A 57671-nucleotide genomic window follows, 5' to 3' on the forward strand; every position below is an offset into this window, starting at 1 on the left:
ACCGTTCAAGAAGGCTTTTCCCAAGCCGCCCCAAAATGCGTTACCATCGCCAAATGCGATGGAATATCCAACCGCAAGCCAAAGCACACTCATCAAGCAGGCCACCGAAAAGCACTGCATGAAAACGCTGAGCACATTGCGCGCACGCACAAGCCCACCGTAAAATAGTGCAAGCCCCGGTAGTGTCATAAACAAGACAAGCGCTGTCGCCACGATGATCCAGGCGGTATCTGCTCCGACCATGATGAATATCCCCTTCCACTTTTTTGAATGGGCAAGGCGTGCGCTATCGAGATGCTGAATCAAACCGCAAGCACGCAATAGTCCGCCTATTTATCGGGCGATTTCATAAACGCCGCAAAAGAAGGCGGTCCACCACATGAATTGCTTAATTTTCGGGCGGAAAAGGAACTTCGTAACCTAAAGCAGTTCTGTCGCTGAACCTGTGCCTTCAACCTAAAGCTTGCATCTTAGCGCTCAATCGTCAGGTACAGGTTCTGATACTTGCGCGCGGAGAGCCTGTAAGCCGGATTCTGTTCCCCGGGGCAAGCCCCGGTTCGATGACCATTCCTCTTGCCACCCGGTTGCCCGGACAGCTCTAGCTGCCAACCCGGATCTGCTGGGGCAAAAGCGGCCCTGTCTTGCGACACGCGATCCCTATTTGGCATTGCTCCCAGTGGGGCTTGCCGTGCCGCCGCTGTTGCCAGCTGCGCGGTGGGCTCTTACCCCACCGTTTCACCCTTACCCCCGGGCACCGCTACGCGGCAATCAGGGGCGGTTTCATTTCTGTGGCGCTTTCCGTCAGGTTGCCCTGCCCGGGCGTTACCCGGCACCGTTGCTTTTTGGAGTCCGGACTTTCCTCGACATCGGTTGCCCAATCCCGCGGCCATCCGGCCTTCCGCGCAGCGCCCTGATGCGCGGAAATTGCTTTCAGGTCAATGGCGCGCGTGATCAAGCCTGTGTAATCCGTTCATTGAACGTTCGGAACACCCGCAATCAGCTTTCATAAGTCACTTAACCAATCGGGACGAAATCATCTGCGTTCAAACCACCGCTGGCATAGGACCTATGGCGCAACCGAACAGCGGCGAGCAGCGCCTCGTCGCCCACCTCAGCAGTATAGCCGTTGCTCCGAGCCATGGCGCGAAACTGAGCCGGTGTCGGGTGATCTGGCCGTTCTCCCTGCCCCGAAGGTGCCGCAAGTCCGCGCCGAGCAAGTCGGGCCCAGTCAAATCTGGGACCCGGGTCGAACTTGCGCCCCGGCGCCATATCCGAGTGGCCAATGACATCACGCGCCGCAATAGGCCATCTTGACATGATTTCGCTCAGCAAGGTTTCCAACACGCTCATCTGCGGCTCCGGGAAAGGATGCGCACCTGTGTTGTCCAACTCAATGCCGATGGAACGCGAGTTGATATCGGTCAACCCACGCCATTCACCCGCGCCTGCGTGCCAGGCCCGTTTTTCTTCCGGGACCAGTTGCGTCAATTCCCCGTCGCAGGAAATCACATAATGCGCTGAAACTTCGGCTTCGGGCTCACAAAGCCGGGCAATCGCAGCTTCGGCGCTGCCCATCGCCGTATAATGTATGACGACCATGCTCGGCGTCAGCCCGCCGCGCCTAGGCCCGCAATTCGGGGACGAATAGATGTGCATGGGCGTCAGCCCTGGGTCGCCTTGCGGAAAGGTGCCGGATCCCAGGAACAGGCGTAGCCATCCCCATCCGGATCAAGTCCTTTGCGATCTCGCACCGGCCCGCCGCGCTGCAAAAAGTCGATCTGGGCCAAATCCGGCGATGCATAACTGGCGCAATTCCTTGCCGCGCGGCTTTCACCCCCAAACCCTGCACGCGCATAAACGCTCTGCCCTTTGGGGTGCTTTGTTTCCAGCGCGAAGGCCACGATATTGGGTTGGCTGTCACCGGAACGCGTAGGCAATGCTTCGGGTTGCACAACCTCGTACTGCGCCTTGTTGTTGGCAATTCGCGCCGCATCGCTTTCTATGCTTTGGCGACCGGCAACTGCGTCAAAATTGTTTTCGTCCGATATGGCGGAGTTGTTTGCGTCAAGCGAAGTGACACTGGTCGGGTTCGTCTGGACCGGGGCAACGCCACCGTTCAGTGTCGTGGTCTCCACCGCACCGGCCGAACGCGTTTCGTTCAAGACGCGGGTGGTTTCAGCGGCCGTCGCTTCCGCTGAGCTGGGTGATGGTGTGCCGGTGGGGGGCAGAACAGTATCGGGTACACGGTACGGATTTTGCGCCAAAGCAGCCTCGCGTTGGCGTTGGGCATCCACGGAATTGTCAAACCCGACGGTGCGACCACTGTCAGGGACCTGCGGCGCGCAGGCGCTCAGCGTTGCCAAAACCAGTCCTGCAAGAAAGACACGTGCTGTCATAGGATTAAATGCCTGTCGTTGCGCTTGTTAAGGGTCAGATTACCACCATTTGCCCGGCTTGGCCACAAAACCAGCGGCGGTTTCCAGCACATGGGCTGTACAAAGCAGGTCTGCTTCCGCCCAAGGACGGCCAATGAGTTGCAAGCCCAGCGGCAGGCCCTGCTTGTCAAGTCCCGTGGGCACAGCGATACCTGGCAAGCCGGCTAGGTTTACGGTCACAGTAAACACGTCGTTGAGGTACATGGCCACCGGATCCGCATCCGTCATCTCTCCCAAACCAAAAGCCGCAGAGGGTGTGGCGGGTGTGAGAATCGCGTCGATGCCACGCTCGAATACCTGCTCGAAGTCGCGTTTGATCAGGGTACGTACACGACGTGCGCGGTTGTAATAGGCATCGTAAAACCCCGCGGACAATACATACGTGCCAATCATGACGCGACGCTGCACCTCGGATCCAAACCCTTCGGCGCGGGTTTTTTCATACATTTCGGTGATGCCGTCGCCTTGATCCAGCTTGGCGCGGTGGCCATAACGCACACCATCATACCGCGCAAGGTTCGAAGAGGCCTCCGCAGGGGCAATCACATAGTAAGCTGGCAACGCGTACTTTGTATGTGGCAGAGAAATATCAACAATCTCGGCGCCCGCATCCTTCATCATTGCGATGCCTTCTTGCCACAGCGTTTCGATTTCGTCCGGCATACCGTTCATGCGGTATTCCTTGGGAATCCCGATTTTCTTGCCGCGAATGTCTCCGGTCAATGCCGCCTCAAAGTCTGGCACGGCCATGTCGGCAGATGTGCTGTCTTTGGGGTCATGCCCGGCCATGGCCTCCAGCATGATTGCCGCGTCGCGCACTGACTTGGTCATCGGACCCGCCTGATCCAGCGAGGATGCAAAGGCCACAATGCCCCACCTTGAGCAGCGACCATAGGTCGGTTTGATGCCGACCGTACCGGTAAAAGCAGCAGGCTGACGGATCGAGCCGCCGGTATCTGTGCCGGTCGCCGCAAGGCAAAGATCTGCTGCAACGGCTGCGGCAGACCCTCCGGAAGACCCGCCCGGCGTCAGCGGCGTGGTCTCATTGCCGCGACGCCAGGGATTCACGGCATTTCCATAAACCGAGGTTTCATTGCTGCTACCCATGGCAAATTCATCCATGTTGAGTTTGCCCAACATAACCGCACCGGCATCGGCCAGGTTTTGGCTCACGGTGGATTCGTATTCCGGCAGAAACCCTTCGAGGATGCGCGAACCGGCCTGGCTGGCCACGCCTTTCGTGCAAAACAAATCCTTGATTCCAATGGGCAAACCACACATCGATGGCGCATCTCCCAGAGCAAGGCGCGCATCGGCTGCAGCGGCGCGTTCCAATGCGAGATCCGGTGTCTTATGCACAAAGGCATTCAACTCACCCGCGCCGTCGATGGCGTTGATACAGGCCTCGGTCAGCTCTTTGGATGTGGTCTCCCCTGCGCGCAAAGCGTCCCGCGCAGCACTCAACGACAACTCATTCAATTTGGTCATTATTCAACCACCTTGGGCACAGCAAAAAAGCCCTCGCGCGCATCCGGCGCGTTTGACAATACCTTGGCTTGCTGATCCCCCTCGCGGACCACATCCATGCGGCGTTTCAGCACCTGAGGTGTAACGGAAGTCATCGGGTCAACGCCCGCGATGTCCACTTCGTTCAGTTGTTCGATAAAACCCAATATCGTGTTGAATTCACCGGCCAGCGCAGGCAGCGCGTCGGGTTCAACCTTAATACGGGCCAGCTTGGCCACACCGGCGGCTGTGGTCTCGTCAATAGACATCACGTTTCCTCATCTGCTTGGCATTGGCGTTTAGCGCCATGCGCAGGCCTTGCCAAGACTTGGCAAGGTTAAACCTCGTGCAGTGTCCCGATTCAACGCCTTGCTCTCGCAATTCGCATCATAGGCATTAGAATTGCCGTGCAATGAACAATGACCCAACCGACAGGCCAAAGCCTCACCGTCATACCGCATTGCTGGCCCGAAATATGGAATTAAAAGGCCATTCCCAAAAAGACCACCGCTACCTGCGTGTTGCAAAAAACGCGCGCAGATAGGCTTCTGATTCTGCCGCAGCAATGCCGTCAAACACGTCGGGCACGTGGTGACACTGCGGATGCGCATACACGCGCGCGCCTTGAGCAACGCCACCGGATTTCGGATCGCTGGCACCATAGTAAAGCAGCGCAATCCGCGCAGCTGAAATTCCAGCCGCACACATCGCACAGGGCTCGAGCGTCACGTAGATCGCATGGTCCGTGAGACGCTGGGAACCCGTCGCGGTACAGGCTGCACGTATGGCCAGCATTTCTGCGTGCGCCGTAGGGTCATTCAGCGCACGGGTACGATTGCCATCCGATGCGATCACCTGACCTTGCGGATCTACGATGACCGCGCCAACCGGCACTTCGCCACGCTTGGCCGCTGCACGCGCTTCCGTTAACGCCATTTGCATGTATGAATTGAATTCCATCCTCGCCAAATGCCCGCAAACCGCGCCCTTTCGCAAGCGTTTCAAACAGGATAAGGCGGAGCCATGTCTGATCCATCCATAAAACCGCCGCAAGGCGACCGTATCGCCAAAGTGCTCAGCCGCGCCGGTGTTGCCAGCCGTCGCGAAGCGGAGCGCATGATCGAAGCCGGTCGCGTGCGTGTCAATGGTGCTCAAATCATGTCGCCCGCGCTGAATGTTACGCCCGCGGATTCCATAACCGTGGACGGCACCCCGATTGCGGCACCAGAACCCCCGCGGTTGTGGCTTTTTCACAAACCCCTGGGGTTGGTCAGCACAGACAATGACGAAAAGGGCCGAGACACTATATATTCAATCCTGCCTGAGGATTTGCCAAGGGTCATGAGCGTTGGTCGCCTGGACATCAACTCAGAGGGTTTGCTGCTTCTGACCAACGATGGTGGTGTGAAGCGCAAACTGGAATTGCCCTCGACGGGGTGGTTGCGGCGCTACCGGGTGCGCGTTAATGGCCGGCCCACAGATGACCTTCTGGAACCGCTGCGCAAAGGTGTGACCGTCGACGCCGAGGCTTTTCAGCCCATGACAGTGACGCTGGACCGCCAGCAAGGAGCCAACGCCTGGCTGACCATTGGGATACGCGAAGGTCGCAACCGCGAAATCCGACGGGCACTGGCAGCAGTCGATCTATCCGTGAACCGGCTCATTCGGATCAATTATGGCCCGTTTCAGCTGGGCGAACTCAAACCTGGCGAAGTGGAAGAAATCAGGCGTAAAACCGTGCGCGATCAATTGGGCCTTGAGCCTGAAGAGGTTGACAAAGCGGCGGAGCAGAAACCTGCAAAAGTGACCCGCCAACGCAAAGCACGCGACCCGCAACGCAAACGCATATCATCAACGCCCCGTACTGTGCGCAAACCACGTTGAACCCTTTTTGACAAACTGCAGGAAATTTTCCCCCTCGCGATCATGCCGGTCTGTTGCCAATTATCAAAGAAGCAAGTGCGAAACACAGTTATGATCCTTACGGAACCTGTTGATTTTGCACGGGGCACACTAGAACTGGTCAGCCGTCCCGCGTCAGAGTATATTCAATGAAAGTCCTGTCTGGGGAGACACAATGAAATCCACATCTTTCCAAAAGATCGCTTACGTAGCGCTTTTGTTGCTTATGATCGGCGTTGCCGCCGGACTCTTGGGCGGACTCTAACGCCATGGCGCAAAGATTCGGCGGGAAATACAGCCCCCAAGGCGGCACCCAAAAGGGAGACTCTGCGGAACGCGGGACATTCACCGGAGCGAAAGTCGATCCCGTCGGCGCTCGGGCAAACCTCATGTTTTTACCTGCAATCATCCTGGTTTTCATGTCGCTGGCACAAGGTGCTCTGGGCCTCGCTGCGGGGCTACTGGGGGCTGGTGCTATGACATTGGGCGCCTGGCTTTTACGGGGCGGTCTGACGGCAGAAGCCGCGTACCATAGCCGAAAAGTTGCCCGTCGCCCTGCGCTCCCTCGAAAGACCCTTGGCGCGATATTGGCCGGCATTGGCACCGGACTCGCTGCCTTGAGCCATGATGGTGGGATCGTCGCGGCCGTCCTGTTCGGAGCGGCGGCCACCGGTCTGCACCTTGCAGCCTTTGGCATCGATCCGCTCAAAGACAAGGGCATGGAGGGTATCGATACCTTCCAACAGGACCGCGTCGCGCGGGTCGTAGATGAGGCCGAAGCCCATATGGCTGCCATGTCGGATGCGCTCACTCGGGCCGGGGATCGGCGTGTCTCCGCTAGGATGGAGCAATTTCAAACCGTGGTTCGCGATCTGATCCGAACGGTCGAAGAAGATCCACGTGACCTTACTGCCGCACGCAAGTATCTGGGTGTCTATCTGTTGGGTGCACGTGATGCGAGTGCCAAGTTCGCCGATATATACGCACGGACACAAGACGCAAAGGCGCGCGATGACTATTTGGCACTTCTGGACGACTTAGAGCGAAATTTCACCGACAGAACCAAGACACTCTTGTTAGATGATCACAGCGATCTGACTGTCGAAATCGAGGTCCTGCGGGACCGATTGCAACGCGAAGGCGTGCGTCTGGACTGACGCGCCGATATTTGAAGGACAAAACAGCATGACCGAAACCACCCGTGCAAAAGCGACAGAGAGCCTGAAAATGGTGGAAGAAGTGACCGCAGTGGTTCTGCCCGAACCGATGGATGCCAATGCGATTGTGCCGCTGGCGCAGGCCGATGAACCGGTGAGCGCGGAGATATCCAAACGCATGGCAGAAATCGACATGTCGAATACACAGTCGATTGTCTCTTTCGGATCGCGCGCCCAAGTCGAGTTGCAGGAAATCAGCCAGGCGATGCTGGGCGGTGTCCGCAACAAGGATGTTGGCCCTGCAGGCGACAGCCTGCGCAATATCGTCACAACAATTCGGGGTTTTTCGATCTCGGAACTGGACGTTCGGCGCGACCGGAGCTGGTGGGAAAAACTAATGGGCAAAGCCGCACCTTTCGCCAAATTCACCGCGAAGTATGAAGAAGTTCAGGGCCAGATTGACCGGATCACTGATGACCTTCTGGCCCATGAACATACACTTTTAAAAGACATCAAATCGCTCGATTTGCTGTATGAAAAGACGCTCCAGTTCTACGATGAATTGGCGCTCTACATTTCCGCAGGCGAAGAGAAGCTGCGTGATCTGGATGAGACCGTGATCCCTGCCAAAGCCGCTGAAGTGGAAAAAGCCGCCGAAAATGACCAAGTGATGGTTGCGCAAGAACTGCGCGACTTGCGAGCGGCCCGTGACGATCTGGAACGTCGGGTGCATGACCTGAAACTGACCCGTCAGGTGACCATGCAATCGCTGCCATCGATCCGCTTGGTTCAGGAAAACGACAAGTCACTTGTGACCAAAATCAACTCAACCTTAGTCAACACTGTGCCACTGTGGGAGACGCAATTGGCGCAAGCCGTCACCATTCAGCGCAGCGCCGAGGCGGCCCAAGCCGTCAGGCAGGCCAATGATCTGACCAATGAATTGCTGACCGCCAACGCCAAAAACCTGCGCGATAGCAACAAGATCATCCGAGAGGAAATGGAACGTGGTGTGTTTGATATCGAAGCCGTCAAACAGGCAAACGCGGATCTCATCGGCACCATCGAGGAAAGCTTGCAAATCGCGGATGAGGGCAAAGCGCGCCGGGCCGCGGCTGAAACTGAGCTGCAGGAGATGGAAACCAAACTGCGCGATACCCTGGCCAGTGCGAAGTCGCGTGGTGATGGTGTCGGCGATACCGCAGCCGCATCCGTTCCAAGTTGATGTGACGTGACACCGCGGCAGCTCCTTTCGCGCTGCGGCGCTTTGACTTTCATTGGGTTTGTGCTGGCCGCATGCGAGCTGGCGCAACCTGTTGTTGCGGTTCAGAACACGGAAGTCCGCCCGTCTGAAACTGGCGGTACCGAAGTACGACCAACGTCACAAGCCAGCGCGGAACTGCGCAGCTATCTGGTGCAAGTGCAATCGGCACAGTTGAGCCAGGGTCTATTGCGCCAGGACGGCGGCGGACCAGACACGCCTTTCACAGCTGACATGCTCGCTCGTAATTTCGAGCGCATCGTTTTCTACAATGAATATGCCAGCGCATTACAGGGGCGCGGTGGCCAGAGCCCCTTGCGGCGTTGGGAAACGTCCATTCGCGTTGGCACGGTTTTTGGTCAAGGCGTGCCCCCTTCGCAACGATCAAAGGACAATTCAGACATTCGCGGCTATGCGCGCAGACTGGGGCAGATCACCGGCCATCAGATTACCAATTTTGGAACGCCAAATTTTGTGGTGATCGTCGCAAACGAAGACGACAGAAGTGATGCGCTTGATGCTGCCGCCGCATTGGTGCCGGGGATTACACCAGCCAGTTTGAACGCGTTGCGCAACCTGCCCCGTGACACCTATTGCGCCGTTGCCGCCTATGCTGTGGGCACAAATGCTAATACTTATACGGCAGCCGTAGCCATCATTCGCGCTGAAAATCCAGACCTTTTACGGCTAAGCTGCATTCACGAGGAAATGGCGCAGGGCCTTGGTCTGGCAAATGACAGCCAAAATGCGCGCCCATCAATTTTTAACGATGACGACGAGTTTGCCTTGCTGACAAATCATGACGAACTGTTGCTCAAAATGCTCTATGACCCAAGGTTGGAAACGGGCATGAGTGCCGCCGAAGCGGCTCCGATCACCCGCATCATTGCTCGTGAAATGACCAGCGGACCTCTCTAGAATGACGACGTAAAGGATTGACTATTATGGGTATTTTTGACTTTCTTTCTGGCGAATTCATCGATGTTATCCACTGGGTGGACGATACCCGCGACACGATGGTGTGGCGGTTTGGTCGGGAAGGCCATGAGATCAAATACGGCGCCAAATTGACGGTGCGCGAAGGTCAGGCCGCAGTGTTCGTGCATGAAGGCCAACTCGCAGATGTCTTCTCCCCTGGTCTTTACATGCTTGAAACTAACAATATGCCGATCATGACCACGCTTCAGCACTGGGATCATGGTTTCAAAAGCCCATTCAAATCCGAAATCTATTTCGTCAATACGACTCGCTTCAATGACCTGAAGTGGGGCACGAAAAACCCGATCATCTGCCGCGATCCCGAATTTGGTCCGGTACGGCTGCGCGCTTTTGGAACTTATTCCATCAAGGTGAGTGATCCGGCAAAATTCCTGGTCGAAATCGTCGGGACTGATGGCGAATTCACGATGGATGAGATCAGCTTCCAGATCCGTAACATTATTGTTCAGGAGTTTTCGCGCACCCTTGCTCGGGCGGGAATTCCGGTCATGGACATGGCCGCGAACACCCGTGAGTTGGGTCAGCTCGTTGGGCGCGAAATTGCGACACAACTTGCGGAATACGGGCTCAGCATGCCCGAGCTTTACATCGAGAACATCTCATTGCCGCCCGCTGTCGAAGAAGTAATGGACAAGCGCTCCACGATGGGTGTGATTGGCAATCTCAACGAGTACATGCAGTTTCAGGCGGCCGAAGCTCTCGGGCGCGAAGGTGCCGGAGCCGCCGCCGTTCAAGCTGGAATGGGCGCAGGCTTGGGCATGCAAATCGGGCAAGCAGCTGCAAGTCAAGGACCGTGGGGCGCGCGGGCGGCCTCTGCACCCGCTGCCATGCCACCACCCCCTCCGATCGAGCATGTCTGGCATATCGCAGAAGGTGGCAAGACCAAGGGACCGTTTTCCAAAGCGGCGCTCGGTCGTATGGCAGCCGAAGGAGCGCTGACCCGGACCAGTATGGTCTGGACCCCGGGTCAAGACGGATGGATGCAGGCAGAAGATGTCGCGGAATTGGCACAGCTTTTCACTGTATTGCCGCCGCCACCACCCGGATCCTGAACCGGGATGCGGCGCACAGCGATAAAATGGCTGCATTGGCTCAGTCTGGGGTTCTTGCTTTATTTCCTTGCGATCGAACCTGAAGACGTCGACCGACTTGGCGCTGCTGCGCTGGCCACTCATGCCGGTGTTGGAATGGTTTTTGCGGTAATTGTCTTGAGTTGGTTTGGCATGTATCTGGTCAAAGGGCTGGCTGGGCGCCCGGGTCCGAAGCTGCAAGGCTGGGCGCGCGAGGCCCACATTTGGTCGCACCGCGCGCTCTATTGGAGCCTTGTGGTTATGTTGCTATCTGGCGGTTTGATCGGCCTATTCGCACCCTATGTCATTCAAGGCTTCGGCATCATCCCAATGCTACCCAACATTCCAGCCAAATCCTTTCACGACCTCATGCAGGAGAGCCACGAATTGCTGTTCAACTTGTTGATTGGCGGCGTCATGCTTCATGCGATCTTTCATCTTTGGCGTCACACCGCTTTGCGCGACAATGCCTTGCGGGTCATGATGCCCAAGACACTGCACAGGTATCTCTGAGCCATGGAACTGTCGCCGAACACCGAAGCCAGTAACCACAACTTTCCCTGCGATAGTTGCGGTGGAGATTTGCGGTTTGACCCGATGGACAGACAGTTGCTCTGCGATCACTGCGGTAACACGCAGAAGCTGGACCGCGGGCCTTGGGGAAATGTCCAGATCAAGGAGCTGGATTTCGAGAGCGCATTGAACGCATCCTTGCCCGCAGTTGAAATGGAGGAAACACGGGTCTCCAAATGTCCCAATTGCGCCGCCGAGGTCGAGTTTGACCCTGACATACACGCCATGGAATGTCCGTTTTGCGCGACACCCGTCGTGACCGACACCGGCAACCATCGTCACATCAAACCACGCGGTGTCTTACCCTTTGCCTTGGATGAGGCCACGGCCCGCGCGGCGATGACTCAATGGTTGGGGCGATTGTGGTTCGCGCCGGGTGGATTGCAAGAGTACGCTCGCAAGGGGCGGAAAATGCAGGGGATTTATGTACCCTATTGGACGTTCGATGCCGACACGACATCGTCTTACACCGGCGAGCGTGGCACGATCTACTACGTGACCCAGACAGTCATGCGAGATGGTAAACGGCAACAAATTCGGGTGCCGAAAATCCGCTGGCGATCAGCGCGTGGGCGCGTTGCGAGATTCTTTGACGACGTCCTCGTACTGGCCTCGCGTTCTTTGCCCAAGAGGTTCACCGACGCGCTCGAACCTTGGGATCTAAGCGGTTTAGAACCTTACACGCCTGAATATCTCGCCGGGTTTCGCGCGGAAGGATATTCGGTAGCCCTCAAAGACGGTTTTATTGAAAGCCGTCAAAAGATGGACCAAATCATTGCCCGCGATATCCGATTTGACATTGGCGGGGACCGTCAGCGCATTCATCGCGTCGATACGAAATTGCGCGATGTGACCTTCAAACACATTCTACTCCCGGTTTGGTTGGCCGCCTACAAGTACCGCGGAGAAACATATCGTTTTGTGGTGAATGGCAGCACTGGCAAAGTGCAGGGGGAACGGCCCTGGTCTTCGGTGAAGATCGCATTTGCAGTGATCTTGGGTGGCCTGATCGCTGCGGCTGTCGGCTATGGCATGGCGGTGAGACAATGACGGACATCAACGTCTTGAAACATCTGCTCAAGACACGCTATTCGTGCCGCGCTTTTCGTCCCGACCCAGTGCCGAAAGAGACGATAGAGCAGATTGTAGAAGCCGCCCGCCACGTGCCATCCTGGTGCAATGCACAGCCTTGGCACGTAACGTTGACGCAGCCTGATGCGACGGACCGGTTTCGCGCAGGACTTGCCGAGGTCGTCGCCAATGACGCGCCTGAGCTCGATCTCACGGGTCCGGACACCTACCCCGGCGTTTACGGCGACCGACGTCGCACCTGCGGATGGCAACTCTATGAGGCGGTGGGCGTACAAAAAGGGGATAGACAAGCCTCGGGCGCGCAAATGATGCGAAATTTCGTGTTGTTTGATGCCCCGCATGTCGCCATTGTATCCAGTCCCAAGGCTCTTGGAGGTTATGGCGCCATGGACACTGGCGGGTTCGTGACGGCCTTTGCTCTCGCTGCGCGCGCGCTGGGTGTGGACACGATTGCGCAGGCAGCCATCGCGTCATACGCGGATTTCGTACGCAAGCACTTTGACATTGGCGAGGACCGGATGGTTCTCTGCGCAATCTCCTTTGGCTATGCGGTCGACGATCATGCCGCCAATAGCTTTCGAACAGAACGGGCGTCATTGGACGAGATTCTGGACTGGCATCAATGAGGGCCCTGATCCAACGCGTCACTGAAGCCAGCGTCACCGTAGAGAATGCAATTGTCGGCCAGATCGGACCGGGTCTGTTGATTCTCGTCTGTGCCATGCCCGACGACACCCCAACTGTCGGGCGGGCGCTGGCGGCCAAAATCAGCAAGCTACGCATTTTTCATGACGCCGCAGGCAAAATGAACCTATCGTTGGCGCAAACTGGCGGAGCAGCCCTTGTTGTCAGCCAGTTTACACTGGCCGCGGATACATCACGTGGCAACCGCCCCGGGTTTTCAGGCGCAGCCAAACCGGAGGCTGCCCGGGCGCTTTATGAGTGCTTTGCCCAGGACTTGCAGAACCTCGACATTGACGTTGCAACCGGTAAATTTGGTGCGACAATGTCGGTTGCCCTGAAAAATGATGGTCCCGTCACGATCTGGATCGACACCGACGCCTCCTAGACAGGATTTCAAATGCTTTCAGACGACGTGATCGTGGATCTTTTCAACGCTGGTGTTCAGGCAGTGCGTGGCGACATAGCCGTGACTACTGTCTTGGGTACCGCGCTTTGTCCGAAGCCCGATCAGATCATTGCGGTGGGCAAGGCTGCGACGGCCATGGCCAGTGCCGCCCATGCCCGGTTTCCAAAGGCCCCCATGCTGATTGTCTCAAAATACGGGCATTGCGATGGCGCGCCGGCGACAGCGGAGGTCATCGAAGCCGCGCATCCGGTTCTGGATGAAAATAGCTTGCGCGCAGGCGCTCGCATCAATGCATTGGTCGCCGCCATGGAACCAGGCAGTCATCTCTTGATGCTGGTCTCCGGGGGCGCCTCCGCATTGGCGGAAGACCCTGAGACAGGTCTGACTCTCGCTGATCTGACGGCGCGCGCGAAAGAAATGCTTTCTTCCGGTGCGGACATTCATGCCATGAACGCCGCGCGCAAAGAAATAAGCCGAATCAAAGGGGGAAAGCTCTTGGCCTCTTTCATGGGCGCCTCGGTCACTACATTTGCCATATCAGATGTGGAAGGCGACGCACTGGAAGTCATCGGATCGGGCATTGGCGCTGCCCCGGCGAGCGCCAAGTTCGACTTCTCACCGACCATCGTAGCCAGCAACGCCATTGCACGTGAAGCAGTCGCTCTTCACGCATCAACACAAGGAATCGCAGTTCAGACGAATACGGAAACACTCTATGATGATATTCACGTAATCGCACCAAAGATCGCGGACGCAACAAAAACTGGCGCATCCGGCTTGCATCTGTTTGGCGGCGAACCCACAGTAATCTTGCCGGAAAATCCTGGCCAGGGAGGGCGTAATCAGGCACTTGCACTGCTGATTGCCCGCGAAATTCACGGTGTGCCGGGACTGCGCGTTCTGGTTGCAGGCACCGATGGCACAGATGGCCCCACAGATGCTGCTGGTGCTATAGTCGATGGCACGACCTGGGAACCTTCGGGTCAAAAGGCATTAGATGCGGCCGATGCCGGAACTTGGCTTGAAGCCCGTGGGGCGCTTTTGAAAACCGGCCCGACAGGAACGAATGTCATGGATCTCGTTATTGCGCTGAAATCCGGATCGTAGCCGCTTGACATCATGTATGGCCCCGGCAAATCTCGGCATATGGACGAAACGGAAACGCTGCACGACATAGAAGACCTTCCCGATTTTGGAATAACGCTAAGCGATGGCTGCAGGCTTTCCGCGCGCGTCTGGCGTCCAGTTGATGCCAGCGATAATCCAGTTCCAGTGATCCTCGAATACTTGCCTTACCGCAAACGTGACGGCACCGCGGACCGCGATGCCCTGACCCATCCTTGGTTCGCTGAAAGAGGATACGCCTGCGTACGCGTGGACATGCGCGGCAATGGCGACAGCGAAGGTTTGATGCTCGATGAATATGCTCCGCAAGAGCTGAACGACGCAGTTGAGGTGATCAGTCAGCTGGCCGCTGCACCCTGGTGCAACGGGAACGTCGGCATGATGGGGATCAGTTGGGGTGGCTTCAACGGGCTTCAGGTCGCAAGCATGGCACCAGAACCATTAAAAGCGGTGATTACGCTGTGTTCGACCGTGGATCGATTTGCAGATGATATCCATTACAAAGGCGGCTGCCTGCTCAATGAGAATCTTGGCTGGGGAGCGACCATGTGGTCCTATTCCAGCCGCGCACCCGACCCCGCTCTGCGCGACAACTGGCGCGAGATGTGGCTGGAACGCCTTGAAAATGAACCCTTCCTGCCGTCGACTTGGTTGCGTCATCAACGGCGCGACGTCTATTGGCAACATGGCTCCGTCATCGAAAACTATGCGGCCATCAAGGCCAAAGTTCTGGCCATTGGCGGTTGGGGCGATGCCTACAAGAATGCGGTTCCGCAATTGATCGAAGCTTTGCCCGGTGCCAAGGGTATCATCGGACCATGGGTGCACAAGTACCCCCACTTCGCGGCGCCTGAACCGCGCATCGGCTTTTTGCAGGAAGCCCTGCGATGGTGGGACCATTGGCTGAAGGGCACCGATAATGGCGTTATGGATGATCCGGACTACCGCGCCTATCTGATGCACGGCATTCCCCCTGCGCGCTGGTATACCGAACGCCCTGGACAGTGGATCGCCGAGGAATACGGAGCAACCTCACACATCCCGCCACGTCGATTGCATCTGACCGACCGCGGGCTTTCGGATACCTCCGGCTGGCTAACGGCCAGTATTGCCTCGCCCCTGGACTGTGGTGCGGAAAGTGGCGAATATTGCGCCATCTGGTTGGGTCCGGAAATGCCCGGAGATCAGCGACAGGATGATGCCCTGTCTGCGTGTTTTGACACGGCGCCGCTGGATGTGGACACGGACCTCGTCGGAGCCCCACGCGTGAAGCTGGAATTGCAGTGTGACAGCCCACATGGGCAGATCGCCGTTCGCTTGTGCGATGTGGCGCCGGACGGGGCTTCCACCCGGATCACATATGGCCTCCTGAATTTGACGCATCGCTTGGACCCTGCCCGACCCGAACCCATGAAACCGGGCGAAACCACAGCTATCGAGTTAAAGCTCGACCATGTTGCCTACCGCGTTCCCGAAGGGCACCGCCTGCGTGTGGCGGTATCCAACAGCTATTGGCCGCTGGTTTGGCCCACACCGACGCGCCATAGACTGACATTGAGCAAAGGCGAAATTTTGATACCCACTAGGCGCACCAGCAAACGCGAAGAGCACAGCTTTCCGCCGACAACTGCAGCGCCAGCCCGCCAAACCGAAACTTTGCGCGCGCGCACCAGCAGTCGAAAACGCGAAACAGACATGGCGACAGGGGTCACTCGGCTGATCATAACGGATGATTTTGGCAAACATTGGGATGCGGATCATGGCCTGATCTCGGGCTCGGTTGCGCGCGAGGAATGGTCCATTCATCCGGAAGACCCGCTATCTGCACGCGGTACATGTCACTGGACTGATGAAATGGAACGGGATGGGATCAGGCTACGCACGGAAGCGCGCTGCCAAATGTGGTCTGATACGACTCATTTTTTCCTCACTGCCCGTATGGAAGCCTATGAAAACGATGAGTTGGTCTTTGAAAGGGATCATTCGGACCAGATTGAGCGCGATCACCTGTAAACTGGCCTTAGTGAATATCCTGAAAACCCCTTGCGACCTGTTCCAAAATGCGCAAGCCTTAGGCATCACCAAAAAGAATGCGCAAAAGACGCACCGCAAAACCGGGAGAAACCAATGAACGATCAACTGAAACATCTGTCCGACCGCGTGACCAAAGGGTTGATGACCCGCCGCGAGTTTGTGGGCCGTGCCGCCGCATTGGGCGTGACCGCAGCCGTTGCAAATTCGATGCTGTCCAGCGCTGCCAAAGCCGCCGGCCCCGTCAAAGGCGGCATGTTGAAAATCGGCTCGTCAGGCGGCGAAAGCACAAACACACAAGATCCAGCGCTCGCAGCTTCCGAAGTGCCGGTGACAACCCTGCGCATGTGGGGCGAGCCTCTGGTGAACACCGCACCCGACGGATCGCTGGATTTCCGCGCTGCCGAAAGCGTCGAAGCCTCTGCCGATGCAAAAACCTGGACCTTCAAAATCCGCCAGGGCGTCGAGTTCAACAACGGCAAGACCCTGACCGCCGACGATGTGATGGCCACCATGCAGCGCCACACCAATGAGGACAGCCAATCCGGTGCCTTGGGCATTGTGCAGGGTATCTCAAACATGAAGGTCGACGGCGACAACTTCATCGTCGAGCTTGAGACCGGCAATGCCGATCTGCCCTATCTGATGTCGGACTATCACCTGATGATCCAACCCGGCGGCGGCGTGGATGACCCCACGGGCGCGATCGGCACCGGCGCCTATATCATGGAAGTCGATGAGCCCGGCATCCGTCATGGATTCAAACGCAACCCGAATTACTGGGACGCGGCCAACACGGGCCATGCAGACGAAGTCGAAGTCCTAGTGCTGAACGACTCCACGGCCCGGACCGCTGCTTTGCAGTCGGGTCAGGTGCATCTGATCAACCGGATCGACCCCAAGGTTGCGGGTCTTCTGGACCGCGCACCAAATCTGGGCGTCAAAAGCGTGGCGGGACGCGGGCACTACGTTTTCATCATGCATGTGGACACCGCCCCGTTTGACAATAACGAACTGCGTCTGGCGTTGAAATATGCGATCAACCGTCAGGAAATGGTCGACAAAATCCTGCGCGGCTATGGCACAATCGGAAACGACATGCCGATCAACAAAGCCTACCCGCTGTTTGATGACACCATTGCGCAACGAGAACATGATCTGGCCAAGGCGGCAGAGCATTACAAGAAATCCGGTCATGATGGGTCCCCCATCATCCTGCGCACCGCTGATGGGGCGTTCCCGGGCGCGGTTGATGCCGCAGCGCTCTTCCAGCAATCCGCACAAGCCGCCGGTATTCCTTTGGAAATCAAGCGCGAGCCAAATGACGGTTACTGGTCTGAAGTCTGGAATGTGCAGCCGTTCTGCGCCTCCTACTGGGGCGGACGTCCGGTACAGGATCAGATGTATTCCACCGCGTATTTGTCCACGGCGGACTGGAATGACACCCGCTGGAAACGCGATGATTTCGACGCCAAACTGCTGGCTGCGCGCGCGGAACTGGACGAGGCAAAGCGCAAAGCGATCTATTCCGAAATGGGTGTTTCGCTGCGTGACAATGGCGGCTTGATCCTGCCGATGTTCAACGATTTTGTGGATGGTGTTGCCAATAACGTCGGCGGTTGGATTGAAGATCCAAACGATCAGATGATGAACAACCTCGCGAGCATCAAATGCTGGGTGAACGCATAGGGGATTGGCAAAATGCACCCCATCCTGACACTGGTCGCCCAACGCTTAGCGTTGGGCCCCCTGCTCCTCTTCGCCGCCTCAATCCTGATTTTTGCAGGCACCTCCATTCTGCCCGGAGACGTGGCCCAACAAATCCTCGGACAATCCGCGACACCCGAAGCGTTGGAAAACCTGCGCCGTGAACTTGGATTGGACGAACCCGCCATCTCGCGATATTTCAACTGGCTCGGCGGCATCCTGCAGGGGGATCTCGGCACTGCGCTGACAAACGGTCGCGACATCGCCGAAAGCCTCGGCAGCCGGTTGTCAAACACCCTCTTCCTCGCCTTCTGGGCTGCGGTCATCGCTGTGCCGCTGGCGATCTTCCTCGGCCTGCTCGCGGTGCGGTACAAGGACCGCTGGCCCGATAAACTCATCTCCGGTGTGACGCTGACCACCATTTCGATCCCTGAATTCATGATCGGTTACATCCTGATCTATTGGGTCTCGATCAAATGGGGCATGTTTTCCTCAGTTGCGATCATCAACGACAGTATGACACTGGGCCAAAAACTCAATGCGATCGCCATTCCCGTGATGGTTTTGACGCTTGTAGTTTTGGCGCATATGATGAGGATGACCCGAGCGGCGATCCTGAATGTGATGCAATCCGCATATATCGAAACGGCTGAGCTCAAAGGGCTCGGCATGCTCAAAATCATTCGCAAACACGCATTTCCGAATGCCATTGCGCCTATCGTGAACGTCGTCATGATCAATCTCGCCTATCTAGTGGTCGGGGTTGTGGTGGTCGAGGTGGTGTTTGCTTACCCGGGGATGGGCCAGTATCTCGTTGATCACGTGGCCAAACGTGACGTGCCTGTGGTACAGGCTTGCGGTCTTATCTTTGCCGCCGTCTACATCGGGCTGAACCTGATCGCTGATATCGTTTCCATCCTTGCCAACCCAAGACTGAGGCACCCGAAATGAGGATTCCACTTTCCGCCCTCATCGGCCTGTTTTTTACGGGGCTTTTCTTTGTCATGGCGCTGATTGCGCCACTGATTGCACCCTACGGTATGGCAGAAGTGGTTGGCGATGTCTGGGAAGCCCCTTCTGACAAGTTCCTGCTTGGCACTGACAGCATCGGTCGTGATCTGCTTAGCCGCATGATTTATGGCGGCCAGACCACCATTTTCATCGCAACCGCAGCCACGATCCTTAGTTTTGTTACTGGCTCCGTTCTTGGATTTTTTGCCGCTGTCTCTGGTGGTTGGGTTGATCAGGCGATCAGCCGGTTCGTCGACCTTATCATGTCCATCCCGTCGCTGATCTTTGCGCTGGTGGTTTTGTCGGTCATGCCCACGACGATCCCAATCTTGATCATCCTGATGGGTCTTTTGGACAGTACGCGGGTCTACCGCTTGGCGCGCGCGGTGGCCGTAGATATCACGGTCATGGACTATGTCGAAGCCGCCCGCCTGCGTGGTGAGAAAATCGGCTGGATCATATTCCGCGAAACGTTGCCCAATGCGCTTTCGCCTCTGGTGGCTGAAATGGGTCTGCGATTCATCTTTGCCGTTCTCTTCGTGTCGACGCTGTCGTTCCTTGGCCTTGGCGTGCAACCGCCGCAAGCTGATTGGGGAGGCATCGTGAAAGAAAACAAAGAGGGCATCAACTACGGCATCTCGGCAGCCCTCTACCCAGCCTACGCCATTGCCGTTTTGTGTATCTCGATCAATCTCGTGGCGGATTGGGTGCTGAACCGAACCACCTCACTGAAAGGAGGCCGGGGATGACCGAACCGTTGCTCAAGATGCGAGGCTTGAAAATTGGAGCGACGATATATCCCCCTGGGGAAAAGTCGCGTGACATCGAGATTGTACATGGTGTTGATTTCGACCTCGCTCCAGGAAAGGTATTGGGCTTGATCGGTGAATCCGGTGCAGGCAAATCCACAATCGGTCTGGCTTCCATGGCCTATGGACGCGGCGGCGTGGAAATCACCGGCGGCACAGTGGAGGTGAACGGGCGCGATATCCTGAAAACGGGCTTGCGCGATATTCGACGATTGCGAGGCGCAGAGGTAACATATGTCTCGCAGTCTGCTGCAGCCTCTTTCAACCCGGCCAAGCAGATCATGGAACAGGTGACCGAAGCGGCGATCTTCCATGACAAGTTTTCCAAGAAAGAGGCCGAGGAACGGGCTGTTGAGTTGTTTCGAAAGCTCGGCCTGCCTGATCCCGAAAATATCGGATCACGCTATCCTCACCAGGTTTCCGGCGGGCAGCTCCAACGCTGCATGACCGCATTGGCTCTTTGCCCGCAGCCGGATCTGGTTGTCTTTGACGAACCCACCACCGCACTGGATGTAACCACTCAGATCGACGTTCTGGCCGCGATAAAGGAGGCGATTCGCGACACCGGCGTAGCGGCGCTCTATATCACGCATGATCTCGCGGTGGTCGCACAGGTCAGCGATCACATCATGGTATTGCAACAGGGCGATACGGTCGAATATGGCACCACAGACCAGATTATCAACGCACCGAAAGAGGCCTACACACAGGCTTTGGTCTCGGTACGGTCGATCGAGCATGAGGAACAGCAGCCCTCAAGTACCCCGATACTCAAGGTAAACGGTATCACTGCGCGGTACAGCGGCACCAATTTTGATGTGCTTAAGAATATCAACGTGGAATTGCACCCAGGCCAAACACTGGCGGTGGTCGGCGAATCCGGCTCGGGCAAATCGACTTTGGCACGGGTGATCACGGGGCTCTTGCCCCCCTCGCAAGGCCAGATCACATTTGACGGCCGTGTGCTGACACCCGACCTGCCCACACGCCCGTTGGATGATCTGCGCGAATTGCAGATGATCTATCAGATGGCAGACACAGCGATGAATCCGCGCCAGACCGTGGGTACCATCATTGGCCGACCGCTGGAGTTTTATTTCGGACTCAAGGGCGCCGAAAAACAAAAACGTATTCAGGAGCTTTTGGATGAAATCGAGCTTGGCGACGGGTTTCAGGACCGTTATCCAGCTGAGCTTTCAGGCGGTCAAAAACAACGGGTCTGTATTGCACGTGCGCTTGCGGCCAAACCCAAGCTGATCATCTGCGACGAGGTTACTTCCGCACTCGATCCGCTTGTTGCGGACGGCATTCTCAAGTTGCTGTTACGCTTGCAAAAATCAGATGATGTCGCCTATCTTTTCATTACGCATGATCTTGCCACTGTTCGCGCCATCGCGGACAGTATTGCGGTCATGTATCAAGGAGAAGTCGCTCGATATGGCCAGAAAAGCGACGTGCTCTCACCACCTTTTGACGACTACACAGATCTTTTGCTCAGCTCCGTACCGGAAATGAAACTTGGGTGGTTGGAAAACGTCATCGCCAATCGAAAAATGGAAAGTGCCGGCAACTGACGGAAGGCTTCGCTCTTCGATCGACGGACCGGACAGTGTCGCAATCCGGTTCTGTCGTTCAGCTTCCCGTTAAGACGCTGCGAATGCCCCATGATGCGTCTTGAAGATCGCATCCAGTTCATTGCTCTGTCGCATACCCTCGACAGTTTGGCGCAATCCACCCTGACCGTCAAAAAGAAGCAGAGTTACGTTGCCCACGCCGTGGCTTACCGCAAAAGCGCGCCCTTCCTGCGTGGTGACGTCGGCGACCAGATAGACCAGATCACATTCGCCAAAACCTTTGAGCGCTTTGCGGGCTTGTTTCTGCAACGCCGTGCAAGTGGGACACTGGGGATCATGCACCTGCACCACAACCGGTTTCCCCTGCCCCACTCGGGTCAGATCATGCTCGGCGGCATAGGCGCGAAACGACCCGACCGCAAAGTAACCCCCACCCGCGACAGCCGCCGCGCCGATTGCGCCGTTCCGGGCCCATGTGAAAAACTCTCTGCGTGTGCGTGCGGTACGAGATGGCGCCGGAGACTTGGATTTACGGTTTTGGTTCTTGCGGGACTTGCTCATGACGTATTCCAAATTGCTCAGGGTTCCGAACCATAGGGCCGACGTCCTGATGCGGACAAAGGCTTTCGCACACACGCGTCCTCACAATACTGTCAGGTTTCCGTGATGAGGAAGAAACCCTGGACACAACGGCTCCCATACTCGGAAGCGCGCGCTCTAGCCGCCATTCCTTCACGGCGCACGCAGAGTAAGCGAATTGACAACAATCTCCGGTAAATGTCATCGTGCCGAACTGTGGAACGTAATATGCAAACATATCCGCCAATTCTAAGTGAGATTACAGAATTGTGTGACGACATTCAGGTGCCCATTACGCTGGCTGATCCAAATCTACACGATTTGCCATTGGTCTATGTAAACAAGGCGTTTGAGGATCTGACCCAATGGAAAGCATCGGAAATTCTTGGTAAGAACTGCCGGTTCCTGCAAGGCCCAAAGACGGATAGAACCATAGTAGATGAGTTGGCCCAGTCTTTTCACAACCGCGAAGGCAGCGTGTGCAGTCTTGTCAATTATCGTCGAGATGGGTCAGAATTCTTGAATCTGATCGAGGTGCAACCCGTGCACGTAAGTGAAACAAGACAAGTGCTCCTGGGATGCCAATATGCCTATAAATTGGGATCAAAACACGAGTCCTTTGCCGCGAATGCCGAAGCAATTGATTTTGTCATGAGGCGCTTGCACTTGCAGAAACCCTTTAAATCTCCAGATGTCGACTCCTTGGGGGTTGTCGCGTTAGACCAAACATTGATGCGCTTCAAAACCGTTTTCATCCTGGTTCAGAATCGAATAATCGCACAGGCATCGCAAAACATGCGTGCCAGAATAGAGGCCAGCAAATAGGCATATTTCTGGCAGAGTCTCGGAAAAAACGCGCGGATTTGTATGCCTTTAGTGACGCGCACTTTGCGCGTTAGTAGCAACTGGTTGAAACCCATTTCATTTCAGGGGGTCGTAGCCGACTCAAAGCCAAGCACTATGGCGATCTTGTATGTGCTTACCGCGCACCTGCCATCCAAACGCTAAAAGCGTCTGCTATACGCATTGGGATTATTCAGCTGCAACGGCGCTGTTCGCCAGCTCCCAAGGTCGGACAAAGGCTTTAAGCGCTTCTGATATGGCATCCTCGCCCGCGCCATTGGGCTCAATCTGGGCAACCAACCCGCGTTTCTTGTCATCTTTCACCGCAACCACGCGCGCGCTGACGCCCGCGTTTTCAAGGGCAAGATTGTAAATCCTGGTTATAGCCAGTTTGCGCAGATCAGGTTTGAATATTTTGCCGACTGCTGTCTTTGGCAACTCGGGCATGATCATCATATGCTTGGGCCGTGCGGCGCGTTCGTGGACGTGTTCCTTGCAAAACGCCATCAGTTCTTCTTCAGAGACTGTCGCTCCCTCTACCAGCTCGACAAAAGCGCAAGGCACCTCGCCGGAGTGGGCATCCGGTTGCCCAATGGCCCCGGCAAAGGCAACAGCTTCGTGGTGCAGCAGTGCTTCTTCAATCTCGGCCGGATCAATGTTGTGTCCGCCCCGGAGGATCATGTCCTTTGCGCGCCCGGTAATCCACAGATAGCCATCTGGATCAACCCGGCCCAGGTCACCTGTTCGAAGGTAATCGCCGAAGTAGAGGTCTTTGTTCTTTTCTGCTTCGGTGTAGGTATTGCCAACAAACACGCCCGGATTTGACACGCAAATCTCGCCGATTTCATCCGTTTCCGCTTCGATCGGCCCACTGGGCGTGCCCTTGTAGATCTTTACCGAGCAATAAGGGAAGGGCACGCCGATGCTGCCAACTTTCTTTTCGCCATCCACCGGGTTGCAGGACACCAGACAGGTGGCTTCAGTCAGGCCGTATCCTTCGACCAATGTCACCCCTGTGGCCTTTTCAAAACGACGGAACAGTTCAAGCGGCAGCGGCGCGGACCCAGAAAACGCCGTTTTTACCGTGCTCACGTCAGCGTCAATCGGGCGCTGCATCTTGGCCGAAATCGCCGTTGGCACCGTGATGACGAAGGTGATTTTCCATCGCTCTACAAGTTTCCAGAAATTGTCCATCACGCCTTCGCCCCGATACCCTTGGGGTGTCGGGAAGATCACGTGCGCCCCTGACGTCAAGGCCGCCATCAAAATCACATGACAGGCAAACACGTGAAAAAGCGGCAGAGGGCAGATAATGTTATCATCTTCGGAAAACAGGAGTTCAGTGCCGATCCATCCGTTGTAGATCAAACCCGAATACCGGTGTTGCGCCACTTTCGGCATGCCCGTCGTACCGCCGGTGTGGAAGTAACAGGCGACACGATCTTCTTTGCTGTCCTCAAAGCTGAGAACTTTGGGCTGCCGCGCGACTTCGGTGCTGAAATCCAGATAGGTAGCGTGGTTCTGCACCGTACGTTTTGGACGGATCAAGGAGACGATCCAAGACTTTGGCGGCGTAATGTAAGGCAGCAGATCAACTTCGAGCACGGTCTTGACGTTGGGTGCCAGCGCAACGGCTTCGGCCGTTTTGTCGGCAACATCGGTCTTGGGGAAAGGTCGCAAGGTCACCACGACCTTTGCTTGCGTCTCACGCAAGATGGAGCCAATTTGTTCTGCATCCAGAAGCGGGTTGATCGGGTTCACGATACCTGCAACCGCACCGCCCAGCAGTGTAAGTACTGTCTCATTCGCATTGGGCAGCACATAGGCGACGACATCACTTTCCCCGATACCGAGCGAGCGGAAGAGGTTTGCGGTCTGCGTCACTCGATCTTTGAGCGACGTCCAAGTCAGTGTCTCCGCCTTGTCCTTTGGACCCGAAAAAATCTGATAGCTGACCGCGTTGTGATCAGGGAATTTGCCGGTTGTCTCGCTGAGCAATCCGTAGAGTGTCTTTGGCAATGGGCGGTCCGCCCACGGCATTTCGGCCTCAATTGCGTTGCGGTCTTCGATCCCGGCAAAACTCATCCAAATTCCTCCCAAACCGTCCATTTTCAGACGTTTTATCATTGGCCAGGAAGATGGGGCCTAAAGCCAATTTGTGCAAGCGTCACGATGCTCGAGGTCATCGCACGAACGCTGCGTCATAGATTGCAATGTTGTTAGAGTCGCGCAATGACGACGCGCTTAACTCTATTCGGCTGCCATGCCATCGGTGAACTGCAATCGCGCAAGCCGGGCATAAAGTCCGTCTTCAGCAACCAGTTCATCATGCGGCCCGCTTGCGACCACCCTGCCCTGATCCATGACCACGATGCGATCCGCCTTTTTCACCGTCGCCAGGCGGTGCGCGACGATGAGCGTTGTGCGGCCTTCGCTCAATCGATCCACTGCCACCTGAACGGCGCGTTCGCTTTCTGCATCCAAAGCGCTGGTTGCCTCGTCCAGCAGTAACACCGGCGCGTCGCGCAGAATGGCACGGGCGATGGCAATGCGTTGTTTTTGCCCCCCCGAGAGCATGACACCGCGCTCGCCTAGATAGGCATCATACCCATCTGGCAACGCTGATATAAAATCATGTGCAGCTGCCGCTTTCGCCGCCGCTTCAATTTCGTCGTCTGTGGCCTCCAAACGTCCAAACCGGATATTTTCCCGCGCCGACGCGGCAAATATCACTGGATCCTGAGGCACAAGGGCCACCGCTTTGCGGAAATCATCGCGGCGCAACATACTTAGATCCAGCCCATCCAACGTAATTTTACCTGAGTTCGGATCGTAAAAACGTAACAACATCTGGATGATGGTTGTTTTGCCCGCGCCCGAAGGGCCCACAAATGCAACCGTTTCGCCAGGTTCTATCTGCAGGCTTACAGCGTTAAGTGCATTTACTTTGGGTCTTGCAGGATAAGCAAATGTCACATCTTCAAAAGCAATCCGCCCAGTCACCGGCACGGGCAAGGATTGCCCCGTTTCAGGATCACTCACGGTGTCTTCGGTGTGCAATAGTTCGACCAGACGTTCCGTTGCCCCGGCAGCGCGTTGCAGCTCTCCCCAGATCTCCGACAAGGCAGCAACGCCCCCAGCAACCATGACCGCGTAGATCACAAATTGAACCAACGCTCCTTGGGACATATCGCCCGCGCGCACATCCCGCGCACCGATCCAAAGCACACCGACAATACCTGCAAACACCAGAAAAATGACAATCACCGTCATTAACGCCCGGGTCCATATCCGCCGCCGCGCAGCATCATAGGATAATTCGGTCACTTCGGAAAACTGAGCGCGGCTGGCGGATTCGTGCGTAAATGCCTGAACCGTTTGAACCGCGCTCAAAGCCTCGGACGCATTGCCTGATGATGCGGCGATCCAGTCCTGGTTTTCACGACTTAGTACACGCAAACGCCGGCCCAAAACCAAGATCGGCACAATGACAGCCGGTACGATCAAGAGCACAAGTCCGGTCAGTTTCGCTGATGTCAGCAACATCAATGCCAACCCACCCACAAAGATCAACAGGTTTCGCAAGGCAATCGAGACCGATGAGCCAATCACGGACAGGATCAGGGTTGTGTCGGTTGTGATGCGACTGAGCACCTCGCCGGTCATCACATTCTCGTAAAACGACGGGCTCATACCGATCACGCGACCGAAGACCGCCTTGCGTATATCTGCCACCACCCGCTCGCCCAAACGCGTCACGAGCGCATAGCGCAACCCCGTGCCGATGGCCAGCAGCGCTGCGATGCCCAAAGCCGCCGCAAAGTATTGGTCGAGAATATGCGAATTGGCGGTGTCAAAGTTATCCACAACCCGCCGTACAGCCAAAGGAAGAGCCAAGGATATCAGAGCGGTCAAGACCAAGGCAGCAATGGCAGCAAACATCAGAGCGCGATATGGCCAAACAAACGGCAAAAGCGCGGACAAAGCCGAAAGTTTGCGTGACTTCGCACGTTCTTCTACCTGCCCCGGTGCTGCGGGAACCTGCGTCGTACTTCGGGCCATCTGGGATCCTCTAATTCCAGTTCATTTCATGGCTGTATGTGCGTAAAGGGTCAAGGCTCCCCACCCGGCATCCCATAAAGTTTGCCAATTTGCCGCGCTTCAAGGAGGGACAGAATTGTAATGATGTTTGGTTCTACACCTATAAGTGGAGTCGCTGTGCATATGAAAAAATGCCATCGTCGAAAACTTATTCAGCAAAGGTAGAGAGTTGTGCACATCAGCTTTGGATGCTGCTTGAACGTGACAATGCCTTGGTATGCAGATGTTAGAAGAAGGCTAAAACGCCTATGCTCGTCACCAGCTTTCCAAATCCGGCTGACGGTGGAGTCTCACGAAATCCAAGCGCCCAACGCGAGATATCTAAACCGTGTTTAATTCCACGTCATCACGCGCTTTCCAGGAAGGAGAGAACGATGACATGATCAGTCTTAACGCCCCTGAGTAAGCCGAAAAACGGCTTTCGGTGCATCCATCTCCTTGGTTGGTTGAATCGCGGCGATGGACCAACAGTGATCGTAGGAAAATCGAAAAGCCCGACGACTTGAGCGCATTGGCAGCCAACAAACCAACGAAAATCGACAGAGTTCGGAATATCGCCTCGGTAAAACATGCGAGTGCAAGGCCACTGCCGATCACACCAACCTGCATTCAAGAGCCACTCTTAAACTTACCGCAATCGAGGCATTCTCAATCGATTTCGGCTTGATCTGCATGTTTCAACCGACGCCCTTTGGACCCTCGTCTTCGGGATAAAAGACACCGAAAATACCTGCGGTTGTTTGGTTAGATTACCCTTGGAAAACAGCCTGACATACGTACCCGTCGAGCTCATTACGTTCCCGGACAGGATCATCACATCAGGGCGGCAGGTTTTTCGATCGCTATGCCAGAGATTCGAATGTTTGAGGCTCACTCCTTGGATCAGTGTCTGAACCGCAAAGCGCTGCGATTGCCACCTCCCGGAGCGAACCAAGCGACCGGAAGGATCGGTTGATCAGCAAAATCAGCGCGCCTCAATGGCCTGACCAGCGGCATCAAAGAAATGGGTGCATCCGAGGTCAAACTTCATTCCCTTTGCCGCCCCAGGTTTCAGATCGGTATCGCCAATGAGCCGAAGCGTTGCCTGTCCGGCTGCACCGCAATCCATCACGATGAAAGTGTCGGCACCAAGATATTCCAAAACATCGACGGTCCCATCGATATGACCCTCACCCGACGGCACAAGCGAAATATGTTCAGGACGGATTCCGATCTTTTTCGCCTCTCCGGGAAAGGTCAATCCCGCAACGTGGCCGGCATCCAGAATATTCATGCGCGGCGAACCGATGAATTGCGCCACAAAGAGATTGGCGGGGCGTTCATATAGCTCTCGCGGCGTCCCGACCTGCGCGATGTTCCCACCTTCCAGCACGACAATACGGTCGGCAAGAGTCATCGCCTCGACCTGGTCATGCGTCACATAGATCATTGTGGACTTCAGCGACTGGTGCAGCTTTGCAATCTCATAGCGCATCTCGACTCGCAAAGCCGCGTCAAGATTGGAGAGCGGTTCGTCAAAAAGGAACGCCGTGGGGTCCCGCACAATCGACCGGCCGATGGCGACCCGTTGACGTTGTCCGCCAGACAGATCTTTGGGCCGCCGATCCATATAGGCGTCTAATTTCAAAACCGACGCGGCATGATCGACCTTTGTTTTGATCTCAGCGGCTGGAAGACCAGCTGATTTCAGCGGAAAACCAACGTTATCGCGCACCGACATATGTGGGTAGAGCGCATAGGACTGAAAGACCATCGCCAGACCCCGCTTGCTGGGAGGCTCTGCCGTGGCATCGCGATCAGCAATGATAATCTGCCCTCGGCTGGTTTCTTCCAACCCGGCAATCATCCGCAGCAAAGTGGACTTTCCGCATCCCGAAGGCCCAACGAATATGACGAATTCACCTTCATTGATTTCCAGATCAACACCTTTGATGACCTGCACTTCGCCGTACCACTTTTCGACGGCCTTGAGTTCGATGGATGACATTATGCAGCCCCCTTCATGTTTGCTTTTGGACTGTGTCTGACCCAGGTCAGCCAGATCGCCGCAGTCCACGTAAAATCGGCACCTCCGCAAGGCGTTGCATCCATGGGGTCGAAGTACTCATAAAAGCCGTGCTTGCGGATCAACATTTCAGTTTCATTTCGCAGACGTTCCGCAAGATCATCCCGGCCTGCAGATTTGAATCCAATCGACAAGAGCGCATTAACAACGGGCCAGGTTGGTCCCCGCCAGTACTTGCGCGGATTAAAAATCGGTGCCTCAGGATCCGCAGACGGAATACCGTATTGCACAAGATCCCAAGCCCGTATCAGTTTCGCGTCAAGTTGCGGGTTACCGGCATTGGCCAGATATGCCAGAAAAGCGCCTGATCCCATGACATTGGCAAATTCTCCGGTGCGCAGATTGCGGGCATCATAGCATCCCAAAGCGTCGTTCCAGATCAGCGGCAAGGCAGAACGCAGTGTGTTGGACCAACTCTCGATCTCGGTCACGTCATGCCCCAGAGCACGACCTATCACCGCCAGATCTTCATGCGCACGCAGCAGGATAAAGGTGATACCCGGATCTGCCATGAGAAACGGGCCTTCTTCTACTATCTTAGTGTCATCCCACCCAACACTGCGACCAAATTCGACCATTGCTATGTAGCGGTCATAGTCTTCTTTGGTGGGGCGCATGTCTGGATCGACGTGTCCTGTATCGCGCCGTGTGTAGGGCGAAACACCGGTGCCATCTACTCCGGCCATTCCAATGTCCCAGTCGGGACAATTGTCCCGCCCGCTCTCCCATGGATGCGCAATCGCGGCGGGGCCATGGGTGCACCGCGCAACGTGCCACCACCGGTGCCATTCAAGTAGTTTTCCGTAAATTCCAGACAGCCGGTCGCGCCCTGCCTCAGGATCCATTTCCCAAATCAAACGCGCAAGTGTCGCGGTAACAGGGGGTTGACTGATACCTGAAGTTGCTGGGTTCTGCCCCGTCGCCCAGACATCAGGTCCCGGAAAATACCCCGGATCGGGTTTGTGGAAAATGATGTGGGGCACCATCCCCGTGTCCCATTGGCTGGCCATGAGCATGTCCAACTCGTCCCAGGCACGAGAGATATCGAAGGTTGCGAAGCCCCAGGCAGCAAAAGCCGAATCCCAGTTCCATTGGTAGGGATAGAGGCCATAAGTCGGTAGGGTGTACCCGCCCTGATCATTACGGCGCAATATCTGGCGGGCCTGTTCATCAAGATTTGTCATGCGATCTATCCTTTGACACTGCCTGCAGTCAGGCCTTTCGTCATGAAGCGTTCCAACCCCAGGAAGAGCGCCATGATCGGAACCGTCGCGATCACAGAGCCTGCCATCAGGTGCTGGCGGGGAATTTCGGGGGAATGAAGCGAGGCAATGCCGCGCGTCAGGGTGAACTTGCTGGGATCATCCAGAAGCATAAAGGCGAGGAGGAATTCGTTCCACGCGATCATGAAGACATAGAGCGATACCGAGGCCATCGCCGGCAGGGAGAGGGGCAAGGTGATCTGCCAGATCACTTTCAGGCGCGATAACCCATCCATCAGCCCGGCCTCTTCAACTTCCGGAGGCAACCCGCGAAAATACCCCTGTAACATGTAGAGGGCCACCGGGATTGTCGTGACCGGATAGATCATGATAATCCCCACCATCGAATTGCGCAGGCCCGTCATGGAAAAGGCGATGTAGATTGGCAGCGCCAAAACGATCATAGGCACCATATAGATGAGCAGGATGGAACGCGAAAACGCGGCACGGCCCCGGAACTTCAACCTTGCGACCGCATAGGCGCCGGGCACCGCGAAGAGCAGTGTGATGAACACGGTCAGTACGGAAATGACGAACGAATTCAGCAGATAAGTGCCAAAATTAAACTGTGTGAAAAGCTCATCGTAGGAGCGGAACAGCTCCCACCCTTTCGAAAGATCAATCGAGAAATCGAGCGGGTTCTGGATCAGCTCCGCCTGATTTTTCAGACTGGTAAGGACCATTACGTAAAATGGGATCAACACGATGGCTGTGAAAAAGATATAACCAAAACCGGTGAGGAATTTGATGACGGACGCCTCAAAAATATGCCTGTTGAGGGCTCCCATTTCGACCTGATCAAGCATGATCCAGAGGCCCAAGGCCGCAAAGCCTGACACCGCACCGGCTCCAACCAGCGATGAAAACATCGAGACGTTTTCGCCAATCGCAATGGGGCCAAGACCGAACAAACTCGCAACTCCGACGATCACAGCGGCCAGTACGGGTTGCCATTGCGCACCCCGGACACAGGCAAAACCGATCAGCGCGCCCCAAACCAGTGAGCCGAGACCCGTGGGCCGAAAAGCGGAGCCGGTCGCGAAGCTCATGGCCACGGCGACAGTGGTGGCAATCACAAACGTCCATAGGATACCCAACAACGGGGCGGTGACATAACCGTATCGCAGGAAACTCACAGTCCTTCCTCCTGGCTGATGAATTTGAAAAAGAATGCGGAAAAGAGCAGCAAACAGCCAAAGATCACGACCGCAACGGCCGCGCCTGCGCCAATGTTCGAGATGGAGAAAGCCTGTTCGTAAACGTTTACCGTCAGGGTTCGGGTGCCTGCATTGCCCCCTGTCAGCAAGAAGATGTCGTCAAATTTGTTGAAGGTCCAAATGAAGCGCAGCAGGAAGAGGACCGACAGAATGCCGAGAAGTTGCGGCACACTAAGCGCCCAGAATTGCTGGAAGGGCGATGCGCCATCCATGTCCGCAGCCTCATACATGTCGGTATCAATCGATTGCATCCGCGCCAGAATGAACAGGAATGACAGCGGAAAGTACCGCCAGATCTCAAAGACGGTCACCATGATCAGTGCCAAAGGGCGTTCGCCAAAGAAATTGATCGATTGATCGGTCACGCCCATCTGGATCAACAGGGCATTGGCGGAGCCGGAAAAGGGGTCGAACAACAAAATCCATGCAAAGGCGACGGCAATGATCGGCGATACATAGGGGAAGAGATATAGCCCACGCAATATGCCCTGCCCTTTGAAGGATTTGTTGAGCAAGAGTGCCGCAAAAAGGCCGAAAAGCAGCGCACCGATGGTGCCAAAAACCGTGTAAAACAGCGTGACCCAAAGCACACCCCAAAACTCGTCACCGTCAAAAACGCGGCGAAAGTTATCCAGTGTAAAGGTGCTGTTTGTCAGCACATTTGACGCTGTGCCGGTTACGGCTGCAGTGCTATCTTGCGGTCGTTGATCATTGTCCAGATAGGATTGGGCAACGGTCGCGGGCAACATCAGGCGCTCGCGATGGCCCCCTTCCCAGTCGCCCAGGTCACAAAAGAGATCTTGCCCTTCCAACGTACAGCGGGAATCCAGTTCCGTGATCGTCAGACCTTCTGGAATCTTGTCGCTTATGGTTACATTGGATATCGGTTGCTCTTGCGAAGAGTTACGTAAACGGTAGCGTATGGTCGCGTCACCACCTACCGTTTCAGCATCACCCCGAATGTCTTCGCGCAGCACAACCTCTGGGGCGCGCAAATCGGCCAGCGCGACGGGCTTCACGCTGATCCAGAAGATCGCGAGCAGTGGCAAGAGTACGACCAAGGCCACGGCGATGATGGTCGGGGCCAGCAAGCCCCAGGCCAATCTGGCCTCTAGGCGCGCCAATGGGCCATTGCCCTTGGGGGGGACAGCGTCAGTCATCGGTCAAGCTCCGAGTTGATTTAAGAAGGTAGGGCGCAGCAGCTGCGCCCCACTCAGGTTCGCAGATTATTGAACGTTGGCAATCGCTGCGTTCAGTTCGGCGACTGTCGCCGCGGCGTCGCGTTCACCGTCAATGTACTCCCGCACAAAGCGGTTGATCACCTGACTGTTGATCACTTTGGACGCAATGGCCAATTGACCATCTGCTACGCCCCAGCGTTGCGCCACATCCAGGCCGCCGACGATTTCGTCGATCATGGCTTGTTCGTACAGCTCACCCAGCGGCGCTTTCCTGTCCACGCCAACTTCAAGAGTTGCCCACATTTCGCTAAATTTGGCCGGTGCTTCCTCAGTTCCGCGACGGACTGGAAACTTACCTTCCGGCGCAATCGCCAGTGTCTGCGCGTAGCCTTCGTTCATCGAAAAGGCAACGAATTCCATTGCTGCATCTGTCGCGGCATCTGATGTGATTCCAAAGTAACGCACATCTCCCCAGGCCGCACCAGCAGGATTGGATGGACCAGAGAAATTCGTGACGATGCCAGTTGCAGCAGCAAGATCGCGAGTCATCGGATCGTCATTGATTGTGGGCGGTGCACTGTCGCGCAGGCCGGCCAGTTCGTCCAGGATGAAAGGCGACCAGATAATCATTGCGGCATTGCCGGAGAAGTACAGCGACCGCGACTGATCCCAGTAGAGGTCCCCCGGCGGGGAGGCTTCCGCGATGGCCTTGTAAAACTCCAGAACTTCAATAGTGGCTGCCTCATCCAGCGGCGCAATACCGTCTGGCCCGACAGGAGAGACGCCATTTGCCAGGAAAACATGCTCCAGTACCTGGCTCATGAAGTTTTCATCCACCTTGGTGGCCGCGACAAAACCATACATCTCTGGCGGGTTATGCAGTGCGTCAACTGCTGCCAGCACGGCCGCATAAGACGTCGGGGGCTCCAACCCTGCCTCTTGAAACTTATCTGCTCGGTAAACCAACATCTGAGTCCAGCCATCAACAGGCACCGAAGCAAAGCCATCATTGCTGGCTGCCATCGCAAGCGCTCCCGGGGCGAATGTTTTCTCGCCAAGGTCCTCGATCACATCGGTTGCTGCGTCTGTATCCAAGATGCCTGCTTCAGCCCAGGGCAGCGCGTATTGAAGCGGATGATAGATCACATCGGGCAAATCACCCGCGGCATAGGCCGCCGTCGCACGCGTGCCCAAGTCGCTTTCGGTCACCGGGATCACCTCGACCGAATGACCTGAAGCTGCGGCAAAGTCTGCGGCCATTTGTTCCTGACGCGCAAGCCGCTCGGGTTGTTCTTCGGTGGTCCAAAAGCGCAGCGTTTCTGCACCCGCACCGATGGTCGACATCAAGAGAACGCTCGCGGCCCCCATGTACATCATCGATTTTGCCTTTAGTCTCATTGACTTCCTCCCATTAAAGTCTTTTGGTTTGTTTGTTGCGCAACGATTTCGGCCAATTGCCCTGACGTTTTTGCCGGTCGCCCAGCGGACCCGCGGTCAAGAAACGACGGCTTCACGGTTTCGCGCAAATCTTCTGGTGCCTCGCCTTTGATGCGGCGGATCAACAATGCGCTGAGGCGCTTGCCTGATGCGGTGAAGTCGACCGCAAATGTACTCAGCTGCGGGGTCAAATGCGCACCGTCTGGCGAGCCATCATATGCGATGACGGACAGATCGCTGCCGATTCTGAAACCAAATTCCGCAGCGGCCCGATAGACGCCGAGCGCTGCCATGTCGACAGCACAAACGATGGCCGTCGGCGGCGTTTGGGACATCAACAATTGGCGCGCAGCGACTTCACCAGACGGGATTGTCACTGCATTTTCGCGCAAGAGTTCAGGCGTTACTTCCAGGCCTGCCTCTTTCATTGCAGTTAGAAACCCATCCCTGCGCAAGGGACCATAGGTGTATTGCATACCGCCGTTGATGAAACCGATGTTTCGATGGCCAAGGCCGGCAAGGTGGTGCACCGCATCTCGCATCGCATCTTCGCCCAAGACGTCGAACCAGGCACAGTCTGTGGGGTCCGGACTGCGACCGAATAGAACAAATGGCACCTTTGCGCGGCGCAACAGATCAATGCGCGCATCATGGATCATGGTACGGGGAAGAATAAAACCGTCTACCCTGTGGTCTCGGATCATGTTTTGAAATGTGTCAATCGTATCTTCAGGGCTTTCCGTGGCGGCCAACGTCAGCGTCCAACCCTCGGCACTGGCGCCTTGCGAGACGCCAGACAAAAACTCCGCCAGAAAAGGCCGTTGCGCGTCATGATCCGCCATCTGGATCAAGAGGCCCAGAGATTTCGTCAGACCAGTCCGGATCGCCTGTGCATGGCTTAGTGGTCGGTAGCCCATTTTGTCCGCCATGTTGCGCACACGCAGACGGGTTGTCTCAGCGATGTCAGGGTAGTCGTTCAAAGCGCGCGAGACGGTTGACTTGGTCAACCCCAGCGCATCCGAGACGTCGTCAATCGTGACGCGGTGCGCTTTTCCGTAGCTTGGCTGTTGATACGCAAGTGCCACTAAATTCACTCCTCCCTAGAATCAGTGTCGGCTCCGAAACCGGTTTCGGCAAGATGTTTTTCGCTTTTTGTTGAAATTTGGGCGTCGAAACGAAATTAGAGCGTTGTGTATTTTCTATGCTAAATCCGTGTTTCAGTTCTGCTTTGGCAGATCAACAATCGCATTCTGAAACAATCGAATGACATAAATTCTGGGTTAAGTTTCAATGATTTAAAGAACCCTGTCCGCGACGTTCAATGCCGCAGCACAACGTGCAAAACCGATCTTGCTTGGGATGTTTCTCTTTGGCCCGATAATTATTGGTTCATTTTCAATGAAGACGCATTAGTTTTCCGTGCGTGCGGCCAAAAGAGCTTGGGAAAGCGTCTCACGCTCACCGATGTGGTTGGCTAGAACAAGGATAAGCCTTGCGTTGAGTGCGTCGCTTTGAGCTTTGTCCAAGCCCTCATGCACAGCCAGCAATTCGTCATAGAATCCGTCAGGGTCTTCGATGTTCGGTGCCAAAATAAGGGTCATGGTGCACTTTGTCCTATGGCTGTTCTGAGTGCGCTTTGAATCATATGCGCCGTGCAAGATTCCCATCTTGCCGCCACATGCTGATCAGGGCGGATCAGATACACCGCCTGAGCGTAACTACCTAAATAGCGCTGCGCCAAAGCACCGGTGGGATCGTCCCTTGGGGTTTCCAACGCCAGAACGTTTATTTCAAGTCCATTGCTTGCCAAAATATCGGGAGATTGAGTGTTGAGGGTCATAACCGTGAAACCGTCGGGCAGCAAATCCAGTAGAAACCCTTCTAGCAAAGGAGCATCCACGCAGGGTGCACCGACACGGGTCATCATTGGACCGTGGAGAGCGTCAGGCCCGTTCAACGGCATGTCTTCATAGACGCAGGGTGTCGAAAGACGTCCAGAGTTCACCAGAGGCCTTGCAAAGGTATACCGACCGGCCAGGTTCAATACGGCGTCCCGGAAAACTTGGCTGATCTCCGACTTAGGGGTCAGGAAATCCGTTGTCCGGGTCGAATTTAGAATGTTTTCATCGGCGCCGTACGCACGCTCCGCTGAATAGCTGTCCAACAGGCTGTCTGGCGCACGCCCTTTCACCACCAGATCGAGCTTCCACGCAAGGTTGTCGATGTCTTGGATGCCGGAGTTTGCACCCCGCGCGCCAAAGGGTGAAACCTGATGTGCGCTATCCCCGGCAAAGAGTACGTTCCCATGACGAAAATCTTTCATCCGCCGACATTGGAACGTATAGATCGACGTCCACTCCAACTCATAAGTCGCGTCCGGGCCCAGCATTGCGTCGATGCGCGTCCGGACGCGTTCTGGATCGAGTTCCGCTTTGCGGTCGATGTCCCAGCCAAGCTGGAAGTCAATACGCCAGATATCATCGGGTTGTTTGTGAAGCAGCGCAGATTGCCCGCTGTTTTTGAAAGTCGGTTCAAACCAGAACCAGCGCTCACTTGGAAAATCCGCCGTCATTTTTACGTCTGCGATCAGGAAATTATCCTCGAAAACGCGACCGTCAAAGCTCAATCCCAACATGTCGCGAACAGGAGACCGCGCACCGTCACAAGCCACCAGCCAATCGGCTTCAATTTTATAGGGGCCGTCCGGTGTATTGACGTCCAGGACCACATGGTCGCCGTTTTGTGACACGCCCGTCACCGCATTGCGCCCGCGGATTTCAATCGGTGCACCATCTGCTTGCGCCTTACGGATCGCGTCCACGAGAAATTTCTCAAAGTAAGGTTGCTGCAAATTGATGAAGGCGGGGTGTTTGTGTCCAGCCTCGGGTTGCAGGTCAAACTCGAACAGTTTTTTGTCGCGATGAAAAACTTTTCCGACGTTCCAAACGACACCCTTGTCTACCATCGCCTGACCGGCGCCTAACCTGTCCGCGATCTCCAAGGTACGCTTGGCAAAACAGATTGCGCGGCTGCCTTGACCCACCCCCTCGTGGTCGTCCAGCACCAGCACAGGTGTCCCCTTACGGCCCAGATCAAGCGCCATGGCCATGCCAATGGGACCACCACCGACGACCACGACATCATGGCGCCTCGCTGGTTCGGATTGCTCTGAGACCCGTTCATAAGGGTAGAGCTTGAATGCGATGTCATACCTGGCATCCACCTTGCTTTGCCTCTCCTTGGCCGATCTACCCTTGCAGGGCGGCCCACATCTCCAGATCACGTTTGTCTGTCCAAATACGCGGCGTATCGATTCCGCGTGCTTCGTCAAAAGCGCGGGAAACGTTGAACGGCAAACAATGCTCGTAGATGGCATAGTCTTTGAATTTCGGATCACAGGCCTCGCGAACCGCGTCCCAGGCTTCTTTCAAGTCTCCGCCCCTGGCCGCTACACGGGCCGCTGGGTGGTAGGTACTATCGACAAAGTCCCGGGTTGAGGCGATCGCGCGCGCAACTGCATCCTTGCCGACTAAAGCGCCACCGCGTCCGGGTGCAATGGCGTCCACATCATAGGCCTCAATCGCGTCCAGCGTGCTCCCCCAATCGCCGAAATGCCCGTCGCCACAATAACATGCGGAACGATCTTCAACGATGTCGCCAGTGAACATCACGTTTTCATCCGGCACATGGATGACGGCGTCACCAGCGGTATGTGCACGACCCAAATGCCGGATATCAACACGGCGGTTGCCGAGAAAAACCGTCATTGATTTGCTGAAGGTGGTCGTTGGATAGGTAAGCCCCGGAATGCTCTCATGCCCCTCAAAGAGGCGGGGGAACCTTTGAAACTCACTGTCCCAATCTTCCTGTCCCCGCTCGACAACCATCGCGCGCGCGCGATCCGACATGATGATCTGGCCCGCGCCATAGGCCGACGCGCCCAGCACGCGCACCGCATGATAGTGCGTCAAAACGATATGGCTGATCGGTTTATCTGTGATGGAGCGGACTTTTTCTATGACCTTTGCGGCAAGCCTCGGCGTCGCCTGAGCCTCTACGATCATGACACTTTCATCACCAATGATCACGCCAGAGTTCGGATCTCCTTCAGCGGTAAATGCCCAAAGACCCGCACCGATCTCATCAAAAGTGATCTGCTTTTCCGACATGTCCCCCTGGGACGCAAAAGCCTTGGTCATGCTGTTCTCCTTGATCTTGCAAAACGGTCCTTGCTGAACCATCGCTTAGGTATTTGCGTCTTGCCAACCCGGATCGAGTGATGATCGCAACACCTGCAAATGCGTTTAATTGTCACTTATGTAACCAACAAGTCATTGCCCGCGCTATTTGCAAAAAACCTCGCAACATAAGAAAAGCCATTGTTGCGTCCGGCGTTTTCGCTATCGTTCAGGCGACCACCCATTAATGGCCCCAATAAATCAAGAACCTCAATTGCTTGGAAAGCGCCTTGTCTTGCCCATAGAGCCTGCCGACAATAGAAACCTGTGCCGATCTGTGAGCCTCTCTGGAATGGCAATGCCCCTGACACCGGCCGTTGCTTTGGTCATGGCCATGACATGCGTATCAGCCGCGTTTGCGGATTCGGAGATTTCAGCAAAACGCCTGAAAGATCTGGAACGCGTTCAGCAAGAAACCGACTATGGCTTTCGCAACGGATCCTTCATTGTTGCGCCCATCCCTTTTTCAAATCCGGCCATTGGAAGCGGCCTTGCCTTGGGCGCCGGCTATTTGTTCAAAACTGACCCAAGCGCGGATACTTCCGTGATTGGTATTGGCGCGATGCAATCTTCCAATGGAAGCCAGGCACATGGTCTGATGTTGAATCTCGCCTTGCCGGAAAACCGGTGGACCTTTGATACCACGCTTGCCAAAGCCGATGTGCGATATGATTTTATCACCGGCACCCAGAATATCCCTCTCAGGCAAGAAGGTAACCTTGCTCAATTTGGGCTTTCCTATGGGCTCACACATGATGTCTCACTGGGCGGCACAATGCGGTATCTCGACACGACGATCGGTCTGGACGTAGGCGGCAGCCTTCTTCCCCCTGAAGTCCTGCCTGACCTTGGGCTTGAACTTTTCAGTCTCGGCGCCGTCTTGGAGTGGGATACCCGTGATAACTCAGACTATCCCACAAAGGGATTTCGCCTTAGCGTGGATGCCAATCATGGACAGACCCTGAGCGGTCCTTCCCGGAACTACGCCTATGGCAAGGCGCTGTTCGACACGTACCATTCATTCTCGGATAGCAGTGTTTTCGCGACGCGATTTTCAACCTGCGCAGCAGATTCCAATACGCCCTTCTTTGAGCAGTGCTCCATAGGCTTTACTGACGGGTTTCGAGGGTTTTCACCCACGCAGTTTCTGGACACGAGACTGATTTCCGCCCAAGTAGAACTGCGCCAAAGGCTTGGGAAACGATTGGGGGTTGTCGCCTTCGGCGGTATGGGATGGACAAGCGACAGCTTTGGGTCTCTCGACGAGGCGGGCACACAGGCCGCCGTCGGATTTGGCCTCAGGTACCGGGTCTCCCAAAAATTTCCTGTCGATTTTTCCATCGACGTATCGCACAACGATCTGGATGAGGATTTTCTGTATATTTTCGTCGGCCAAAACTTCTGATCTGTTTTCCGGATGAAAAGCAGTACTCGCGAAAACCTCGCCGGATGACCGAGTGCGAAAACCCGTAGTTCCACGGAAGGAGTATTCAGATGCCCGAGCTGCCTTTTGAACGTGCAGAATACGCAACCCGCCTGACAAAAGTCCGGGCATCAATGGCAGAACGGGGTTTGGACGCTCTCTTTGTCACCGACCCTTCGAATATGGCCTGGTTGACCGGTTACGACGGGTGGTCTTTCTACGTGCATCAAGGTGTTTTGCTCACGCAGATGGGCGACCCGGTGTGGTGGGGCCGCGCGATGGATACGGTAGGGGCGCAGCGCACGACGTACATGGGGCAGGACGACATCCTTGGCTACGATGACAGCTATGTTCAGAACCCGGATAAACACCCGATGGAGGATTTGTCCAAGCTGCTGGCAGAACGCGGTTTGGGGCAAGCCCACGTGGGCCTGGAACTGGACAACTACTACTTCACGGCTGCCGCTTACATGGCACTGCAAAACGGCGCACCGGATGTGACGTTTCAGGACGCCACCGCATTGGTCAATTGGCAACGCGCCATCAAATCCTCCACAGAGATCACCTATATGCGGCGTGCAGCGCGCATTGTGGAGCGGATGCACGACGTGATCTTGAACCGTGCGGAACCCGGCCTGCCGAAAAACCAGTTGATTGCCGACATCTATCACGCCTCTGTCGCAGGTGCAGATGGCCATTGGGGCGATTACCCGGCGATTGTGCCCATGGCGCCTTCAGGGATGGATGCGACAGCCCCTCACCTGACCTGGGACGACCAACCCTTGCGCACAGGCGAAAGCACGTTTTTTGAGATCGCAGGCGCACATCGCAGATACCAGTGCCCTCAATCGCGCACGTTGTTCTTGGGAAAGCCCCCGAACAAATACCTGGATGCGGAAAGAGCTGTGTTGGATGCCATGGAGGCCGGGCTGGAACAGGCGCGCCCTGGCAACCTGTGCGAGGATATTGCCCATGCCTTCAATGCGACACTCAACAGGCTGGGCTTCGAAAAGGACAGCCGATGTGGCTATGCGATCGGCCTCTCTTATCCACCCGACTGGGGGGAGCGGACCATGTCTTTTCGCGCCGGTGACAAGACCGTTTTACGCTCCGGTATGACCTTTCATTTCATGCCCGCGCTCTGGCTGGATGATGGCGGTCTGGAAATCACCGAACCGATCCTGATCACCGAGACCGGTGTTGAATGTTTGTGCAACACGCCGCGCGCCCTATTCGTGAAAGACTGATCCATGCGTGACAATCCGATCTTTGCCACTGTCGATTTCGACAAGGACGGCGTGCAGCACGGGCATCTACGCCTGCCTCATAGCCGGAACGACAGCGCCTGGGGTTCGATCATGATCCCTATCTGTGTGATAAAAAATGGCCATGGTCCTTGCGCGCTCTTCACCGGCGCAAACCATGGCGATGAATACGAGGGGCCGTTGGCACTGGTCTCGCTTGCGCAAGAGATCGATCGGGCGAAGATCACCGGGCGCGTGATCCTGTTGCCCTTCATGAACCAACCAGCCTTTGCTGCCGGAACGCGGGTATCGCCGCTTGATCAGGGCAATATGAACAGGGTGTTTCCCGGGCGCCCCGATGGCACGCCGACGCAAAAAATAGCGGATTATTTCCAGCGGACGCTGTTACCAATGGCCGATATCGTTCTGGATTTTCACTCTGGTGGTAAAACACTGGATTTCCTGCCTTTCGCAGCCTCTCATGTACTGGATGACAAAGATCACGAAGCGCGGTGCCGCGCCGCCCGGAACGCTTTCAATGCTCCGTTCAGCGTTGAAATGCGCGAAATTGACGCTTTGGGGATGTATGATGATGCCGCTGAAACCATGGGAAAAACCTTTGTTACAACAGAGTTGGGCGGAGGTGGAACCACCACCCCGGAAACGGTTAGAATTGCACGGAAAGGCGCGAGAAACCTTTTGATCCATGCGGGCATTCTAGCCGGAACACTTGACCTGAGCCCGACCAGATACTTGTCACAACCCGATACCAGTTGTTTTCATTTCGCTGATGAAGCCGGGCTGATCGACTTTGCGGTAAATCTTGGGGATCGCGTGCAGACCGAGGACCTGTTGGCGCGCATTTGGGACATTCATCACCCGGAACGCGCAGCGAAAGTGGTAAAGGCTCAAACAGACGGTATTGTCACAGCGCGCCATTATCCAGGGCTTGTTCAGGCCGGTGATTGCCTTACGGTGATATCAGTCGAACACGCGCCTTAGACACGCTTTCAAAGGAAATACGATGCTCAGAAACGACCAACTTGCAGAGTGGGACCGCGAAAACTTTTTCCACGCTTCAACGCATCTGGCCCAACACGCCCGTGGCGAAACTCCTTCGCGCATCATCACCGGCGGGTCCGGCGTCTATATAGAAGACCGCGATGGCAAACGATTGCTCGATGCTTTTGCAGGCCTTTATTGCGTCAATGCCGGGTATGGACAGTCGGAAATTACCGATGCGATTGCGGATCAAGCGCGCGAATTGGCTTACTATCACGCCTATGCAGGACATGGGACCGAGGCCTCAATCACCTTGGCAAAGATGGTATTGGACCGCGCGCCTTCGCATATGTCTAAAGTGTATTTCGGACTTTCAGGCTCGGATGCGAACGAGACCAATATCAAATTGGTCTGGTATTACAACAACATCCTGAACCGACCAGAAAAGAAGAAAATCATTTCGCGTTGGCGTGGGTACCATGGATCTGGCTTGATGACCGGTTCTCTGACGGGCTTGGATTTGTTTCACAAAAAGTTCGATTTACCACTGAACCAAGTCATTCATACCGAAGCACCCTATTACTTCCGGCGCGCGGATCGCACCATGAGCGAGGCGGCTTTCACGGCCCATTGTGCGGCCGAGTTGGAAGCGTTGATTGAACGAGAGGGTGCTGACACGATCGCCGCTTTCATCGGTGAGCCTGTGCTGGGAACAGGTGGCATTGTGCCGCCACCCGCAGGGTATTGGGATGCGATCCAGACAGTACTGCGCAAACACGATATCCTGCTGATCGTCGACGAAGTCATAACTGGTTTTGGCCGCCTTGGCACGATGTTTGCTTCCGACCACTACGGATTGCAGCCAGACCTAATGACCATCGCAAAAGGCCTCACCTCCGCCTACGCGCCGCTGTCAGGTTCCATTGTGTCAGACAAAATGTGGAAGGTTCTAGAAAAAGGAACTGATGAATACGGGCCCATCGGGCACGGATGGACCTACTCGGCCCACCCGATCGGCGCGGCGGCAGGCGTTGCAAACCTGAAACTGATTGACGCGTTGGGGCTCGTGGCAAATGCCAAAAACGTCGGCGCATATCTTTTGGATGCGATGCGGGACGCGCTCGGTACACACCCGAACGTCGGCGACATCCGCGGATCAGGCCTGCTTTGCGCGGTAGAATTAGTTGAAGATCGCGAGAAACACTTACTTTTTGATTCATCACGCAAAGTCAACGCTTTGATCGTTGCTGAAATGCAAAGTAACGGCGTGATCGCACGCGCAATGCCACAGGCGGACATAGTCGGCTTCGCACCGCCTTTCTGCCTTTCCGAAGACGAAGCGGACGTGGTTGTCAAAGCCACGCAAAATGCAATTCGCACTGTTTTAGGCTGATTAGACAATCCCGGAGAGCCGCCGATTTGTGCGCTCATGCCTATTCGCGGGAACGCAGTCGCATTGTGTGGCTAGCGAAGCGATAGGCCATGCATTCGGCATATGAGATATTCAAACCATATATCGCCAAAATCTGAACTGCAGCAGATGGTTCTGTTGACAAAACGCGTGCAAAGTTTTGCTCGTATCTTGCCGTGTCTCACCTTAGGTCTATGAGAGAACAATCGCTATGTTGCCAGTGTGTTTTTTCGCAACAAAAGCTTTCTGCGCCTCAGGCAGTTCCTCGAGAGGATAGCTGGCTGCCAAAAGAGGCCTGACGTCCCCGGATTCAATATACCCGACCAGGTCTACAAACACATGCGGCGGCAGAACTGTTGAACCTGTAAAAGTCAGGTCACGCAGGTAAAAGGTCCGCAAGTCCAGTTCCACCAATGGCCCTGCTATTGCTCCCGAGCAGGTGTAACGCCCGCCCCGTTCCAACACGTCAATGACCGTCCCAAAATAGTCGCCTCCTACAATATCCGCGACGACGCTGACTGTATCCTGACCAATCGCTTGGCGTAACGATCCGCACAGATCCTTTGGAGTACGCGGCAAGACGGCGGCTGGTTTGAGCGCTGCGATGTCTGCATGCTTTGCCTCGCTCGCCAAGCAGACCGTCCTTGCCCCACGCCGATGGGACAACTGAATCAATGCTGAACCGACTCCGCCAGAAGCACCTGTAATCAAAACCGTGTCGCCTTCGGTCACCTGAGCGCGCGAGAGCATGCCTTCGGCAGTGGAATAGGAACAGGAGAATGTAGCTAGCTCTGCATCGCTCAGCGGACTGTTGACAGGGCAAACGTTGCGATGATCGACAACCGTGTAGTCGGCAAATCCGCCATCACACTCTGACCCGAAATAACCGGTTTTCGCCTTGTTCAAAGGATCGTCCCAATCGCGCAACCAGCAATCAATCATGACCCGCTGGCCTACCAGTTTTGCATCCACATGGCCCCCGACGTCGACGACAAGTCCTACAGCATCTGCCCCTTGGATGCGTGGAAAGGAGATAGCCTTCCCGCCCCATGATGGATCTTTCTGTTCTTCCGCTACTTTCGAATGAGCGTCGCCAGTGGTCGCTTCGGCTACAGCCTTTGAGTACCAGCCAGAGCGCGTGTTGATATCCGTATTGTTCATGCCGCAGGCCCCGACTTTGACCAAAACCTCAAGGGGTCCTGGTACAGGCACTGGCCAATCTGTGTGGTATTCGAGAACTTCCAGACCCCCATGCCCTGTAAGCACATAGGCACGCATTTTTTTGGGAAGGTTCATATCATTGGCTCCAAGAACGTTATTCTGAATTTAGAGACTAACAAACCGAGGGATGTGTGGTCCCGGCAAGAAAATAGTGTCCAACGTTTGGCTCGACGTTGCTCCAATTACACGCCAAGATGTGCTACGTCCTCATTGCAAAAAGCAAGCCGTAGTATGGTTGCGCACTCTTCGCCTGCCCAGCGCATCAAAGACCGCTTTTTGTCGACCTACCCATCTGAGGAGGCGAAGAGTAGCACAGGACTACTGGTATGCAGCAAAGAGTACCCTGTGTTTGGGCGGTAGAAGCGGCTCTTTCAAAAGCTGCAATTGTTTCCGGCGATCTCTCCGCAAAAATTAAAGTGTAAGTAGTCCAATTCAGTTTGCACGATCACCAGAGTAGGCGCCTAAAAAAACAATTTCCGTCGGCTCCAAACAGCTGCCAACACGCAAATTAGACGTTTCCTCCAGCTCTTGAGCGCCTTTTCACACCACACTCTGCATTCCAACTGCACATGCGAACCGTGGTGTCAGTTTTCTAAAATACTAAACGATAGTGGCTTCGGTAGAAGCGCGAAGTTGTTCTTCCGAGACACCATCCGCTGTCTCTACGATCGAGAGTCCACCGTCGACCACATCCAATACGCCAAGGTTTGTGATGATCCGATCCACGACACTTTTTCCCGTCAGCGGCAGCGTGCATGCCTTCAGAACCTTGCTGTCACCGTGCTTGTTAGTGTGATCCATGACCACAATCACACGACCGACACCTGCGACAAGATCCATAGCACCGCCCATGCCTTTGACCAGCTTTCCGGGGATCATCCAGTTTGCAAGATCACCGTTTTCAGCCACTTCCATAGCGCCCAAAATGGCTGCTGCGATCTTACCGCCGCGGATCATGCCAAAGCTTTGGGCGCTGTCAAAATAAGACGTGCGGCGCAGCTCCGTAATTGTTTGTTTTCCCGCATTGATCAGATCCGGGTCCTCTTCTCCCTCAAACGGGAAAGGCCCCATGCCCAGCATCCCGTTTTCCGATTGAAGCGTGATATCCTTGTCACCTACATAGTTGGCGACAAGCGTTGGGATGCCGATACCAAGGTTCACATACATGCCATCATCGAGTTCTTGTGCGGCGCGTGCCGCCATCTGATTCCGGTCCCACATTTATGCGCCCTCCTTCTGACGGACAGTCCGTTGTTCAATTCGTTTTTCGTGAGTTCCTTGAATCAGTCGGTGCACATAGATGCCTGGCAGATGGATTTTATCCGGATCAAGACTGCCCAGTGGTACGATTTCTTCTACCTCCGCGACGCAGATGCGCCCACACATCGCTGCGGGTGGGTTGAAGTTACGGGCTGTTTTGCGAAAAACCAGATTACCCGTCTCATCGGCTTTCCACGCCTTAACGATCGACAAATCAGCGACGATCCCGCGCTCCAGTATATAGGTTTCTTCAGCACCGTCTGGACCCGTTGGGAAATCCTTGTGCTCTTTTCCCTCGGAAATCACTGTGCCAACACCGGTTTTGGTATAAAATCCCGGGATACCACAGCCACCTGCCCGCATGCGCTCCGCCAGTGTGCCTTGAGGATTAAACTCCAACTCCAATTCGCCGCTCAAATACTGGCGCATGAATTCTGCGTTCTCACCCACGTAAGAAGAGATCATTTTGCGCACCTGTTTGCTTTGCAACAGGATGCCAATGCCAAAGTCATCTACGCCGGCGTTGTTGGAAGCAAATGTCAAATCGCGCGTGCCAGCCTCCTTAATCGCTTGCAGCAAGAGTTCCGGAATGCCGCATAAGCCAAAACCGCCCGCGGCGATCAACATGCCGTCGTGCAACACGCCATCCAGCGCTTCCGACGCCGAGCCAAACACTTTTTTCATTGCGTTTCCTTTTCTTCTGACGCGCGACGCGTCCTACCGAGGGAGATCAGCGCACAAATCCGCGCTCGAATCTTTCTTGGGACAATCTTCTCGGTGGCCCGATGTTGCAACCACTTTAATAGAAGAATGCTCTTTTCGCCCGGTCCTTTGAGTCATTGGAAAAAACGTAAGCCGCTATGCTGAATTGATTTCCTCAAGACAGATCGAAAGAACCATTTTCAATTCCCAAAACAATGCATTGGACTGGACCAACCAGCGCATATCCAGTCCGGAAAGGCGGGGATACCTAGCCCGGCATGCTGATGCACGAGCGCAAAATTTCGCACAAAACCCTCTGGCTGGAACATCCGATTGAATGTACCGTCACTCAAGACGCTGAAAAACATATAACTAATGAGTTTTCATCTGAACCATCGCAGCGGTGCGCCTTCCCAGTTTCCGATTTTGGACAATTCGCACAGAGGGTTGCAAAGCGCCAGCAGAATGCCGACAAATTATCCGCGACACCGCGCATCGGACGCGTCCGTAGTATTTGCGTTATAGCAGTTCATCCAAAGGGGACAGATGACATGAAACGAACTGAAGCGCAGCGGTCGGCTTTGATGATGCGCATGGCGCGTATTTTGTCGGGTCTGTTTCTGTTGGCATTTGTAACCTCTCATTTGCTGAATTTGAGCTTGGGTGTGATTTCGATAGAAGCTATGGACAATGCGCGTCCTGTTCTGACCGGTATTTGGTCGAACCCTGTCGTGGGCCCAATCCTGCTTCTCGCATTGATCGTGCACTTCATCTTAGGGCTTTGGTCTATTTACCGGCGTCCTACGCTTCAAACCAACCTGCAGGACTCAGTTCAAATAGTAACCGGCCTTCTGGTGATCCCTCTTATGGCAACACATGTCGTCGGCGCCGCGTCACTGGGGATCAATGGCGTGAATTTCAACTACGCCGTCGCGACAAAGTTCTTTTGGCTGGACCAACCTCAGATTGGTCTTTTGCAGGTGATCTTGTTGTCAATTGTTTGGATACACGGCTGTGCAGGCTTGTTCACTTGGCTGCGATCCAGAGAAGACATGCGCAGTATCCTGGGATGGCTCTATCCTGTAGCTGTCGCCGTACCAGTCATGGCTTTGATGGGGTATGCAGAAGCGGGCCGTGGCGTTCTGATTGACGCGCAAGAGGCAAGAACCTCAGCGCCGTCGTATTCCGAAAACGCCCCGCAAACCGCCACTCGGACGCCACCAATCATACCTTACAAAGTGGTCAAGGAAGTCACTAACCAGATAATCTGGTGGTCCTTAGGCTTGGCCGCGTTAACGTTGGCAGCGCGCGAAGTGAGAGTAAGGTTGCATCCTTTCGAGCATGTACAACTAAAACGGGGCGACTGCGCGCCAATAGCAACGACTTCAAAGCTGACCGTCTTCGACAGTTTCAGAATAGGAAACCAACCTCATGCAGGATTATGCGAGGGGCGTGGGCGATGCGGCACCTGCGCTGTACGTATTCTGGCATCGGAATTTCCTCTGCCTCAGCCAACGGCATTGGAGATCAAGACGTTGAGTCGCATTGGCGCCGATGAGGATACCCGATTGGCCTGCCAGTTGACCCCCAGCGGCGGATCCGTGGAAGTTGAACCACTTTATCCGGCGGACTACAGTTTCAAGGATAAGGACATCACCGAGACTGCCCAACCTGGCACGCAGCCAGAGTTGCAAACGTGACCTTCGCCAAAAACCTCAGCGCGTGGGTTGCGACCGTTTTTCTACTCTTAACGGCAACTGGAAACGCACAACAAGCAACTGCCATCGCACCACCGTCCACCAATGACCTGCATGAATTTACCCGTTTGTTAGCGGATGAACGCATCCAAAACTGGATCAAGGAGCAAGCGGATGACGCCGAGGCCGCAGCACCTCTTGACGGTCAATCCATCCGAGAACAAATGACCGACGCGGTAGAACGGACTGGCGCAAGGGTCACCGACCTGAGTGCGGCCTGGGCCAGTTTTGATCAGGCACCTGAGGTCATTGCGGCCCAATGGCGGGAACAACTGACACCGGAAAGGCGTGTCCGCAGTTTGACCTTTGCTCTGATTTTCCTGTTTTTTGGCGCAGGGTTGGAATGGTTATCGCGCCAATACACAAACCCGTTGCGGCGTCGGATCGAATTCGGCACCTTCAAACGCGCAAAGGACAGACTTCTAGCGGCCCTGACGCGCATGGTTCTCGCCCTGTTTGGGCTGGCCATGTTTGCAGTTGGCAGCATTGGCGCTTTCTCGGTCGTAGCCTGGCCGCCGCTGCTTTACACACTCATTATCGCGACGCTTGTCTGTATCGTGTCCGTTCGGGCCATCAACACATTGATCAAGCTTATGCTCGCTCCGCGCGTCCCGCAACTGCGGTTGTTGCCGGTGCAAGATCAAATGGCACGGATCATCGGGCATACGCTGATGATCCTGTCCGCCATGCTGGTCTTTGCCATTTCGCTGATTGATGTGTTCAAAGAGCTAGCTGATGCAAACACCGTCGGAGCCCAAACGCCCGAAACACTGGCCGTTGCCGTTTTGTTTGCGATCCTGCTGTTTTTCGCCAGCTTACTTGCCATTGCCGTTTGCTTTTCTCAAGCAGGCAAGCACATCGCAGTAGTATCACATAAGTCTTTGGCGCGATGGCGTACTTACCTGAGCCTGCTAAGTGCCGCTGTTTTCGCCACTTGGATGTTTGATACCCGCGCGCTTATGTGGACCTGCGTGACCGTTGGGCTTGCGATCCCGGTTCTCAGGTTGCTACGCGGTTGGACAGATACGGTTTTTGACCAGATGATCGCCGAGTTCCGTGCGAAAGCCAAAAGGGCGCAAGCATCGCACCCGCGTTCAGATTTGGATGAGCCCGGCCATGACGAGAGCGAGCCTGCAGAACCAGAGCCAATTGTGGATCCATATGAAACCTACCGGCCTCTGGCTCAAAGACTGATCCGTTTTGCCGTCTTTGTAGCGGTTGGTTTAACCTTGGCTTTGATCTGGAATGCCGGCATATTTGACAACTCCGAAACGCCCACAGTGACACAGCGCATGTTTTCGGTCTTGATCGACAGCGCGGCCGCTGTCCTGCTCGCCGACCTGGTCTGGACTTGGGGAAAGACGTCGATAGACCGCAGACTCGCTGCCTATGTACCGCCCGAGGACGGTCAGGCCCCAGGCCCCGAGGCCCGTATGGCAACTTTGCTGCCGCTTTTGCGGGTGGTTTTGATGATCACCTTACTCAGCATGGTTCTGATGTCAGTACTATCTTCGATGGGCGTAAACATCGCACCCATTCTGGCGGGGGCAAGTGTTCTGGGCATCGCAATTGGGTTTGGTGCGCAATCCTTGGTAAAGGATGTGGTGTCGGGCATCTTCTTCCTCGTCGATGACGCCTTTCGTGTAGGAGAATACGTCGAAATTGACCAGCTGCGCGGTACTGTTGAAAAAATCTCCATCCGCTCGTTACAGATCAGGCATCACCGCGGCGCAATTCACACCCTGCCCTTTGGCGAACTGAAATCAATGACAAATTACTCGCGCGACTGGGTGATCATGAAGCTGGAATTCCGGGTCCCGTTTGACACAGATCTGCAACTGGTGAAGAAAATCATCAAAAAAGTCGGGGCTGAACTCAAAGCCAACGAACACTATGGCGACGCCATTCTGGACACGCTGAAATCACAGGGCGTGCGGCGTATGGAAGAATTCAACATGGTGGTCGGGGTCAAATTCATGACCCGCCCCGGCGAACAATGGCTGGTGCGGCGTGATGCCTATCAAAAAGTGCGTGATGCCTTTGAAGCCAACGGCATTCGTATGGCGGAGCGCAACGTGAAAGTTGAGATCGCAGGAGACGAACACCTGACCGACGAAGAGCGCAAAGCCGTATCGGCTGCGGCCCAGGACACGATCATGCAACCGGTGAAGCCCGGTGTTGTACCGGATGAACCTTAAGCCCGCGCAAATTTTCGCACCGCGATCTGATGCGACCGCCGCACCACGGATTTGAGGTTAGCGGGCGCCAAACCCACAGGCAGAAATGCATTGTCAGGCGAGGTCACAACCGCAATCAGCATCGCGTGATCGCTGCCGCCCGGATAGTTGAGATCGACGGAAAGTTTCACCGCCCTCGGCGTGCGGGCATCAACCGGCAGAGCCGGATGAAACTGACCCAGATGCGACAGGCCTGCTACCGCAGGCGGGGCATTTCCGCGCACCGTTTCCTGCACGAAAGCGCGCCATTCCGGCGTGATCGCAAACCCCTGCAGATCACCCGCTGGGGCGTTCTTTTGAAAAAAGACGTCGATGTTGGCATCCGACCCGGCCAGCGCGGTTGTTTGACGGTGATGCAGCATCACGTAAACATCATGCTCCGTCTTGGTGTAGTTTAGGCGTTTTGGGGCCGACAGCAGGTCCGCCTCGTTCGGCAGCGGCGTATCCCAGCCTTCGGTGCCACTGCGCATAATGACCACATCCGGGCTTTCATGCAGTACCAGGTTGGTATCATCCAGAGGGTTTTTCGGCGTGGCTGGCAGGATCGACCGCCCGGTATCGTGCGGCACCGCCCGAATGAATGTCCGTCCCACCGAAATGGGCAGGAGGGAAATGTCACGCTCCCAGACACCTCGAGACACAAGAGCCGCGCGCAGGAAGGTGCCAGCCTCCGTGTTGGAGATCGACAAATCCTGCACCATCGTATGTGGCAGCCCTTCCATAGCAGGCCGCCATATCCAGGTCGGATGCGAGCCGCTCTGGTCGATCACCCCGTGCCAGACACCAATGCGGTTGCCCACATAGACGTTGTCGGGCGCATCCGGGTCCACGATCACGCAATGCGCCGCTGTGGGCGAACCACCTGTCCCCGCGGCGGTATCCAGAGGCGCGTTGCGCAGTCCCGTGGGATACCAGCGTCCGTTGCCGTCGAACCACCATAGCGTGTCATAAACCGGGTCGCTTACCAAAGTCCCATTGGCATCCAGCGCGCGTTGCCCCGTCGTTGCAACGTAAAAAGTCTCCTGTCCCGGAACGGATCTTGTGTGGACGGCGATGTCTGTCCAGGCGCTCAAATGCGGATCGGGCAGGTAGTTCAGGAACGGATTGGGCACATCCTCGTCAAGCTTCTTGCTTTTGGGACGTTCCGCGCTTGACGCATTGCTGATGATTGATTGCCCGATCGGCGTCCACACCTGCGGCCCCGATGCCGCCGCGCGCGCCGATCTGAAAATGCGCACGGTGCGCTCACACAACACAAGCAAAGCCGTGCCTTCATATTGATCTGCGCGGTCGCCCTCCTGCAGCATTTCAATCACCAAAATCCGATCAGGATCAGTGCCTTCCATCAATTGATCTTGCGTAATTCTGGCCGTCGGGTGACCGTCGGAAAGAGTAGGAATGGTTACCCAATTCATATTGACCGAAGGATCATTCCATTTGTCCGAATACCATATCCGGTCTGTGCCAATGAAGAGACGCGCATCCGCATCGTTGGTCGCCCGCGCAACGGCGCCTTGCGAATAAAACGCCGCGCGTGCGTTTTCATCATCTTCGTCCGTAGTTGTCGGGTCATTTCGGATCACCGGACTCCAAGGCAGCATCGTGTCGGGCTCAAATTGCCAATCGCCATTGGTATATTGCAGCACTCGCATATGCGGTTTCTTGGGGTGAAATAGACAGCCGCCACCATCGCCCTTGCGCTGTAGCGACCAGACCGTGTCACCGATCCGCTGGATCGCACCATTGTCTTGTGTCCCCGCGATCACAATCCCATCCACTGATGGGTGCGAAGCCAGATAACCTGGCTCCGCCACTGCCAGACCTGCATTCATCGCGCGGTTCGCCCCGCCGTTACGTCTGAAAACGCCGCCATCGCACCCGACCCAAAGCATGGTGCCGACATGGGTTACAAAATGCACGTCAGGATGGATGCCAGCTCCGATAAAAGTAGGGTCAGAAACGGCTGTTGTCTGGTTGGCAGGCAGAAAATCGGTAGTTGGTGTTGCCGCAGGGCCGGTGATTGTCAGATCAAAGAGAGACGCATCCCAACTGCCATTGTCTTCCAGCGATCCACCAATTGTGACCACATCATTGGCGCCTACTTTGCGCACCACAATCGCCTGATCGTAGTTCGATTGATCATCATCCGAATTGGTTAGATTGCCAGCGCCATCATCCGTGACCCCGGAGACAAAGAGCCCGACAGGGGTGTTTTGTACCAGCCGCGCCACAGACGTGCTGTTGCTTAGATCGACCCGCCACAAGGCAGCATGCCCCGGGTTGGTCCCCGGCGCCGTAGGACAGGGCACTTTACCCAGAACATACATCCGGTCCGTGTCCTCCGCTGGCGCGATACTCAAGCGCGCGTCGGCTTCGACGCCTGTCAGCGTGATGCGACTAAAAGCACTGCCAAGCCCACCGGATGCACGATACAAACCGTCCTCCGCACCGCCGCCCACCAGAGTGACCCAGAGCCCCTTGTCGTTCCAGACCACATCCGAGCAATAGGGGCTACCGGGCAAATCAGCAAAAGCTGTGCTTGAAAATTCCACACGTTGCCAATCTGCGTCCTCGGTAAAATCGCCCGTGCGTGACCACAGACCGTTTGATGTTGCCGCAACCAGCGTTGCAGCGCCCGCCAAGGTGGGCGTCACGGTTGGGTCCTGCGCCAGACGGAAAATTCCATGGCCTGCAAGGTTGCGCGCTTCCCTTTTCCAGGGGTTTTGCAGCGGGTTCGCCAAAGCATCGGGCAACGTGCCATCCAGACGCAAAACACCCACACCGCCCATGTTGCTGCCGGGCGTGTCGGAATATTGCGGCACCCCTTCGCCCGAACCCACGTAGACCACATCCTTTGACGGATCGTCGTTCCCGCCGGTTTTACCGAATTCAACCCAAAGCGCACCGATGGTCAGCGACAAGTCCGACCGATTGGCGCTCGGAGCCAGGCTGGCAGATCCCAAAGGCGCCCAGATGGCCCCTGCGTCGGAGGAATACCAAACCCCGCCATTGGCGCTGCCGACGTAGATACGTTGACCATCGGGGCTGACTTTTATGGCGCGCACCCGCCCGGCTACCACCGGGTCGCCAGTGGCTTGTCCGTTCGTGAGGATCGAAGGGCCCAGAGGGATCCAGGTGCGGTCCGCGTCGAAATTGGCCTGGATCACATCGTCTAGCTGATCGAGATCGCCGACGATACCGTCCGGCAAGCCGATGTTGCGGTCGCGCAGCGCGCGTTCTTGTCGCCGCGCCAACCTGTCAGGGGATTTCTTGAATTCGCGCGGCCAGTTGTAGCGCACCATCAGCCGTCCTCCCCGATTTCGGGGCCTTGATCGGGCGTTATGCGAATGTAGCCTTCCTCAACAGTCGCTCGGCCTGTCGGAAGAACGGCCGCCTGTGTCGCGGCAAGAATGGGATCATCGCGCCAAGTGATCGGCGTGTCGCGCCTGGTCCAGGTTTGATCTGCACCATAAGCCGCAATTTTTGGCAATCGCACCTTGTCAGGGTCAACGATGACCGGCCCGATGCGCGCAGACGGGGCAACGCGTCCCAAACCGGGCGACACCCAGTCGTTCAGAAGTTCAAGAGATTTGCGTGGCAGAAACCCGGTGGTCGCATGAACCCTTGCGGACGGATGCATCAGCAGTGTCAAACGCAGTTTCTGGCCCACATGCACCCCCAGCGGAGCACCCGAACTGACATACGGCGCGTCCAACGGGTTGGGCACAGGCAAGCCATTGCCACCCACAGGCGACGATAATCCATCCAGCAAAGAACGAAAGCCTGCCCCACGACGACTGATGCGGGCCGCCTGTGCCACCTCTTTTTCTATCAGATGAAACAGCGAGTAGTCCTCGCCAACGAAGAATCCATAGAGCCCGTCGTGACCCTTGGCGATCTCACCCAGACGTACCTTGAACTCTTGCGACTTGACCGCATCAAACACCGCTTCTCGAACTAGATGATCCCGGACATCTCTTGCGCTTTCGCCAAAGGCACCGGTTTTGGCAAGGTCCTGCGGTATGTCCAGCCAAAGCTGCGTCGTGACGGCTGCGATAGGCCGACCAACAAGTCCCGCAATCGTGCCGCCGGCAGACATCAGAGTGCTGTCGACGCTCCAGCTGGTGGTATCGACCGCGCGCAAAAACGCGCTGAGCGGGTCTTCCTTTTCCCGGTTTGTCTCGGAATTGCGTTGTAGGATATCTGTCTCGATCATGCCTTGGGCAATCTCGCCACAAAGCCGCGCCGAGGAGGGCAAATCCGCTTTCGGCGAGCCTGATGCGGGTCCATCTCGCCCGACACCGCTTTCCCAAATCAAACCACCGGTAATCGGGTCATGCAGTACTTCACCAAGCGGTTGGCCGGTCTGGTCGAAAAACTCCAGCGACTCATCGATGAAATCGGGCAATAGATAGCCAGGGATCGGGTTGATTGTTCTGGCCGGGTTGGATTGATCCAGCTGACCTTCGGCCGGCGTGGCTGATGTGTCAGCTGGGTCCACAAACCGCCACATCAACCGGGCGGGAAGCGACAGACGCGGGGGCATGGCAAGCGCTGCATCGCCAGCTTCTGTTTTTGTACTGAGTGCAATGGGCAGTGTAATTTTGGATGTCTGCACATCGCGAAAACGCCCGAAGGTATCCACGATGCGCGCGCGTGTCAGGCGCAACGTGCCATCCGCAATGAGATCGGGCAGACCCGCGTCTTGCAGCTCTTGTGTCACGGATTGAGGCGCTGGCAGTACCTGACCGTCCGGTCCTGCATCAATGCCAAGCCACAGATCATTGATCCGATCTAGCGTCACGGACCCCAGGTCGGCGTTTTTCAGATGTGCCGCCAGATCGGAAAGCGTGCTTTCGTGGCCTTCACCTATTTCGCCCACATTTGCTGCGTCTCTTTGGTGTTCAGCGATCAAATAGGTGTCAATGACAGCCTGATAGGTACGCGCCAGACCGGATGTTATCGCGGACCGGCCGCGCAGGGTGATGGTTTTACCCCTCGGGATTGAAGCACCTGCAAATTCGATACGCCCCAAAACCCAACCTTCAAATCCATGTCCTGGAGCCAGTTCGACCTCCCACTCCAGCCAAACGGGCGACCAGGGTTGTACCCAACTCGTGATGGCAACAGGGCTTGGATCACGCCCTTCGGCCAGTGAAAATCGTCGCAACGCGTCACTGACGGCAATCTGGGAAGACCGTGGTGTTTCGGCTGTGCCGCGTGCGACCGGAACGATCCCGTCATAAACGCCATCAGGCGAATACCGCAGCGCCATTTCACCTCGCACCCGGTTTTGCGTTGGTCCGACCTGAGCGCCCTGCACAACCGCTTTGATGGCGGCCAATGTCCATGGCATCATATAGACGTCATCCATGAAGCTGTTGTGCAAGATGCGGGTGGCAACGTTGGGCAACGCCGGGTTGTTCAATGTCGGCACATAAGTGCTTGCCTGATAGCCCTCGCCGAGTTTTACCGACAATTCGGTCGACCACCGACACAGAAGTTTGTTGTCGTCGTTAAATCGTCCATCGCCCAAAAATCGCTGCGGGCGCCCATAGTTGCGCAAACCGATGACCGGTGATGTCGCTCGATGATACCGCGGGCCGGGCCGCTTGATAGTCCGGCGTTTAGGGCCGTCGTCGCGCGCAGCAGACTTGCGCTTGTATTTGATGTCTTCAGCCCGGCGCCGCAAAAGCTCCATGCTGGAAGAGGACCCGCCCCGTTTCCGACCGTTCCAGATCACATCAGCACGGGGAGCGTCACCAGATTGCTCCTTGGCCTGTTTTGTACGCAAAGGTCTGCCCGCCTTCAGGGCTGACTGCTCGCGAGAAATGATCACATCCTCATAGACCTCCGGCCCTTGGAAGGTCTCGAATCCGTCTGCATGTTCGGCCTCGTCCAAAGCCACAATACCATCGCGGTTGCCGATATTCATCAAAGACGCGTTTGCCACCGCCGTAAGAAGACTCTCGAAATACTCCTTTTTTGCCGATGTCCGAACGCCCAAACCGACGGCCGCCTGCGCCGCGATCAACCGTTCAAGCGTTGGCGCTATGGCGAGCTCGATTTTGGAAGCGCGTGGCGCCGCGTCCTTGCCGACCCGACCGGCCACAGGTACGCCATAAACGGCCCCGTGCAATACGGTCTCATATCTCGTGCGCATATTTTGAACGACAATCTTGTCCAGTTGGTGCTCTTTAAACCCAGCGGCCAGACCGAACTGCGAAGCGCTGAACTTGAGCGTGCTGCGCAAATCGGTCTTTTTGGTCGTTGTTTCCGCCTGTTGCATAGATTGTGTCAGAGAAGTTTTGGGGGACTGCCATTTAGAAATGTAAGGCGCTGTTGACGCGGTCCAGTTGAGCTCAGCAATGCGGCGCGGCACACTATAAGGCAAGGTCACACCGCTCAGTGGATCGTGGGCGCGCTCTGACCACCAACCAATGACCACATAGCTGGCCTGATTGGTCAAAACGTTTTTAGTCTGTGCGTCATTCAACGGGTCATGAAAGGCAAAGCGGTTCAACGTGGCGTCATAAGACGCAGTCCAGTTCGGCGAGCCACCAACGATGCCCGTTAGGTCTTCGGGCGCCAAAGTATGGGGCAAGCTCGACAACGCCGTGTCCGGATAGTCGGGCAGATCAAAGACACGCCCGTTGTCGGCCTCAATCAACCATGCTTTCAAATCAACCCGCGATTTGCCTTTGCGACCGGTCATTCGCACGATCAGCCATCGGTTTGGCAAAGGCCGCATCTGCACGGGTTCGTCGGCGTCATCGACCATATCCCCCCGCAGAAGGCCATCGGGCAAAGCCCAGTGCAAATGCACGCCCTTGGCCCGCGCACGCGGTGTTGAAAAAGGCTCCCTGACCTTGCCGTCGTCCGCCCCCTCACCCAAATCCAGCGGCAAGCGCACATAGCGTTCGTCATGCGATTTGGGCACATAAAGCGCCTGTACATCAACCGGCACCAAAAGTGCGGGGTCTGGTTCGACAGGGCGTTTGGGAAACAAGAGGCCAGCATCGACAACACGGTCGCGTACATTCGTCGCAAGTGCCCAATTGCCGCTGCTCAAAATGGTGTTCATAAGCTCTGGCTTGATTTTCTCCGCCACAGTTACACCTCCCCAATTTTCGTTTTCAAAATGGCCGT

The 57671-nt window shown here is 55.8% G+C and carries 45 protein-coding genes, 1 other RNA gene and 1 pseudogene (1 of these 47 running past the window's edge); 22 read left to right on the forward strand and 25 right to left on the reverse strand.

Annotation, left to right across the window (positions count from 1 at the left end):
• The 7 genes and pseudogenes from AB8B75_RS04545 to AB8B75_RS04575 form a co-directional block, all read right to left on the reverse strand.
• Positions 1 to 243, reverse strand: a pseudogene (locus AB8B75_RS04545) (ammonia channel protein); the annotation flags it as partial.
• Positions 244 to 506: 263 nt separating this feature from the next.
• Positions 507 to 902: RNase P RNA component class A (rnpB, locus tag AB8B75_RS04550), an RNA gene on the reverse strand.
• A 112-nt stretch (positions 903 to 1014) separates the two neighbouring features.
• The gene (locus AB8B75_RS04555; protein ID WP_405360188.1) at positions 1015 to 1656 is read right to left on the reverse strand and encodes an N-acetylmuramoyl-L-alanine amidase; all 642 of its coding nucleotides are present in this window, start codon (positions 1654 to 1656) and stop codon (positions 1015 to 1017) included.
• A 5-nt stretch (positions 1657 to 1661) separates the two neighbouring features.
• Positions 1662 to 2396: a hypothetical protein gene (locus AB8B75_RS04560; RefSeq protein WP_405360190.1), complete on the reverse strand. Its 735-nt coding sequence runs from the start codon at positions 2394 to 2396 to the stop codon at positions 1662 to 1664.
• Positions 2397 to 2435: 39 nt separating this feature from the next.
• The gene (gene gatA, locus AB8B75_RS04565; RefSeq protein ID WP_405360191.1) at positions 2436 to 3923 is read right to left on the reverse strand and encodes an Asp-tRNA(Asn)/Glu-tRNA(Gln) amidotransferase subunit GatA; all 1488 of its coding nucleotides are present in this window, start codon (positions 3921 to 3923) and stop codon (positions 2436 to 2438) included.
• On the reverse strand, positions 3923 to 4210 hold the full coding sequence (gene gatC, locus AB8B75_RS04570) for an Asp-tRNA(Asn)/Glu-tRNA(Gln) amidotransferase subunit GatC (RefSeq protein ID WP_405360193.1): 288 nt from the start codon (positions 4208 to 4210) through the stop codon (positions 3923 to 3925). Before gatC ends, gatA begins: the two co-directional genes overlap by 1 nt.
• A 241-nt stretch (positions 4211 to 4451) precedes the next feature.
• A complete protein-coding gene (locus tag AB8B75_RS04575; RefSeq protein ID WP_405360195.1) occupies positions 4452 to 4901 on the reverse strand; it encodes a nucleoside deaminase in 450 nt (149 codons plus the stop codon).
• A 63-nt stretch (positions 4902 to 4964) separates the two neighbouring features.
• On the opposite strand from AB8B75_RS04575, the gene AB8B75_RS04580 reads away from it, so the two are divergent.
• The 15 genes from AB8B75_RS04580 (at position 4965) to AB8B75_RS04650 (ending at position 21342) form a co-directional block, all read left to right on the forward strand.
• Positions 4965 to 5825 carry a pseudouridine synthase gene (locus tag AB8B75_RS04580; RefSeq protein ID WP_405360197.1) on the forward strand — a complete coding sequence of 287 codons (861 nt, stop codon included), beginning with the start codon at positions 4965 to 4967 and terminating at the stop codon, positions 5823 to 5825.
• A 287-nt stretch (positions 5826 to 6112) separates the two neighbouring features.
• Positions 6113 to 7000 carry a 5-bromo-4-chloroindolyl phosphate hydrolysis family protein gene (locus AB8B75_RS04585; RefSeq protein ID WP_405360198.1) on the forward strand — a complete coding sequence of 296 codons (888 nt, stop codon included), beginning with the start codon at positions 6113 to 6115 and terminating at the stop codon, positions 6998 to 7000.
• 28 nt (positions 7001 to 7028) lie between these two features.
• Positions 7029 to 8225 carry a toxic anion resistance protein gene (locus AB8B75_RS04590; RefSeq protein WP_405360200.1) on the forward strand — a complete coding sequence of 399 codons (1197 nt, stop codon included), beginning with the start codon at positions 7029 to 7031 and terminating at the stop codon, positions 8223 to 8225.
• 6 nt (positions 8226 to 8231) lie between these two features.
• Complete coding sequence (locus AB8B75_RS04595) at positions 8232 to 9179, forward strand: DUF2927 domain-containing protein (protein WP_405360202.1); 948 nt, start codon at positions 8232 to 8234, stop codon at positions 9177 to 9179.
• Between the two features lie 26 nt (positions 9180 to 9205).
• The gene (locus AB8B75_RS04600; RefSeq protein WP_405360203.1) at positions 9206 to 10312 is read left to right on the forward strand and encodes an SPFH domain-containing protein; all 1107 of its coding nucleotides are present in this window, start codon (positions 9206 to 9208) and stop codon (positions 10310 to 10312) included.
• Positions 10313 to 10318: 6 nt separating this feature from the next.
• The gene (locus AB8B75_RS04605) at positions 10319 to 10843 is read left to right on the forward strand and encodes a cytochrome b (protein ID WP_405360204.1); all 525 of its coding nucleotides are present in this window, start codon (positions 10319 to 10321) and stop codon (positions 10841 to 10843) included.
• A gap of 3 nt (positions 10844 to 10846) precedes the next feature.
• Complete coding sequence (locus AB8B75_RS04610) at positions 10847 to 11953, forward strand: primosomal protein N' (replication factor Y) - superfamily II helicase (RefSeq protein WP_405360205.1); 1107 nt, start codon at positions 10847 to 10849, stop codon at positions 11951 to 11953.
• Positions 11950 to 12621, forward strand: a complete 672-nt coding sequence (locus AB8B75_RS04615) for a nitroreductase (protein WP_405360206.1) — start codon at positions 11950 to 11952, stop codon at positions 12619 to 12621. The genes AB8B75_RS04610 and AB8B75_RS04615 overlap by 4 nt, the downstream gene beginning before the upstream one ends.
• Positions 12618 to 13064: a D-aminoacyl-tRNA deacylase gene (gene dtd, locus AB8B75_RS04620; protein ID WP_405360208.1), complete on the forward strand. Its 447-nt coding sequence runs from the start codon at positions 12618 to 12620 to the stop codon at positions 13062 to 13064. Before AB8B75_RS04615 ends, dtd begins: the two co-directional genes overlap by 4 nt.
• 12 nt (positions 13065 to 13076) lie before the next feature.
• Positions 13077 to 14192: a DUF4147 domain-containing protein gene (locus tag AB8B75_RS04625; protein WP_405360210.1), complete on the forward strand. Its 1116-nt coding sequence runs from the start codon at positions 13077 to 13079 to the stop codon at positions 14190 to 14192.
• 39 nt (positions 14193 to 14231) lie between these two features.
• Positions 14232 to 16223, forward strand: coding sequence for a CocE/NonD family hydrolase (locus AB8B75_RS04630; protein WP_405360211.1), 1992 nt, complete (start codon positions 14232 to 14234; stop codon positions 16221 to 16223).
• Between the two features lie 114 nt (positions 16224 to 16337).
• A complete protein-coding gene (locus tag AB8B75_RS04635; protein WP_405360213.1) occupies positions 16338 to 17930 on the forward strand; it encodes an ABC transporter substrate-binding protein in 1593 nt (530 codons plus the stop codon).
• A 12-nt stretch (positions 17931 to 17942) separates the two neighbouring features.
• Positions 17943 to 18899: an ABC transporter permease gene (locus AB8B75_RS04640; RefSeq protein WP_405360215.1), complete on the forward strand. Its 957-nt coding sequence runs from the start codon at positions 17943 to 17945 to the stop codon at positions 18897 to 18899.
• Positions 18896 to 19708 carry an ABC transporter permease gene (locus tag AB8B75_RS04645; RefSeq protein ID WP_405360216.1) on the forward strand — a complete coding sequence of 271 codons (813 nt, stop codon included), beginning with the start codon at positions 18896 to 18898 and terminating at the stop codon, positions 19706 to 19708. Before AB8B75_RS04640 ends, AB8B75_RS04645 begins: the two co-directional genes overlap by 4 nt.
• A complete protein-coding gene (locus AB8B75_RS04650; protein ID WP_405360217.1) occupies positions 19705 to 21342 on the forward strand; it encodes an ABC transporter ATP-binding protein in 1638 nt (545 codons plus the stop codon). Before AB8B75_RS04645 ends, AB8B75_RS04650 begins: the two co-directional genes overlap by 4 nt.
• A gap of 69 nt (positions 21343 to 21411) precedes the next feature.
• Here AB8B75_RS04650 and AB8B75_RS04655 read toward each other — a convergent pair whose 3' ends face one another.
• On the reverse strand, positions 21412 to 21903 hold the full coding sequence (locus tag AB8B75_RS04655; RefSeq protein ID WP_405360218.1) for a hypothetical protein: 492 nt from the start codon (positions 21901 to 21903) through the stop codon (positions 21412 to 21414).
• 246 nt (positions 21904 to 22149) lie between these two features.
• Here AB8B75_RS04655 and AB8B75_RS04660 point away from each other — a divergent pair, with 246 nt between their 5' ends.
• The gene (locus AB8B75_RS04660) at positions 22150 to 22746 is read left to right on the forward strand and encodes a PAS domain-containing protein (protein ID WP_405360219.1); all 597 of its coding nucleotides are present in this window, start codon (positions 22150 to 22152) and stop codon (positions 22744 to 22746) included.
• 207 nt (positions 22747 to 22953) lie between these two features.
• Here the strand turns inward: AB8B75_RS04660 and AB8B75_RS04665 are convergent, their stop codons facing one another.
• The 11 genes from AB8B75_RS04665 to AB8B75_RS04715 all read right to left on the reverse strand — a co-directional run bounded on the left by AB8B75_RS04665 (position 22954) and on the right by AB8B75_RS04715 (position 38226).
• Positions 22954 to 24849 carry an acyl-CoA synthetase gene (locus AB8B75_RS04665; protein WP_405360221.1) on the reverse strand — a complete coding sequence of 632 codons (1896 nt, stop codon included), beginning with the start codon at positions 24847 to 24849 and terminating at the stop codon, positions 22954 to 22956.
• A gap of 165 nt (positions 24850 to 25014) precedes the next feature.
• Complete coding sequence (locus AB8B75_RS04670) at positions 25015 to 26826, reverse strand: ABC transporter transmembrane domain-containing protein (protein ID WP_405360222.1); 1812 nt, start codon at positions 26824 to 26826, stop codon at positions 25015 to 25017.
• Positions 26827 to 27829: 1003 nt separating this feature from the next.
• Positions 27830 to 28852 (reverse strand): ABC transporter ATP-binding protein, encoded by a 1023-nt coding sequence (locus AB8B75_RS04675; RefSeq protein ID WP_405360223.1) that lies wholly within the window; start codon positions 28850 to 28852, stop codon positions 27830 to 27832.
• Complete coding sequence (locus AB8B75_RS04680; protein ID WP_405360226.1) at positions 28852 to 30114, reverse strand: MGH1-like glycoside hydrolase domain-containing protein; 1263 nt, start codon at positions 30112 to 30114, stop codon at positions 28852 to 28854. The genes AB8B75_RS04675 and AB8B75_RS04680 overlap by 1 nt, the downstream gene beginning before the upstream one ends.
• A gap of 5 nt (positions 30115 to 30119) precedes the next feature.
• Positions 30120 to 31328: a carbohydrate ABC transporter permease gene (locus tag AB8B75_RS04685; protein ID WP_405360227.1), complete on the reverse strand. Its 1209-nt coding sequence runs from the start codon at positions 31326 to 31328 to the stop codon at positions 30120 to 30122.
• Complete coding sequence (locus tag AB8B75_RS04690) at positions 31325 to 32569, reverse strand: carbohydrate ABC transporter permease (protein ID WP_405360228.1); 1245 nt, start codon at positions 32567 to 32569, stop codon at positions 31325 to 31327. The genes AB8B75_RS04685 and AB8B75_RS04690 overlap by 4 nt, the downstream gene beginning before the upstream one ends.
• A gap of 66 nt (positions 32570 to 32635) precedes the next feature.
• The gene (locus AB8B75_RS04695) at positions 32636 to 33967 is read right to left on the reverse strand and encodes an ABC transporter substrate-binding protein (protein WP_405360280.1); all 1332 of its coding nucleotides are present in this window, start codon (positions 33965 to 33967) and stop codon (positions 32636 to 32638) included.
• Positions 33968 to 33984: 17 nt separating this feature from the next.
• Entirely contained in the window at positions 33985 to 35112 is a 1128-nt protein-coding gene (locus tag AB8B75_RS04700; protein ID WP_405360230.1) for a LacI family DNA-binding transcriptional regulator, read from the reverse strand.
• A gap of 324 nt (positions 35113 to 35436) precedes the next feature.
• Complete coding sequence (locus AB8B75_RS04705; protein ID WP_405360231.1) at positions 35437 to 35628, reverse strand: DUF2783 domain-containing protein; 192 nt, start codon at positions 35626 to 35628, stop codon at positions 35437 to 35439.
• Positions 35625 to 37250, reverse strand: coding sequence for an FAD-dependent oxidoreductase (locus AB8B75_RS04710; protein WP_405360233.1), 1626 nt, complete (start codon positions 37248 to 37250; stop codon positions 35625 to 35627). The genes AB8B75_RS04705 and AB8B75_RS04710 overlap by 4 nt, the downstream gene beginning before the upstream one ends.
• A gap of 25 nt (positions 37251 to 37275) precedes the next feature.
• Complete coding sequence (locus AB8B75_RS04715; protein WP_405360234.1) at positions 37276 to 38226, reverse strand: MBL fold metallo-hydrolase; 951 nt, start codon at positions 38224 to 38226, stop codon at positions 37276 to 37278.
• A gap of 337 nt (positions 38227 to 38563) precedes the next feature.
• Here AB8B75_RS04715 and AB8B75_RS04720 point away from each other — a divergent pair, with 337 nt between their 5' ends.
• The 4 genes from AB8B75_RS04720 (at position 38564) to AB8B75_RS04735 (ending at position 43327) form a co-directional block, all read left to right on the forward strand.
• Complete coding sequence (locus tag AB8B75_RS04720) at positions 38564 to 39670, forward strand: BamA/TamA family outer membrane protein (RefSeq protein ID WP_405360236.1); 1107 nt, start codon at positions 38564 to 38566, stop codon at positions 39668 to 39670.
• A gap of 89 nt (positions 39671 to 39759) precedes the next feature.
• Entirely contained in the window at positions 39760 to 40935 is a 1176-nt protein-coding gene (doeA, locus tag AB8B75_RS04725; protein ID WP_405360238.1) for an ectoine hydrolase DoeA, read from the forward strand.
• Positions 40936 to 40938: 3 nt separating this feature from the next.
• Positions 40939 to 41934: a N(2)-acetyl-L-2,4-diaminobutanoate deacetylase DoeB gene (doeB, locus tag AB8B75_RS04730; protein ID WP_405360240.1), complete on the forward strand. Its 996-nt coding sequence runs from the start codon at positions 40939 to 40941 to the stop codon at positions 41932 to 41934.
• A gap of 22 nt (positions 41935 to 41956) precedes the next feature.
• Positions 41957 to 43327, forward strand: coding sequence for an aspartate aminotransferase family protein (locus AB8B75_RS04735; RefSeq protein ID WP_405360241.1), 1371 nt, complete (start codon positions 41957 to 41959; stop codon positions 43325 to 43327).
• 210 nt (positions 43328 to 43537) lie between these two features.
• Here AB8B75_RS04735 and AB8B75_RS04740 read toward each other — a convergent pair whose 3' ends face one another.
• The 3 genes from AB8B75_RS04740 to AB8B75_RS04750 all read right to left on the reverse strand — a co-directional run bounded on the left by AB8B75_RS04740 (position 43538) and on the right by AB8B75_RS04750 (position 46510).
• A complete protein-coding gene (locus tag AB8B75_RS04740) occupies positions 43538 to 44641 on the reverse strand; it encodes an alcohol dehydrogenase family protein (RefSeq protein ID WP_405360242.1) in 1104 nt (367 codons plus the stop codon).
• Positions 44642 to 45166: 525 nt separating this feature from the next.
• Entirely contained in the window at positions 45167 to 45787 is a 621-nt protein-coding gene (locus AB8B75_RS04745; protein WP_405360243.1) for a CoA transferase subunit B, read from the reverse strand.
• Entirely contained in the window at positions 45788 to 46510 is a 723-nt protein-coding gene (locus tag AB8B75_RS04750; protein WP_405360244.1) for a CoA transferase subunit A, read from the reverse strand.
• 569 nt (positions 46511 to 47079) lie between these two features.
• On the opposite strand from AB8B75_RS04750, the gene AB8B75_RS04755 reads away from it, so the two are divergent.
• Together AB8B75_RS04755 and AB8B75_RS04760 are read left to right on the forward strand one after the other, a co-directional pair.
• Positions 47080 to 48228 carry a 2Fe-2S iron-sulfur cluster-binding protein gene (locus AB8B75_RS04755; RefSeq protein ID WP_405360245.1) on the forward strand — a complete coding sequence of 383 codons (1149 nt, stop codon included), beginning with the start codon at positions 47080 to 47082 and terminating at the stop codon, positions 48226 to 48228.
• On the forward strand, positions 48225 to 50483 hold the full coding sequence (locus AB8B75_RS04760) for a mechanosensitive ion channel domain-containing protein (RefSeq protein ID WP_405360247.1): 2259 nt from the start codon (positions 48225 to 48227) through the stop codon (positions 50481 to 50483). The genes AB8B75_RS04755 and AB8B75_RS04760 overlap by 4 nt, the downstream gene beginning before the upstream one ends.
• Here the strand turns inward: AB8B75_RS04760 and AB8B75_RS04765 are convergent.
• The 3 genes in view from AB8B75_RS04765 to AB8B75_RS04775 are tightly spaced (at most 2 nt apart) and all read right to left on the reverse strand, a layout consistent with a single transcriptional unit that may run on beyond the window.
• Positions 50480 to 53824 (reverse strand): hypothetical protein, encoded by a 3345-nt coding sequence (locus AB8B75_RS04765; RefSeq protein ID WP_405360249.1) that lies wholly within the window; start codon positions 53822 to 53824, stop codon positions 50480 to 50482. The two genes, AB8B75_RS04760 and AB8B75_RS04765, sit on opposite strands and share 4 nt — an antisense overlap.
• Positions 53824 to 57633: a hypothetical protein gene (locus AB8B75_RS04770; protein WP_405360250.1), complete on the reverse strand. Its 3810-nt coding sequence runs from the start codon at positions 57631 to 57633 to the stop codon at positions 53824 to 53826. The genes AB8B75_RS04765 and AB8B75_RS04770 overlap by 1 nt, the downstream gene beginning before the upstream one ends.
• Before the next feature lie 2 nt (positions 57634 to 57635).
• Positions 57636 to 57671, reverse strand: partial view of a hypothetical protein gene (locus tag AB8B75_RS04775; RefSeq protein ID WP_405360251.1) — the 3' end only. Its footprint extends 975 nt past the window's final position; the window shows 36 of its 1011 coding nt (coding positions 976–1011); the start codon falls outside the window, past its right edge — the gene reads right to left on this strand; its stop codon occupies positions 57636 to 57638.

It is taken from the genome of Roseobacter sp. (assembly GCF_045106495.1).
GTDB lineage: Bacteria > Pseudomonadota > Alphaproteobacteria > Rhodobacterales > Rhodobacteraceae > Roseobacter.

Bases quoted from the DNA above. Each gene is read 5' to 3' on its own strand.
- AB8B75_RS04555 (WP_405360188.1), bottom strand. From the start codon at position 1,656: ATGCACATCTATTCGTCCCCGAATTGCGGGCCTAGGCGCGGCGGGCTG.
- AB8B75_RS04560 (WP_405360190.1), bottom strand. From the start codon at position 2,396: ATGACAGCACGTGTCTTTCTTGCAGGACTGGTTTTGGCAACGCTGAGC.
- gatA (WP_405360191.1), bottom strand. From the start codon at position 3,923: ATGACCAAATTGAATGAGTTGTCGTTGAGTGCTGCGCGGGACGCTTTG.
- gatC (WP_405360193.1), bottom strand. From the start codon at position 4,210: ATGTCTATTGACGAGACCACAGCCGCCGGTGTGGCCAAGCTGGCCCGT.
- AB8B75_RS04575 (WP_405360195.1), bottom strand. From the start codon at position 4,901: ATGGAATTCAATTCATACATGCAAATGGCGTTAACGGAAGCGCGTGCA.
- AB8B75_RS04580 (WP_405360197.1), top strand. From the start codon at position 4,965: ATGTCTGATCCATCCATAAAACCGCCGCAAGGCGACCGTATCGCCAAA.
- AB8B75_RS04585 (WP_405360198.1), top strand. From the start codon at position 6,113: ATGGCGCAAAGATTCGGCGGGAAATACAGCCCCCAAGGCGGCACCCAA.
- AB8B75_RS04590 (WP_405360200.1), top strand. From the start codon at position 7,029: ATGACCGAAACCACCCGTGCAAAAGCGACAGAGAGCCTGAAAATGGTG.
- AB8B75_RS04600 (WP_405360203.1), top strand. From the start codon at position 9,206: ATGGGTATTTTTGACTTTCTTTCTGGCGAATTCATCGATGTTATCCAC.
- AB8B75_RS04605 (WP_405360204.1), top strand. From the start codon at position 10,319: ATGCGGCGCACAGCGATAAAATGGCTGCATTGGCTCAGTCTGGGGTTC.
- AB8B75_RS04610 (WP_405360205.1), top strand. From the start codon at position 10,847: ATGGAACTGTCGCCGAACACCGAAGCCAGTAACCACAACTTTCCCTGC.
- AB8B75_RS04615 (WP_405360206.1), top strand. From the start codon at position 11,950: ATGACGGACATCAACGTCTTGAAACATCTGCTCAAGACACGCTATTCG.
- dtd (WP_405360208.1), top strand. From the start codon at position 12,618: ATGAGGGCCCTGATCCAACGCGTCACTGAAGCCAGCGTCACCGTAGAG.
- AB8B75_RS04625 (WP_405360210.1), top strand. From the start codon at position 13,077: ATGCTTTCAGACGACGTGATCGTGGATCTTTTCAACGCTGGTGTTCAG.
- AB8B75_RS04630 (WP_405360211.1), top strand. From the start codon at position 14,232: ATGGACGAAACGGAAACGCTGCACGACATAGAAGACCTTCCCGATTTT.
- AB8B75_RS04635 (WP_405360213.1), top strand. From the start codon at position 16,338: ATGAACGATCAACTGAAACATCTGTCCGACCGCGTGACCAAAGGGTTG.
- AB8B75_RS04640 (WP_405360215.1), top strand. From the start codon at position 17,943: ATGCACCCCATCCTGACACTGGTCGCCCAACGCTTAGCGTTGGGCCCC.
- AB8B75_RS04645 (WP_405360216.1), top strand. From the start codon at position 18,896: ATGAGGATTCCACTTTCCGCCCTCATCGGCCTGTTTTTTACGGGGCTT.
- AB8B75_RS04650 (WP_405360217.1), top strand. From the start codon at position 19,705: ATGACCGAACCGTTGCTCAAGATGCGAGGCTTGAAAATTGGAGCGACG.
- AB8B75_RS04655 (WP_405360218.1), bottom strand. From the start codon at position 21,903: ATGAGCAAGTCCCGCAAGAACCAAAACCGTAAATCCAAGTCTCCGGCG.
- AB8B75_RS04660 (WP_405360219.1), top strand. From the start codon at position 22,150: ATGCAAACATATCCGCCAATTCTAAGTGAGATTACAGAATTGTGTGAC.
- AB8B75_RS04665 (WP_405360221.1), bottom strand. From the start codon at position 24,849: ATGAGTTTTGCCGGGATCGAAGACCGCAACGCAATTGAGGCCGAAATG.
- AB8B75_RS04670 (WP_405360222.1), bottom strand. From the start codon at position 26,826: ATGGCCCGAAGTACGACGCAGGTTCCCGCAGCACCGGGGCAGGTAGAA.
- AB8B75_RS04675 (WP_405360223.1), bottom strand. From the start codon at position 28,852: ATGTCATCCATCGAACTCAAGGCCGTCGAAAAGTGGTACGGCGAAGTG.
- AB8B75_RS04680 (WP_405360226.1), bottom strand. From the start codon at position 30,114: ATGACAAATCTTGATGAACAGGCCCGCCAGATATTGCGCCGTAATGAT.
- AB8B75_RS04690 (WP_405360228.1), bottom strand. From the start codon at position 32,569: ATGACTGACGCTGTCCCCCCCAAGGGCAATGGCCCATTGGCGCGCCTA.
- AB8B75_RS04695 (WP_405360280.1), bottom strand. From the start codon at position 33,967: ATGATGTACATGGGGGCCGCGAGCGTTCTCTTGATGTCGACCATCGGT.
- AB8B75_RS04705 (WP_405360231.1), bottom strand. From the start codon at position 35,628: ATGACCCTTATTTTGGCACCGAACATCGAAGACCCTGACGGATTCTAT.
- AB8B75_RS04715 (WP_405360234.1), bottom strand. From the start codon at position 38,226: ATGACCAAGGCTTTTGCGTCCCAGGGGGACATGTCGGAAAAGCAGATC.
- AB8B75_RS04720 (WP_405360236.1), top strand. From the start codon at position 38,564: ATGCCCCTGACACCGGCCGTTGCTTTGGTCATGGCCATGACATGCGTA.
- doeA (WP_405360238.1), top strand. From the start codon at position 39,760: ATGCCCGAGCTGCCTTTTGAACGTGCAGAATACGCAACCCGCCTGACA.
- doeB (WP_405360240.1), top strand. From the start codon at position 40,939: ATGCGTGACAATCCGATCTTTGCCACTGTCGATTTCGACAAGGACGGC.
- AB8B75_RS04735 (WP_405360241.1), top strand. From the start codon at position 41,957: ATGCTCAGAAACGACCAACTTGCAGAGTGGGACCGCGAAAACTTTTTC.
- AB8B75_RS04740 (WP_405360242.1), bottom strand. From the start codon at position 44,641: ATGAACCTTCCCAAAAAAATGCGTGCCTATGTGCTTACAGGGCATGGG.
- AB8B75_RS04745 (WP_405360243.1), bottom strand. From the start codon at position 45,787: ATGTGGGACCGGAATCAGATGGCGGCACGCGCCGCACAAGAACTCGAT.
- AB8B75_RS04750 (WP_405360244.1), bottom strand. From the start codon at position 46,510: ATGAAAAAAGTGTTTGGCTCGGCGTCGGAAGCGCTGGATGGCGTGTTG.
- AB8B75_RS04755 (WP_405360245.1), top strand. From the start codon at position 47,080: ATGAAACGAACTGAAGCGCAGCGGTCGGCTTTGATGATGCGCATGGCG.
- AB8B75_RS04765 (WP_405360249.1), bottom strand. From the start codon at position 53,824: ATGGTGCGCTACAACTGGCCGCGCGAATTCAAGAAATCCCCTGACAGG.